Here is a 57,671-nt window from a genome sequence, read left to right on the forward strand (position 1 = left end):
GGCTTAACCATACAACACCCAAGGGGTTTTAGCGGACTCAAAGTAAGAACATTGAATGTGTAAGAGAAGCTAGTCAGACATTTTCCCAGATTTTCGTTTTTCGCTTAGGCGGGAAACACAACAAAATTTGCTTGGCGACCATAGCGTTATGGACCCACCTGACTCCATGCCGAACTCAGTAGTGAAACGTAACAGCGCCGATGGTAGTGTGGGGTCTCCCCATGTGAGAGTAGGACATCGCCAGGCTTCAAATTCGAATCTGTCTATTTTCAATAGACGGGTTATATAACAAAGCAGTATTCAGTAAGACTTTGTTGAAGAAAAATTCGCTGATATAGCTCAGTTGGTAGAGTGCACCCTTGGTAAGGGTGAGGTCCCCAGTTCGAATCTGGGTATCAGCACCAGCTTTAAAAATTTTTCTGGCAGCCATAGCGTAATGGTACCACCTGATCCCATGCCGAACTCAGAAGTGAAACGTTGCTGCGCCGATGGTAGTGTGGGGTCTCCCCATGTGAGAGTAGGTCACTGCCAGATACCTCTTCAAACCCGTAGCGGAAACGCTGCGGGTTTTTTCGTATATGCACGCCAAATTCAATTCTCATAAATAGTCTTGAAGAGATGTTTCGGATGATATAGGGTTAATGGAATTCTAGACGTCTATACATCTTAAGAAGGGAGTGCTTTAAGATGCCCATTAAAATTCCTGATCAACTGCCCGCGGCCAGTACATTGCGTCAGGAAAACATCTTCGTGATGCCTGAAACTCGCGCTGCAAACCAAAGCATTCGTCCTCTTAAAGTTTTGCTACTCAATCTCATGCCAAAGAAGATTGAGACTGAAACGCAGTTCATGCGTTTGTTATCAAACAGTCCACTTCAAATTGATGTAGAGCTTCTACGGATAGATGACAGGCCAAGCAAAAACACACCAACGGAGCACCTTGATACCTTCTATCGTCAATTTCAGATGATCAGAGAGCGTAACTTCGATGGGTTAATCGTAACAGGTGCACCGCTAGGTCTTGTTCAATTTGAAGATGTTATTTATTGGGATCACCTACAAGATATTATGACGTGGGCTAAAGACCATGTGACGTCGACCTTGTATGTCTGCTGGGCAGCTCAAGCGGGATTGAAGTTACTGTACGACTTGCCAAAGAAAACCCGAAAAGAAAAACTGTCTGGTGTGTATTGGCACAATACCAATAAAGAACACAGCCATAACCCGATCCTTCGTGGCTTTGATGATGCATTCTTAGCGCCACACTCTCGTTATGCAGATTTCTCTCCAGACTTTCTTGCTGAACACACGGATCTTGATATTTTGGCGACATCGTCAACGGCAGGAACGTATTTGGCGGCGACAAAGGATAAGCGTAACGTGTTTGTCACGGGTCATCCAGAGTACGATCCACTGACCTTACATAATGAATATGTACGAGACGTGGGGGAAGGAATGGAGCCACCTATTCCTGTGAATTATTACCCTGATGACGATCCATCAAAAGACCCGTATGTGAGCTGGCGCAGCCATGGCTACATGTTGTTTTCCAATTGGTTGAACTACTGTGTTTACCAGCAAACACCATTCGACCTGGATCACTTCTCAGAAGACGCATTCACCAAAGACGAAGACGCGTAAATTACCAATCCAACGATCCAAAAAAAGCCTGCTTAAAGCAGGCTTTTTCGTGTCTATTTTGGAGCTTGAAGAGAACGGTTATTCCACCTTCTTCTCTACGGCATGTTCATTTTGTGTTGGCACGCGCGGCTTAATTGCCATGTCCCTTTCGGCCACTTTCGCTTTCTCAATCATTTTCGTTATCGTCGAGCCCTGCACGAGAATTGAGAACACGACCACGGCGTAAGTCATGACAAGAATGATCTCTCGTACATCGATATCTTTCTCCGGCAAGACCATATAGCCTGCGGGTACCGCCATTGCCATCGCAATGGCCAAGCCACCACGCAGCCCCCCCCAAGTAAGAATTCGCACGGCGAACGGGTTGTAATCGCGATAGCGGTTAAAACCAACATAGCAAAGGCGAACACTCAAATAACGCGCGAGAAGCACCAAAGGCACAGCGAAAGCCATGATGATCCAATCTTCTTTGTGGAAGCTAAAGGTCAACATACTCAGGCCAATTAATAAGAACAACACCCCATTTAGGAACTCATCAACCAGCTCCCAGAAATGATCGAGGTGGTCTTCGCTTTCCTTGGAGAAACCAATATAGCGTGTCCAGTTTCCAATCATGATACCGGCAACCACCATGGCCAATGGACCAGATACGCCAATCAAGCCTGCGAATACATAACCAGCAGTTGGAATACCGAGGGTTAGCAGTAACTCCATAGAATGGTCGTCGGTGTTTGAAATAAGATAATGGAACAAGAGCCCAAGTAAGAATCCGTAAACAATGCCGCCAATCGCTTCATGCAAGAAGAGTTCAACAACACCCAATGCCGTTGGTGTTTCTGTACCGAAGGCGATCGTAAATAAGGTGATGAAGATGACCAAACCAAATCCGTCATTGAATAATGATTCACCTTCAATCTGAGTCGATATACGTTTTGGCGCGTCTAGTTTTTTAACGATGGCAAGAACAGCGATGGGGTCTGTTGGTGAAATCAAGGAGCCAAAAAGAAGGCAGTAGATAAAATCAAACTGAATCCCGATGAGCTGGAAGAACAACCAGGCAGCACCGCCGATAAAGAAGGTGGAGACCAAGGTTGCCCCTAGGGCAAGAACCGTGATTTCCCATTTCTGATCTTTTAAGTTTGGGAGTTTGACTCCGAGACCACCTGCGAACAGAAGAAATCCAAGCACACCTTTTAGCAAAAAGTCATCAAAGTGCACTTCGTTGAGAGTCTCTGCGGCCAAGTCTTTTAAATCAAACCAGTTGTTCTGGCCTGAAATCACGATACCGAGAGAGAGAATCAGTGCGCCAGCAGTGATTGCAATGGTTGTTTGCATTTGACCAATTTTGCTATTGATAAATGCAATAGCCATGGCAGCGGCTGCGAGAAAGCACAGTGTTGTATAGACGGTCATAGGTGACCTCATGTTAGCGAAAAAAGGAGAACCCAAAAATTTGTAACGAAATATAGATCTATGCGAGCAAGAAAACTACAACAAATCCGAGTGTTTTCAGGGATCGGCTGAGAGTGAGAAGCGAATAGACGTCTAGATTTCCAATTAAGCTATGTTACTATGCAATTAGCGAGCAATTTAAGAAGGAATTTGTGGCTGTGAGTAGTAAGGACATACTAAAAAAACTGTTGGCTGAGCGCATTCTCATTATTGATGGCGGTATGGGCACCATGATCCAGGACTACAAACTGGATGAGTCTGATTACCGTGGTGAGCGTTTTTCTGATTGGCATTCTGATCTAAAGGGTAACAATGACCTTTTAGTCCTGACGCAGCCAGCGCTCATTAAACAAATTCATGCTGAGTACCTGGAAGCGGGTGCAGACATTCTTGAGACCAACACCTTTAATGCCACCACGATTGCCATGGCCGACTACGACATGGAATCGCTTAGTTCGGAAATCAATCTAGAAGCGGCAAAGCTTGCCCGCGAAGTTGCTGATGAATGGACGGCAAAAAATCCCGATAAACCGCGTTTTGTTGCTGGCGTACTTGGTCCAACGAACCGCACCTGCTCTATTTCCCCTGATGTGAATGATCCGGGCTATCGAAACGTTACATTTGATCAATTGGTTGAAGCCTACTCTGAATCCACGCGTGCGTTGATTGCTGGCGGTGCAGACATCATCTTGGTCGAAACTATTTTTGATACCTTGAACGCCAAAGCGTGTACCTTTGCTGTCGAGACGGTATTTGACGAAGACGGTATTGAACTGCCTGTTATGATTTCAGGCACGATCACCGATGCATCCGGTCGTACCCTGTCTGGTCAAACGACCGAAGCTTTTTATAACTCCCTACGACACGTTAAACCTATTTCCTTTGGCCTTAACTGTGCGTTGGGTCCTGATGAATTGCGTCAATACGTTGAAGAACTGTCACGTATTTCTGAGTGTTCTGTGTCTGCTCACCCCAATGCGGGTTTACCAAATGCATTCGGTGAATACGACCTCAGCCCTGAAGACATGGCTGAACACATCGCGGAGTGGGCACAAAGTGGTTTCTTAAACCTGGTGGGGGGCTGTTGTGGTACGACACCTGAACACATTCGAAAAATGGCGGAAGCTACTCGTAATGTGAAACCGAGAACGCTTCCGGATTTGCCAAAGTACTGTCGCTTGTCTGGCCTTGAGCCATTGACGATTGCGCCCGACACCTTATTCATTAATGTGGGTGAACGTACTAACGTGACGGGTTCGGCCCGCTTCAAGCGCCTCATTAAAGAAGAGCTTTATGATGAAGCATTAGAAGTCGCGCGTCAGCAGGTCGAGGCGGGTGCACAGATCATCGATATCAACATGGATGAAGGCATGTTGGATGCGGAAGCAGCCATGGTGCGTTTCCTCAACTTGTGTGCGACAGAGCCTGAGATCTCGAAAGTTCCCATCATGGTCGATTCATCAAAATGGGAAATCTTAGAAGCTGGGTTGAAATGTGTGCAGGGCAAGCCCATCGTTAACTCGATTTCGATGAAAGAAGGAGTCGAGAAATTCATTGAGCAAGCCAAGTTAATTCGTCGCTATGGCGCAGCGGTTATCGTGATGGCGTTTGATGAAGTGGGTCAGGCGGATACCCGTGAGCGTAAAACCGAAATCTGTACCGAAGCCTATAACATCTTAGTCAATGAGGTGGGCTTCCCACCAGAAGACATCATCTTCGACCCGAACATTTTTGCAGTGGCGACGGGCATTGAAGAGCACAACAACTACGCGGTCGACTTTATTGAGGCGGTCGGTGATATCAAACGCACCCTACCACATGCGATGGTTTCGGGCGGCGTGTCGAATGTGTCATTCTCATTTCGTGGTAACAACCCTGTTCGTGAAGCGATTCACGCTGTTTTCCTTTATTACTGTTTTAAAAACGGCATGGACATGGGGATCGTCAACGCAGGTCAGCTTGCGATTTATGACGATCTTCCTGATGAACTTCGTGAGGCAGTGGAAGACGTTGTATTGAATCGACGCGATGATGGTACAGAGCGTCTTCTTGATATTGCAGACAAATACCGCGGGACGGGTGAGGTTAAAGAGGATCGCACGGCGCAAGAGTGGCGCGGTTGGGACGTTGAGAAGCGTTTATCGCATGCCTTGGTGAAAGGGATCACCGAATTTATCGTTGAAGATACGGAAGAAGCCCGCGCGAAAGCAAGTAAGCCCCTTGAAGTGATTGAAGGCCCATTGATGGCAGGCATGAACGTGGTGGGTGATTTATTCGGTGAAGGTAAGATGTTCTTGCCGCAGGTGGTGAAATCCGCACGCGTGATGAAACAGGCGGTTGCCTACCTCGAACCTTATATCAATGCTGAAAAACAAGCAGGGCAAACTAACGGTAAGATTCTCTTAGCCACAGTGAAAGGCGATGTGCATGACATTGGTAAGAATATCGTGGGCGTGGTGTTGCAGTGTAATAACTACGAAATCATTGATCTTGGCGTCATGGTGTCTTGTGACAAAATCTTGCAGGTTGCCAAAGAAGAGAATGTCGACATTATTGGCTTGAGTGGCCTGATCACTCCATCGCTTGACGAAATGGTGCACGTTGCCAAAGAGATGGAACGCCGTGGTTTTGATTTACCACTGCTGATTGGTGGAGCCACCACCTCAAAAGCGCACACGGCAGTTAAGATTGAAGAAAACTACCACGCGCCTGTGGTGTATGTGTCTAATGCATCCCGCGCAGTGGGTGTTTGTTCGGCGCTGTTGTCAGACGAACATCGTCCTGCATTTGTCGAGCGTACAAAGGCTGAGTATGTGACCGTACGTGAACAACATGCGCGTAAGAAGCCGCGTACGCCACCTGTCACTCTTGAAGAAGCACGTGCAAATAAAGTGCCGATTGATTGGGATGCTTACATGCCACCCGTGCCTAATAAGCCCGGAGTGCATGTGTTTACTGATTTCCCAGTCTCGAAAATTCGCAAATATATCGACTGGACACCATTTTTCATGACCTGGTCGCTTAGCGGAAAGTACCCAACAATTTTGCGCCATGAAGTGGTGGGTGAAGAAGCGCAGCGTCTGTTTGATGATGCCAATGCAATATTGGATGACATAGAACGCACAGGCATGATCAAAGCCAATGGCGTGTGTGGCTTGTTCCCAGCCAATAGCGTGGATGACGATGTTGAGGTTTACACCGATGAATATCGTACTGAGGTTTTCACCGTGTTGAATGGCTTGCGTCAGCAAACGAAAAAGCCAAAAGGTCCTAACTACTGCTTGTCGGATTACATTGCGCCGAAAGAGAGTGGTAAGGCTGACTGGATTGGCGCATTTGCCGTAACAGGTGGTATTGGCGAATACGACATCGCAGAGCAGTTCAAAGCGAAAGGCGACGATTACAACGCCATTATGGTTCAAGCGGTTGCTGACCGTTTGGCGGAAGCATTTGCTGAGTACATGCATGAAGCCGTGCGTAAAGAAATTTGGGGCTATGCACCTGATGAAGCATTGGCAAACGAAGATCTGATCCGTGAAAAGTATCAAGGTATTCGTCCTGCACCGGGTTATCCTGCATGCCCTGAGCATACAGAGAAAGGCAAGATTTGGAGCTTGTTGGATGCAGAAGCAAACACTGGCATGATCCTTACTGAAAGCTATGCAATGTGGCCAGGTGCTGCGGTATCGGGTTGGTATTTCTCGCACCCTGAATCGCGCTACTTTGCGGTTGCACAGATCCAAGAGGATCAGCGAGACAGCTACGCCGATCGTAAAGGATGGGATTTGATCGAAGCCGATAAATGGCTAGGGCCGAATCTGGGCTAGTGTTCGTAACCTAACTTATTATGAACGATACAAAAGGCGCTCATTGAGCGCCTTTTCTGTGTCTACTATTGTCTTTATCGTCTACCACATGAAAGAGGCGATAAGGTTTAGTTCTCAAACAACTCTTTATGAAGGGCTTTCACCACGTCTTTCGAATCACTGGTGCTGGTTAAAAAGCACAGGTTGTGACTACTGGCACCATAACAAATCATGCGAAGGTTATAGTCCTCCAGCGATCCAAAGATCTTCGCTGCCGCACCGCGAGACTCACCCATATGATTGCCGATCAGCGCGACGAGGCACATATCTTGTTCCACGGTGACTTTGCACAGTTTAGCGAGTTCTTTCTCTGCCCCCTCAGGTAGCGTTGGCGCGCCCCCTTTTGTATTGGTTTGATCCAAGGTTAAGGAAACACTGACTTCCGATGTCGTAATGAGATCGACAGAGACTTTATGCTTAGCCAGAATATTGAACACTTCGGCTAAAAAGCCATAAGCGTGGAACATGTTCAGGCTGGTCAATGTCACCATGGTTTGGTTGCAACGCAAGGCTAACGCGCGAAATAGCGGAGAGTGTTCCGCGGTATGTCGAATCCACGTACCGCCCTGGTCTGGAGCTTTTGACGAACCGACAAAAACAGGGATATCGTGTCGCATCGCCGGTACTAGGGTTGATGGGTGCAAAATCTTGGCACCAAAATTTGCCATTTCGGACGCTTCGCTAAAGCTAATTTCAGCAATAGGTTTTGCTGCGGGCGCAATGCGAGGATCCGTACTGTAGATCCCCGGTACGTCCGTCCAGATCTCCAAGGATGTAGCTTGCACGGCTTCAGCGAGCAAGGCGGCACTGTAATCAGAACCACCACGTCCTAGGGTCGTAGTGTTGCCATCGTTGTCAGCACCGATGAAACCTTGAGTGACGACGACTTTTGTTTCGCATAGCGGGCGAAGAATACCTTGTGCGTGAAAAGCGGTCTCAATTAAATCTGGCGTCGCTTTACCAAAGACATTGTCTGTTTTCAGAATTTGTCGGACATCGACACGTTCGGCCTCGAGGCCTTGTGCATTAAGTAAGTGCGCAAAAATATGGGTCGACATCAATTCGCCACAAGCAACAAGGCTGTCGGTGAGGCTATCTGAAGGAGCATTTGCTGCAGCCGTTGCAAAAGTCGCCACTTCATCAAGCACTTCATTGACGGCGTGAGCGACCTCGGTGCTTTCAGGCAATTGCTCCAAAATGTTGAAATGAATATCAGCAAGCTTTGCTAACACTTCTTGCTGACGCTTCGCATCGGCAACACCATTTGCCAATTCAACCAGTAGATTAGTAACGCCTGAACAGGCGCTAATAACAACCAATCGAGTGTCAGAATTCCTTTTGATCACCGATGCGCTGTTAGACATAGCAGCGTAATCGGCGACACTCGTGCCGCCAAACTTTGCGACATTTAATGCGTTCACTTCCTTTTCTCTCCCACAATCGCGAATGGAGTTATCCAAAAATAACGAAATTTAAAATAGTTGAAATGCAAAAAAACAGCAGGAGGGCGTGTAGGGAAGAAAAGTGACTTCTCCAGAAGCGCTCCATCTCATCAGAGATGACAATCCGAAGGATTCAACCTTCTAGACCGACAACCCTAACCCCCAAGGTTAGGTGTTATCTCGGCGTCTTATCCCCTGATCGGTTTGCATAGGAGTTGGGGCTCCGCAAACAGACTGCCTGATAGACGCGCCTCTTCTGCGTTTATACGATGAAGATTTCAACGTATAAAATTTGCTCTCTATTGATAATGTTTTGTAATGACTTTGTCAATTATAGATTGCGAGCTTTTGCCGCTCTTTTCGATCTTGTCGAGTAACTGGACCATGATCGAGGTAGAGATAATGCATGCTTAGGGGTTTGGCAAACACGCATCCAGTGATAGGGTAAGGCTACGAATGGAAGCTTATGGAGAACTAACAATGACAATATCCAGATTTATTCCGCCACAACGGACTTTGATGGGGCCGGGCCCTTCAGACGTCTCGCCGCGGGTATTACAAGCCCTATCACAGCCAACCATTGGGCATCTTGACCCCTTGTTTGTGGGGATGATGGATGAGGTCAAAGCGTTACTTCAATATGCTTTCCAAACTGAAAACCCCTTTACGATAGCAGTCTCTGCCCCTGGCAGTGCAGGGATGGAAGCGTGTTTTGTTAATCTGATTGAAGCGGGCGATACTGTGATCGTGTGCCGTAACGGTGTGTTTGGCGATCGCATGCGAGAAAACGTTGAGCGCTGCGGCGCAACTGCAGTCATGGTAGACGATGAATGGGGCAAGCCCGTTGACCCAGCCAAAGTCGAACAAGCATTACGTGATAATCCTCAAGCCTCAGTATTGGCATTTGTGCATGCGGAAACTTCTACGGGTGCACTCAGCGATGCGAAGGCATTATCAGCTTTGGCGAAAGAGCATGATTGCCTGACCATCGTTGATGCGGTGACCTCTTTGGGTGGCGTCCCTTTGTTGGTGGACGAATGGCAACTGGATGCGGTTTATTCTGGCAGCCAGAAATGTTTGTCATGTGTGCCTGGTCTGTCGCCTGTTACTTTTTCACCTCGCGCGGTCGAAAAAATGCAGAAACGCGAGCAGAAAGTACAGAGCTGGTTTTTAGACCAGAGCTTGGTGCTGGGTTACTGGAGTGGAGAAGGCAAGCGAAGCTATCACCATACAGCGCCGGTAAACAGCTTGTATGCCCTTCACGAGTCACTGTTGATGTTACAACAGGAAGGTTTAGAGAATGCATGGCAACGCCATCACGATATGCATGAATTGCTCAAATCAGAACTGGAAGCGTTGGGCATTGCGTTTCTTGTTGAAGCGCCTTATCGCCTACCACAACTGAATGCGGTCGCAATTCCTGATGGTGTTGATGATGCCAGTGTACGCAGTCGTTTATTGAACGAGTACAACCTAGAAATTGGTGCAGGGCTTGGCGCCTTAGCAGGCAAAGCTTGGCGTATTGGTTTGATGGGACATACCGCGAGAAAAGAGAATATTGCGCTGTGTGCCAAAGCACTCAAGGATGTGCTGGGTTAGTCAGTTCTTTGCTGTGATAACTTCATCAAGTACGAAGATGAGCATAAAAAAACGCCTAAGAAGGCGTTTTTTTATGCTCGCTATTTATCACGCCAATGGTGATTACTCGCTAAAGGTTGGTTGAAACACGCGATGGGGGAACAGCGCATTCGCCTCTTGCTGAATATGCATTGCCATTGTCTTGTTGCCTGTCAGCATGGCGAGCTCGATCAATGACTGGTAACCCTCCGGACTAGGGATTTTGGTTAATCGACGAACTTGCTGATGCAAATATGCTTCTTGGGCTTGTTTATCTCTGCGTTCAACACTGCGAAGAAATGCGCGCTTACCTGCCTCTTCCTGAAAGAAGTCATTCCACCAAGGGTGAATTTGGTATTGGCGGAGTTTTTTGTCGTTGATTTGATAAGTATGAAGCGCTTGCCCTCCTAAATAGACAGAGCTCAGCACCAGCGTTGATGCCACAAGGAGGGTGGCAGAACCAAGCAGTTTTATTGAGATAGCAGAGCGAATCGAGGTGCGTTCATAGCGTGTGGAAAGGTTGTCCACCCAATAGAGCAGCACCATCAACAGTAAGGCGAGGGTCGGATTCACCGCGATAAAAGGCGTCAAGGTGATGCCGACGAGAGATGGCAACATGATGGCGGTCAGCATAAGGCGAGTACCCCATGGTGCGTCCATCAAACGGCGAACAATCAAGATAACAAACAGACTAAAACTTACAATAAATGCAAGGCCACCTTCGGCAAGTAGTCGGGCTAACCAGCTTGGTGGAAACGGCTGAACGGGCAGTACATTCTGAGTGCTAATACCAAAAAGCAGTTGTGATCTCACTTGCTGGCCTAGTCCTACTCCCTCAAATTGTGCGCTCTTTAATACCGCTAGCAGCTGTTCTACCGCACTGAATTCTTGTGCTGAGTAGCGAGGTGCGAACAAAGCGCCAGAACTTAGCCACCCTGCATAGCCTGCAATCAAAAAGCCCAACAACAACGCGCAGTTCCAAAGGCCATGGTGAAGTTTGCGACTAAAGCGATAGAGAAAAGGCTGAGTCAGAATGATGATAAGCAGTACGACTGTCACAAGCCAAGGTTGCCCAAGTGCCATCAGTGTTGGCACGACGATAAGTGGTGTAGCCAGCAGGATGACATGGACGGGGACTAAGTTGCGTTTGTATACCCGTGTTCTAGCAAGTAAATAGGCCGACAATGCGAGTGAGGTGAGCAAAACAATACTTGCGGTATCTTGTTGAAGGTTATTGGCTTGTTGCTCTGCATCTTGCCAACCGAAGTGGCTTACTAGTGATGGCATAAAAAAGAGCAAAGCGATCAACCAGCCAGACATTAATGGAAGCCACAATAAATATTGACGTTGTAGATGGTTAAAACTGAATTGCTGCAGGGTGCAAAAGAATAGGAGAGCAATAACAATGCTGGATGCGTGCCACAGCGCAGCATTCAAGTCGGCATGCTGATAGAAAGCAGGCAGCAAGGCAATGAATGCGCAAAGAGACAACCACCGAGTCAGTGATGTCGTGGATATCCGTTTTTGCCGTGCAACTTCCCATAAACCGAAACAAACAATGGCGACAGCTGATAATAATGTCAGTGCGATCGATGGATGCTGAATGCCAGAAACAACAAGCTGGATCTGATTCAAGGGAAGACAAAACAGAAACAGGGCAGCCATGGCGATCAGCACGGGCTTCACCAAAGGTTTTTTGGCCACCAATGATGGCCAATGAAACTGGAATCGAGTTGTTGGCATGGTTAACTTATCTTGCACCTGTCATGAGTGATTGTCGGCTCACCGTCGATTCTAACTGAGTAAAGGTTTCAAGAAACGGGCAGTGTGCGACTCTTTCGATTTTGCCACTTGTTCAGGTGTGCCTTCAGCAATGATCATACCACCGCCACTGCCACCTTCAGGGCCTAAATCCACAATCCAATCCGCGGTTTTGATTACATCTAAGTTATGTTCGATGACAACGATAGTATTGCCATGGTCACGTAGTCGATGCAATACATTCAACAGTTGCTGAATGTCATGGAAGTGAAGACCCGTTGTAGGTTCATCCAAGATATATAATGTTTTACCTGTATCGCGTTTAGACAGCTCTCTTGCCAGTTTAACACGTTGAGCTTCACCACCGGATAAGGTTGTCGCTGCTTGACCAAGGCGGATATAAGACAGACCCACATCCATTAAGGTCTGGAGTTTTCGGGCTATTGCTGGCACAGCGTCAAAGTACTCTCGAGCATCTTCAACCGTCATCTCTAGGACTTCGTCGATGGTTTTGCCTTTGTAACGGATTTCTAAAGTCTCGCGGTTATATCGCTTACCCTTACATGCGTCACACGGAACGTAAACATCAGGTAGGAAGTGCATTTCCACTTTGATGACACCATCACCTTGGCAGGCTTCACAACGGCCGCCTTTAACATTGAAACTAAAGCGTCCGACTTTATAGCCGCGCGCGCGGGATTCTTGTGTCCCTGCGAACAGCTCTCGGATTGGTGTGAAAATACCGGTGTACGTCGCGGGGTTAGAGCGTGGGGTACGACCGATCGGGCTTTGGTCAATGTCGATGACTTTGTCGAAGTGATCAATCCCTTCGATATCTTTAAATGGCGCAGGTTCGCCAGTCGTTGCGCCGTTTAAGCGCTGGTGGGCAATCTTATAAAAGGTGTCATTGATGAGTGTGGATTTGCCTGAACCAGACACGCCAGTGACACAGGTAAACAGACCAACAGGAAGTGTTAGATTGACGCTTCTCAGGTTATTGCCTGATGCTCCTTTTAACTTTACGACTTGTTTTTTGTCATAAGGGACGCGTTGAGTTGGGATCTCGATCCTTTTCTTTCCACTGAGGTATTGACCCGTCAGTGAATTTTCGTTGGCAATAATGTCGTCATATGTCCCTTCCGCCACGACAAAGCCGCCATGAACGCCAGCACCTGGGCCAATATCAATGATGTGGTCTGCGGCGCGAATGGCGTCTTCATCATGCTCAACAACCAGCACGGTGTTGCCAAGATTACGGAGGTGGTTCAGGGTACTTAATAGACGTTCATTGTCGCGCTGGTGGAGGCCAATTGAGGGTTCGTCCAATACATACATGACGCCCACTAAGCCTGCGCCAATTTGGCTCGCTAAGCGAATACGCTGCGCTTCGCCACCGGAGAGTGTGTCTGCACTGCGTGATAAGTTGAGGTAGTTTAAACCGACATTGACCAAAAAGTGCAGTCGGTCGTGGATCTCTTTCATGATCTTATCGGCAATCTGAGCACGTTGTCCCGTCAGTGAAAGATCAGCAAAAAACGTCAAGGCATCATGGATACTCATCTCGCTCACAGCAGGCAAGTTGGTATCGCCAATAAACACATGACGTGCTTCTTCGCGAAGACGAGACCCACCGCAGCTTGAACAAGGCTTATTGGCGATGTATTTCGCCAGTTCTTCTCTAACCGCCATGGATTCGGTATCACGATAGCGACGATTGAGGTTATTCAAAATACCTTCGAACGGGTGCTTGCGTACAGTGAGGTCGCCGCGATCATTGACGTATTTAAATGCGATATCGGTTTTACCCGAGCCATCGAGTACGACATCACGAATGGCATCAGGCAAGTCTTGCCATGGCGTTTCAATATCGAATTTGTAATGTTCTGCCAGCGAGGTCAGCATTTGAAAATAGTAAAAATTACGACGATCCCAGCCTCGTATCGCTCCACCAGCCAAACTTACGGCTTCGTTTTGCACGACGCGGTTTTCATCAAAATACTGCTGAACACCAAGACCGTCACAGGTTGGGCAAGCGCCTGCTGGGTTATTGAATGAGAACAGCCGAGGCTCTAGCTCTTGCATGCTGTAGCCACAATGTGGACAGGCGAAGTTGGCAGAGAACACCATATCTTCACCGTCACCATCCATATGGCTCACGACGGCGGTGCCGCCAGTTAATTCTAGCGCTGTTTCAAAAGATTCAGCCAAACGCTGCTGCAGATCATCGCGAACTTTAAAGCGGTCAACGACCACTTCGATGGTGTGCTTCTTGTGAAGTTCTAGTGTTGGAGGATCGGATAAGTCGCACACTTCACCGTCGATACGTGCGCGGATAAAGCCATGGGCTACCAAATTCTCGAGTGTTTTAACGTGCTCGCCTTTACGCTCCTTCACAATGGGTGCCAGCAACATGAGCTTGGTGCCTTCTTCAAGCTCAAGCGCCTTATCGACCATTTGGCTCACTGTCTGCGCTTCTAGCGTCACATCGTGAGTCGGGCAGCGTGGATCACCAACACGGGCGAAAAGGAGTCGTAAATAGTCGTAGATTTCGGTAATCGTCCCCACAGTAGAACGTGGATTGTGTGAGGTCGACTTTTGCTCGATAGAAATCGCAGGGGAGAGGCCATCAATGTGGTCGACGTCAGGCTTTTCCATCAGCGACAAGAATTGACGCGCATAGGCAGACAGTGACTCTACATATCGACGCTGGCCTTCTGCGTACAAGGTGTCAAATGCGAGAGAGGATTTCCCTGAACCAGAAAGCCCCGTGATTACAATCATCTTGTCACGAGGAATGGTTAGGTTAATGTTTTTCAGGTTATGGGTGCGAGCCCCTCTGACGTCAATTGTATCCATGTCTACCTTGCCTGCGAGTCAGAGTTGATTCTGACGAAAAACGGATGAAAGAAAGTATCCCACAATATTGCATAATGAAAAAGAAGAAAGCTGTATAAATATACAGCTTTCTTTGGTTCTACATTGATACTTTTAAACGTGAAGTGAATGAGAGACGATCACTAGCACTTCACTGTTTTTTGAGGTTGCTTTGGTGCGTCAGATTGTAGGTAGATGTTTTGATAGCAGTAGTTGGTCGCTTCAATAAACCCTTCTACACTGCCACAGTCAAAGCGTTCACCTTTAAATTTGTACGCAAGAACACATCCGCTCTGTGCTTGTTGAAGCAATGCATCTGTGATTTGGATTTCGCCATTCTTACCTGGTTCAGTTTTTTCAAGAATGTCGAAAATGTCAGGGGTCAGAATGTAGCGACCAATTATGGCAAGGTTGCTAGGAGCGGTGCCGGGCTCTGGTTTCTCAACCATGTTATCAACGCGGTACAAGTCATCTTTGATCTCTTGTCCTGAAATCACACCGTATTTGTGTGTTTCGTCATCTGGCACTTCTTCGACAGCCACGATTGAACAACGAAACTGCTTGTAGAGTGCAACCATTTGAGACAATACACCTTCGTCTTGGTTAACACATAAGTCATCAGCGAGAACGACAGCAAAAGCTTCATCACCGACCAAATCACGTCCTGTCAGGATAGCATGCCCTAAACCGCGCATTTCTTTTTGACGGATATAGGTAAATGATGCCGCATCGATGGTAGCTCGGATATCTTCAAGCAACGCTTCTTTGTTGGTGCCCTTGATTTGATGCTCAAGTTCGTAGTTTTTATCGAAATGATCCATCAGGCTGTGCTTTCCTCGGCCTGTGACAATGCACATGCCGTCAATACCCGCTTCAATCGCTTCATCTACACCGTACTCAATCAATGGTTTATTGACGATAGGCATCATCTCTTTAGGCATTGATTTGGTGGCAGGCAAAAATCGAGTTCCGTAACCCGCAGCCGGAAATAGGCACTTCTTAATCATCAGATATCCTTAAAATTTACGTCCAACTAACTGTAAGTCATATTATTTTTTCATGAGCGATGGAATGTTACCACTAACTCATGGTGATTTGTTGCATTCTTGGGTATGAAAATTGGTTAGCCAATAGGCCAAAAACCAAGCCGTTGTTTAACTTTACTTAATGCCAGCAAGTTTTGCGTACTAACACCAACACTGACTGCAACCGCTGCACCGAGTATTCCCCATAAAGACGTCAATACAAGCATTAATGTCACTGTGAATATTCCAGCAAATACGGTGACATTCTTCATGTCTTTCTCATGGCCACACATGGTGAGCAAGAAACCGACTGAGCCGGTCATGACATTAATAGTCTGACCGATAGCGAGAATAACGAGCAATTGTCCTGATTGAGAAAACTCAGCTCCAAATAAAGACATGATGGCATCTGGCCAAATCAATACAAGCGCCAATACGGGAAATGAAAATGCAATCATCATTCGCGTTGACAGTTGTGCGAGTCTTTTTAGTTGCTCAAATTCCCCCGCATTGTACAACGCAGAAAAACGCGGTGCTGCGACGAAGTTTACGACCATGAGCATAAAACTGATCAACATGGATGTTCGTTGAGCTGCAGAGAAAAATGCCACTTCTTCGCTTGAGGCAAAATAGCCAACGATCACAACCGACGCCCAAGGTATGGCTTGCCCCGTTGCTGATATTAACCAGAGATTTGGCGCCGATTGCCAAAGCGAGGGCATGCGCAGGTTATCAAAGCTAACCTTACGGTCGGCTACCTTAAACCACATCCTGAGCCCTGAGATAACGACGATGGCAGAAGCGATAACATAGAGAACTGCTGCACTGCTTGATAAGGGTATCGTTTGGTAATGGGGGAGGTACAGAAGTGCGGGTAGAGTTAATACGGTGACGCCAAGCTGCATAGAGCAGACTGAGGCAATAACGTTTCGAGTCGCTTGTAGCGCATAGCCATTTAGGAAGAAAAGACTGATGAATGGAATGGCAAAAGCAAAATACTGCAGCGTAGCCGTGGCTTCGGGTTTGTTGAAGACGGAATCAGCGAGCCAGGGGGAGCTAAGAAAAACCGCGATAGCTGCGAGGGTTGAGGTCGGTAAGACCGCGACATAGGCATTCGTGAACACTTGGTTGGTTTGAGTGCTATCACCACTAACATGTGATTGACCGATAAAGCGAAGCAAGGCGTTATCCATGCCGAGCAAGCAGAGTGTTCCAAGTAATATAGCGAGACTCAAGCCAAGGAAGAATAGCCCTGACTGTTCTGCACCCAACACACGAGCAGCAACGACGCTAAGTAGAAAGGCTGCACCTGCGGCAAAGACGCGAAACAGAGCAGCGAGGGCGGCATGAACGAAAAACTGCCGACGCTCAGGTGCTAAGGATTGATAACGATTTATGAGAGCGGAAAACATGACTCGATCCTTACCAAGGAAATGCAAGTGGAACAAGAGTGATGACGCCAAGCCCGTAGACAACTGAAAGCGGTGCTCCCGCTTTCAAGTAATCTTTTGTTTGGTAGCGTCCTGCGGTGTAAACCATAAGGTTGGTTTGATAACCAAAGGGAGAAAGGAAGCTGGCACTTGCTGCAAATGCAACTGTCATGATAAAGGGCATAGGGTCAACGTTATATTGCGCTGCGATAGCCAGTCCAATGGGAAAGGCAATAGCGGCTGCGGCGTTGTTCGTGATGAGCTCGGTCATGAGCCATGTGGCTAAATACAAAATGACTAGCGCACCAAAGGGGCCGCCATTCTGGCTCAATATCATCATGGTAGATGCAATGCTATCGGCGAGCCCTGTTTCACTGATGGCTTGCGCTAAACCAAGGGCAGAGCCAATCACCAGAACCAACTCAAAGGGAAAACGACGGCGAAGATCATGCACCGATATCAACTTGAAACCTATTGCGGCAGCAAGGAGCAAAATAAGCCCTTTATGCAATGGTAGTATGTCGGTGAAACCTGCGATCAAAACAGCGACAGCACCGAATAAAAAAGCCATGGACTGTCGCTGGCTTAGAAAGGTGCCGTGCTCGCGCTCCCCCACTAAAACAAAGTTCTGTGCAAGGTTACCGCGACGATAAAAATCGTCACCGACAGCAAGGACGAGTAGGTCGCCACCCTGTAAACGAACCTGACCTAAGCCTCCACGAAGTTGGTGACTACCTCGCTTTACTGCTACGACGGCAGCACCAAATTGAACCCGAAAGTTGAGCGATTTGATGGTTCTCCCCGACACCATGGCATTGGGGGTCACCACCACATCGATTAAATTGTCGGATGGCAACTTTTCACCTTGAGTATTGAGCGTCAGTCCATTGAATCGGGTTAGCAGAGGGGTGGCATCGAGATCGCCAGAAAAGACCAGTACATCGTTAGCTTGTAGCAGTTCACTGGGTGATACGGGGGAAATGACTCGGCCCCCACGAATGATTTCTACTAGAAATAACCGCTCAAGGTGTCTAAGACCACTGGCTTCGACGCTTTGATTAATCATGGAGGAGCCAGCGTCGAGGCGGGACTCTAAAAGATACTGATGTGTTTCCCCTTTTGTGCTGGCATTGTGACTAGGAAGCAGGGGGAGAGATACGAAAACGATCACGATGATCCCTAGCAAAAATAGGGGGGCACCCACTAATGTGAAGTCAAAGAAGCGGATCCCAGCAAGACCTGCATTCAGCGCGAAGCCATTCACCAATAGGTTGGTTGATGTGCCAATGAGCGTCATGGTGCCACCTAAAATAGCGGCATAAGAGAGCGGAATGAGAAGTTTGCTACCTGAGTGCGTGCTTTGAGTCATGCTCCTCATCAAGGTAGACACCACGGCAGTGTTGTTGATCACCGCAGACAAAAAGCCCGCCGATATCGTAGATTGCAGCGCGACTCGTCGCAAACTGCCTCGTGTGCACCATTGCCCCAAAACGCTGATGAGCACAGTGCGCTCTAATACCACTGATACCAGTATCAGCAGCACTAAGGTGATCAGGGCTGGGTTGGTGAAATTATTGAATAGCTGGGTAGCAGGGATAACATCTGCGATTAATAACGCAGTGAATACACCTCCAAACACCAATGCAGGACGAAGGCTGGTGAACAGCAGTGCCACCAGTAACCCTAATATAAGTAGTGCCACCACCCAACTCACTGACTACGCCCCGTAAATGGAAAGTAAAGCAGCGCGTTGTTTTTCCTCGCTGAAGTCGTGGTTTATCTCACTCAACGCGGCTTGGTAGTTTGGATTATCTGGCTCTCGGCAAAATGTGACGATGTGCTCTGCCATGTTTTGCGGTGTTTGCGCTAAGTAAGGGAAGCCCAACGTTTCTGTGGCGCCAATAATGCGCAGAATCATGGGGACTTGCATGCGCGAAGCTTCTAACAGAGTCAGAGGCATGCCTTCCCACGCGGCAGTGTGTAAGTATAGATCGGCGTTTTCTAACGTCTGCATGAGTTGTGAGTGAGGGATCATTCCTGTTACGTTAACTCCTGCTTGTTTCAGGGCATCCTCACTTTCAGTGTTACCTCCGCCTAGCCAGGTGATGGAGATTTGTTCATGCTCAGGAAACGCTTGCAAGCTTTTCATTGTGTCTAATAAGAACTGAGGGTCTTTTTGTGCCGATACTCGTCCTACCACCACCAATTGGAACGGTGGACGTTGCTTTGGTGACGATTTTTGTGGGGTGACCACATTGCTACCACTAGAATCTTCACTGAGATTGGCATAGTTATTGAGATGTATGGCACGTGAAGCGCCCAACCTCAGAGCAAGTTCACACTCTCGAACACTGCAGCCCGCGATCACATCAATGCGAGACAGCGCCAAAGACTCCAGACGTTTGTAAACCTGCTGCATCAAGGGGGAAATGTCTTGGCGTTCAAAGGAGTAGCAATGAGGGGTGTAAACCATCTTTGCATTGCCCTTTGGTAAAAAGCGACCGAGAAATCCAGCAAAGCTTGAATGCAGGTGAATCACATCGGGCTGAAGTTCTTTGACAGCGTCGCGAGCAGCTAGATAAAACGTGAACAATCCCCCCTGAACGGTTTTCACGTCTGAAAACAGCGAGTGAATCGCCATGCCTGTGTCATCTGTTGGGCGAAGTCGAGCGAGTAATATGTGTGTGACTGGGTCGTCTTTCGATGAGCGAGCATAGCTGCAAAGGGCGGTTTGTATGCCTCCGCCAAATGCTTCAGTGATGTGAAGAATCGTTTTCATCACGTGCTCCATTTTCTTTTGAAACGTACGATTTCTTCTTCGCTATAGATAGCCTTATAAATTGGTGCATCGTAAAGGCTAAACAAACGCTCAAACGAATAGGTTTCTTTGAAGCGTTGATATAGCGCGGAATACCATTTGTTCGATGCTTCGTTGCTTGATTGCAATAAGAAATCGGATTGACCTAAGAATTCACCCAAAACGTCAGCAGATTGGTTGATGGCTTCACATTTGAGCAGCAGCACCTCACAGCCACCTTGTTGTATGTGCCAGTGGGTTTGTGTTGGGTCTGCGATATGTGACAGAACATCAATGCCGAACTGGCGTTTAAGCTCACGATCAAACCATTCGGTGAAGTACGTCAAACGCATTTGGTTCTCAAAAGCGTTGGTTAAATGTTTGAGGGTTGTGTCCATGTCTCCATGGATAGAAAGGTTTTTTTTGCCTTCAATAAACTGAATGTGCAAATCTTGGAAAAAACGTGATACCACCGTTGCAACAGGATCTCGCACTAAGGTAATGATTTTTAGGTGGTCGCGTTTTTTGAGTACACGAAGACGATGTGCCAATGTCAGCTTATAGGCGGTATGGATAGGCCAATCAAAGAAACACGCCACATCTTTCGTATTCCGGTACATTTGGAATTCTTCATTGTCATCAAATGTGTGGATGTGCCAACTCGGTATATCAGCATGCTCCAGTGATGCCTCGATAGATGACGAGCCGACTTTGCCCATTTGGTAAACCAGAACGAAATCCTTTTGGCGTAAGGTTTGGTCGAAGGCGCGTTGGCGCGCCAGACTGAATTTCATTACTTATCCTTATGAATAGCGACGTTTGATAGCGGCGTTTTTGAAGCAGCCTGATTGAGATATCGTACGTTTAGCGATGGAGGCACTGCGCTTGGCTCGTTGAGAACCCGAGTATTGATAAAAAATGGCAGTAGAAACATCAACATGATCGTGCTGTTGATGGCAACAAACAGCACCATGGCCAAAATATATACCGCCATTAAAAACGAAATAGGATTTTGGAAGCGCTGTGAAAATAGACGATGCATGCTGAGCAAGAAGCCGCCAAACAAAATGGTAAGGCCAACGAGGCCATATTCGATGGCCACATCGAGTGCGAAGTTATGGGTATAGATAGCGAGTTCTTGATTTTGAAAGTAATCAACAATGTGCTCAGGCAGCATCTTTGGGCCGACCCCAAGGATCGGGTTCTCTAGAAAGAGAGAGAAACCATTGGCGAGTAGCAGCTTGCGCCACAATTCTGAATCCCAACGAGCTTGCTGTTGGTCTGCATACAAAATATCCAAAGGGGTAAACTCTAAATGATTCAATATGGCTGAAACTCCCAATAGTGACCATGCTGAGAGCAACGCGAGTATTACCCCAAATAACACCGTGAAGCCTAGTGCATTAACAGTTTTCTGGGTTCTTAGATCATGAGATTTACGACAAAATACATAGTCGCAGGCAACCATCAAAATGATGCCAAGGAAGGCCTTGCGCTCATCAGACATCACCAGCAATACAATGGATAAACCAAGGAAAACGTAGCTAAAGCGAATATGGTCACGCATCAAATACAGCAGAAGGCACGAGAAGCCAAACAAGTACTTGGTGTTACCGAGTTTTTTGAAATTCCCTAGGTCGGGGAACACAATGAAGTGCCATATGGCGGTATACACAGCGCCGGCTAATGCATAGAGAGCGACGGTGGAAAGAAATCGAGGGGAGGCCAGCAGTCCACTTTGGTGAAGCACACCTAGAAACGCTGTAATTGACAGCCATTGAATGACCTCGATGATGACCAGTGTTGCGGGGACATTACTGACAATACCGGCTATCACGATATATACAACAAACAACAAGACGAAACCCGCGGCCTTGATTGTTGACAGCAACAGTTGACCTCGAGCGGCTATCAGCCCGATAAACCCTAGTGACGCAATACCAAGCAAATCAGCAAGGTAAATATCTATACCCGATACGCTGAGTTTCATTGGCACAAAGAACAGGATGACGGCTGCGGCCGCCAAATGCTCAAGAGGTTTTACCATTCACCAACCTCTGCTTGTCATTTACTAATGCTTGATAGGCTTGATAGTACTGCTCACGAAACGCGGACAAGGTGAAGAGTTGGCAGCGCGAAATTGAGCGCTGTGTTGCCGCTTGGTAGCTTGCTGGGTCTTCACAGACGTTAGAAATCATAGAAGCCAATGCTTCACTATCGCCAACGTCAAACATGCTGGTTTCGCAGTCGATAACTTCGCGGATCCCTGGCACGTTAGACGCGAGCACGGGGAGCCCTGCTGCCATCGCTTCTACGGCGGCAAGGCCGAAACCTTCAATGATTGAGCTTTGTACATAGAAATCCAGACCATCGAGAAAGTCGGGGATATCTGAACGAATACCATGAAATATCACACGACTTTCAATGCCCAGTGATGCCGCGAGCGATTGGTACTCTTCGCGTCTGTCACCTTCGCCCGCGAAATGAAGTTCATATCTTTCGGGTAGAAGCGCTAAAGCTCGGATCAATGTGGGCTGATCTTTGTAAGGATGAAGGCGACCCACCATGCCTATACGCACCGGTGCGGCGGGCTGTGGAAACGGCTTTTCAGTTAACGAAAACTTGCTTAAATCGACGCCGTTGTAAATCACCTGATAGTGACTTTTCCACTGAGGAATAAAGGACTCCAACTCCTCTTGCACTTGTTCGGTGATGCATACCGTGGTTTGGTATCGCCAATAAAGGAGATATTCGAACGGTTTCATCCAAATATGATCGCGGCGGCGGTTATGGCTGTTGTGCTCGGTTTGAAGGCGTTTTTTTCCAAAGGCCGCCAAGGCGATATAAATGGACGGAAACAGGTGTCCGTGAACCACGTCAGGCCAGCGTAAAAGTTGCCATTTTTCTTTGAGCGATAAGTGACACCAGGCGTAATACGTTACGCCTTGTGCATCGAGCGTGTCACAAAACTCGTTGGTGTCATTCAATGTGATGATTTTGATCTCATAGCCTGCTGGTGGCGGTGAAACCAGATCAATCAAAAAACGTTGTGCACCGCCATTGAGTGACAAGTCATTGATAATATGCAAAACCTTGACTGACATGTGAGCGTCACTCTCCTGACCAGCATGCAAAGACACCGTATTCATGCATTTCTTCCTTGCCGACTATTCGACGGACTGAGTGCCCCATTCAGGGTAGTGATCGCGAATGTAGCGATTGAGTGCAATTTCAGCGGCGGTATAAGTGCGATTTTGCTGGGTATCGAGTGCCGAATGAATATCTTCAACCATACCCGCAGCAACCGTGATGTTGCTGAGCCGGTCGATCACAATGAAAGCGCCTGTTTTACGAATGTCTGAGTAGCGATCAACCGCGACGGGTGAGTTCAAATGGATCTTTGCAATGCCAATTTCGTTGAGCGCAAGTTCTTGCGTATCAAGCGTATTGAAATTATTGATATCGATCTTATGTGCAATGTCGGTGATGCGTCCGGTGACGTTATGGCTTGCAAACTTAAAGTCATAGTCATGCTGGGCTTTTAGCGCATCTTGTGACATCCAGACCAAACTGGCGGTGACTCGGTCGGTGGAAACTGGCGCGGTCGTGGCGTGCACCAGCATGTCGCCACGAGAAATATCAATTTCGTCAGCTAGGGTGACTGTGATGGCATTATTGGGGGCAACGGCCTCCAATTCACCATCGTAAGTGACGATGGAACTGACGGTGCTCTTTTGGCCCGAAGGGAGGGCGATGATTTCATCACCTTGGCGCAAGATGCCGGATGCGAGCGTGCCACAATAGCCGCGAAAGCTATCATCCGGACGGTTAACGAATTGAACGGGAAAGCGCATCAAGTCGAGGTTTTGATCGCGACTAATCTCGACGCCCTCAAGCATACCCATGAGTGATTCACCCGTGTACCAAGGCATGTTTTCACTTAGGCTAACGACATTGTCACCAGTTAGTGCAGACAACGGCACATAGCTAACATCTGGGATGCCAAGTTGTGATGCCATGGCTTGGTAGTCAGCCTTGATAGATTCAAAGACTTTCTCGTCGTAATTCACCAAATCCATTTTATTAATAGCAACAACAACATGGCGAATGCCAAGCTTACTAACGATGTAACTGTGACGACGTGTTTGAGTCAGTAAACCTTTGCGCGCATCAACCATTACAATGGCTAATTCGCAATTAGATGCACCCGTTGCCATGTTACGGGTGTACTGCTCGTGACCTGGGCAATCGGCAATAATGAACTTACGCTTTTCTGTAGAGAAATAGCGATAAGCCACATCAATGGTGATGCCTTGCTCACGCTCAGATTGCAGGCCATCGACGAGTAATGCGAGGTCAAGTGCATCACCAGCATTCCCAACGCGTGCGTTGTCTTTGTGTAACGTTGAAAGATGATCTTCAAAGATCAGCTTTGTGTCATAAAGAAGGCGACCAATTAAAGTGGATTTACCGTCATCGACGCTGCCGCAGGTTAACAGGCGCAGCAGATCTTTGTTTTCATGTTGGTGCAGATACGCTTCGATATCTGACGCTATCAGTTCAGAGCTATGGCTCATGAGTCTTCCTTATTTGCTAATAGCAAATTCCATCTGGGAGCAATTGAGGCTTTTAGAAGTAGCCTTCTCGTTTTTTCTGTTCCATTGAACCGGCCTGATCGTGGTCGATCACTCGGCCTTGACGTTCAGAGGTTTTGGTCAGCAACATTTCCTGAATAATTTCGGGGAGTGTTGCCGCCGTAGATTCAACAGCGCCTGTGAGTGGGTAGCACCCCAAGGTACGGAACCGAACTGACTTCATCTCAGGCTTCTCGCCTTTTTCCAAAGGCATACGATCGTCATCGACCATGATCAGAGTGCCGTCTCGCTCAACAACAGGGCGCTCTTTTGCAAAATACAAAGGCACAATGTCGATGTTCTCTAGGTAGATGTATTGCCAAATATCTAGCTCAGTCCAGTTAGAAAGAGGGAAGACACGAATGCTCTCGCCTTTATTGACTCGGCCGTTATAGACATCCCAAAGCTCAGGGCGCTGGTTTTTCGGATCCCAGCGATGATGTTTATCGCGGAAAGAGTAGACCCGCTCTTTGGCGCGGCTTTTTTCCTCGTCACGACGAGCCCCACCAAAAGCCGCATCAAATCCATATTTGTCCAAGGCTTGTTTCAGGCCCTGAGTTTTCATGATGTCTGTGTGTTTTGCACTGCCATGCACGAAAGGACTGATGCCCATGTCGACACCGTCTTGGTTGATGTGAACTTTTAGGTCTAGGCCATGCTTTTTGGTGAACGCATCGCGAAAGGAAATCATTTCCCCAAACTTCCACGTGGTATCCACATGCAACAGCGAGAATGGTGGCTTTCCAGGATGGAATGCTTTCAATGCCAAGTGCAGCATAACGGCTGAATCTTTGCCGATAGAGTAAAGCATCACTGGGTTATCGAACTCAGCAGCCACTTCACGAATGATATGAATGGATTCATTTTCAAGCTGCTTGAGATGGGTTTGGTTTACGGAAATTTTGTCCACCATTATCGATCCTTTTCTTACGTTGCCAGCGGATAACGCTGGTGGAACGCTTTAATGAATTCAGGGAGTAAATCTGCGGGCAGGGTATTAATCCCTGCTGCAGCTTTTCTGCCGCCTCCAGTTGGGAATGTCGCGGCGAGCTCGTCTGCACCTACACGATTGTTAAGTGGCGCTCGAATGCTGACGAGATAGTTGCCATCAGCTTTGGCTGTTATCACAGCGTTTGCGACATTCGGATCGCGGTTAGCCAAATCGTTGGAGTACACACCACTAATTCGGCGTGCCCATGCCTCATCAGGCAACATGTATACACATGACCCTTGTTGCTGTGAGTATGGCGTGATAGAAGCGGCTTGTTCGCTATCGCTCATAAAGCCATTCTCAAGGGTTGCGTAAACATCAGGTCGTTCAGTGATGAAGTTAAACGGTGAAGGGTAAGGTGCCATGAGCTTATAAATCTCGGCTGGCGAGAACAGTAAATCAGCGAGAGATGACCCATAACCGTTATAGTTCAGGTAAGTACCAAACTGCTGGAGTGTTTTTTTATCTTGTTCACACAGACCTGCTTTGTTTGCTAGCGTATCTGCCACTGCAAACAAATTGTCGCCATATGCACCGACTAGCGCCCATTCTCTGTATCGTCCATCGAGTAGCTTATCGACAATCAGGCTTGTACACGTATTCGCAGCGGTGTTGATGTGTGTGGTTAACGCATTGTGCTCTGGGATCTCGTCAGGGTTGTGATGGTCGGCATAGAACACTCGCACACCCTGAGACAGCAAATTGTCTAGAGCCGCACGGTTTTTACCCATTGCAACATCTAGTACGGTAACGTCTTGCGCAATGGCGGGATCAACTTGTTTGAGCAAAGCAATGTCTCGCTTGACTCCCGTGATAAGTACGCTGTTTTTAGGCGTGGCCAATCGAAGTTGCAACAGTGCGCAGATCCCATCGGCATCGCCGTTAAATACATCAAAACTTGTCTTCATTTATATTGCGTTTCCTTTTTTGGCACTCATGCTCTAACTGGCTTCGAGTGCTTTATCGCCTTGCTTGTTTGCGTTGTAATATTCGTAATGCAGCTTATATTTTGCATCTGAAAATTTGCCTGAAACTTGGTTTAGCACCACTCCATCAATGGCAATGTCATGGCGTAACATTTGCCCGACTGAGTCATTGATTTGTTTCTCTGTCGTGGATTCTGCTTTGACAACAAGGATCATTCCTCCGGCCAATCGTCCGAGGATCAAGCTGTCACTCACTACGTGTACAGGAGGAGTGTCGAGAATGATTCGGTCATAGCTCTGCTTCAGTTCAGTGAGCAGTGAGGCAAATTTTTGTGAGCCTAAGAGTTCTTGCGGGTTAGGTGGCAATAATCCTGCGGGCAAAATATCGAGCGAAGATTCGTCATCATGATAGATACATTCACTTACCGGTGTTCCCATCACTAACGCGTTGGTTAGCCCTGTTTGATTGCGAGGTAAGCCATAACGTTGCCCGATGGCAGGCATACGAAGATCGCAATCAATGAGCAGGGTACGTTCCATTTTTGCAAGTGACTGAGCCAGGTTAAGTGCGACGGTCGTTTTGCCCTCAGAGGGAAGAGACGAAGTCACGCAGAGCACTTTTCGCTTACTGTTTGTTAGCGTGAGCAGTACAGAAGTTCGTATAGTCCTGATTGACTCGCTGAATTGTGTCGCATCGGGATCAAGATATAACGTGTGATCTAGTGGCGCATTCTTGAAGCGCTTCACTTTCACTTGAGGGATAAAGCCTAAATGCTGCAATCCGAGTTTCTCCTCAACATCATCGGGTTTTTCAATTGTGTTGCGGTAAGCATCCGCTAAAAACGCGCCGACAATTCCGAGCAATAAGGCGAGTGCGATGCTGATCGCAATTAATTTGCTTGTTTGTGGGCGAAACGGATCTTGTGAAGTTTTTGCTTTGTCGATGAAGCGAGCGATGACGGATTCGAAATCACTGGTTGCTGTGGTTTCTTTTTGTCGGTTTAGGAATAAATCGTAAAGCTGGCGGCTTGAGTCAACATCAAGTTTCAGTGACTCATATTGGGAACGTTTTGAGCTAATGTTTTGATAGTCTTGCTTCTTGCTATCAAGCGCAGCAATCAGTGATGCCTCTTGTTTTCGAGCATTGGTGAGCTCTTTTTCTATACCACGCGCTAATTCATTGATCACAGAATTGGCTCGACTACGAACCGCACTTAGGCGTGCACGAGCCTGAATCATCTTGTCATGCTTATTGCCATAGCGCTTTGAAAGCTCAGAGACATTTCTTTCAGCATCGATTTCGGCATTTTTAACATCACGAACTTGCGGGTGATTAGATATTTCGGGAACGGATAACAAGGCGGCAGCACCGGCCCCACTTCCTTGCATGAGTGAATATAAACTTTCCGCGGCGACACGTCTTTCTTTGGCCTCAGCCACTCGAATTGTCAGGCTGGTGAGTTCTGTGCCCGCGAGTTCGTTGATATTGTTGAGCTCAATCAGCCCCTCGTCTTTCAAAAATTGCGTGAGAGCAGCTTCGGAGATATCAAGATTGTCTTTGAGCTCACCGAGGCGATCGGTAATCCACCCAGCGGCTGTTTGCGTGGCCACCAGTCTCGCTTCTAGGTTGGACTCGATATAGGCTTGCCCTAATGCATTCGCGACGCGTGTTGCTAGCTCAGGATTGACAGAATCAAAGTGAACTCTGACCATTTGTGTGTTGCGAATGGGCTCGATGGTGAGATGAGATTTGAACGCTTTCAGCACTTCTTGGTTGACAGTGTCGCTGTCGACGATCGCAGTTAGCGGAGTGGGCTTAGGCAAAAAGGTCTGCAGAAAATCAATGTTATGGAGCAAAGTAAGCAGCTTATCTCGGCCGGAAGGCTTACCCACTTGACTGTTAAACTCATAAATCTGCGCGATACCTAATTCATCGATAACTTTTTCCGATAAGGAATCAGACTTGAGGATCTCGAACTGGGTTTGATAATACTCTTTCTTTGTTGTGTCTAGCGCATACACCTCTTCAATAGAGATAGTTTTGCTTGCTTGAGATTCAATCAGCAGTGTTGCCGTTGCACGATACTTAGGCGTAATGGAAAGAATAAGCAGTGTTGCAACAAGGGTAAAAACAGTGACAAACAAGCCAATTGGAATCCAATAGCGACCGATGACGTTGAAGTAACGTCTAAGATCTAGGCGTGCTTGTCCACTGGCCGGGTTAGGCTCGATAAGTTTCATGCTGATTACTTCCTTTTATTCTCGCAGCGCTAACTAAAAAAAGCTCTGGTCGACCACGATGATGTCGCCGGGTCCAACAGCTTGTGACAGGCCAACGTTATTTTGAGTTGTTCCATTCTTGGCTTCTGTCTTTTGAATATCATTTCGTGATGCTCTGTCGGTAAAACCGCCAGCAATGGCAATGGCTTTACCAATGGTTAAACCCGGCTGATAGTCATATCCGCCTGGGTGGTGCACCTCACCATTGACATAAAATTTGCGGAACTTAACGACATTGACGGTCACTTTAGGGTCAATTAAATAATCGCCACGAAGTCCACTTTCAATAATACGTTGTAGTTGGCTGACAGACTTTCCTGCCGCTTCTAAACGTCCCAAGTAGGGGTAGTCAAAACGTCCTCGTGTGCTGAGTAATATTTGCATGGAAAGATCCTCTTCCCCATACACATTAATGGAGATGTAATCACCATCATCCAGCACATATTGTTCCGTTGTTGCAGCGCCACTTGCGAAAGGCAGTAATAGTGCAATAAGCAACAAAAATCGATGAATCACAAACTTACCTCCATGCCAATAAATAGTCGTGTTTGCTCGTAGCTATAACCGACTAAGCTAGAATCACGTTCAAATCTGCTCACTCCTAAAGAAACATCCCACCAACGCTTCAGGCTATAAACGAGAGTGAGTTCGTATGTTGTATCGTCGTCTTTTCGCACGCCGAGAGGGTACTCATTTGTACCGTAACGAGCGCTAGCAATTGACATGAACCTAGGTGTCCAATTGTGTTCCCAATCCAGTTGTACTGAACGGTCTTTTACGTAGTCAGCATTGATATTAGGATCTCTCGCGTAGTCACGACCTTCTAGCTTAAACGTACTGTAGTCGGTCGGAGCCCAACTCATATTGGCTCGCCAAATGAGCCCTTGGAAGTCTTTACGCCGCGAGTCAGAGAAATCCTTATTCTGTATCCCTGCGAGCAGTTTCCCTTGAGTTTTACCCGTGATGTCCCATTCCAATCCGCCATACAGTGCCGAGTCTAGGCTATCTCGTGAGATACCAGGCGTCGGGTCAATAAATTCATAATTTCGGTCTTTTACGCTTGCGACGGCGACGGCATAGAAATAGTTGGAAACGGCATAATAAAATTCGCTAGCGAGATAAGGTTGCTTCCAATTGAAGTAGCGAGTTTGTTGAGTTCGACCATTACGAATATATGTGACATCGTCGTACTCTTTACTTTCATATCCCGCAATCCCAACTAATCGACCTTTTGTACCTGCTGCGCCATAGGTATAGCGACCCTTTAAATTATGACGTTGAAATCGAATAGGTTCGTTCACTGCGAGGCTGAACCCCTCAGTAAGACCTGTTCCTCGAGGCTCATGAGTGATGTTGTAGACATAATCAACGAGCAAGCGATTACGAACGTCAAAGACAAAGAATCCCGCACCATGTGCTTGGTGATCGATGTAGTTATCATCGCTACTATCGCTATAGTTGACCGCGTCAAAACGATAATCAAACTGATACGCTGAGCGATTGGTTTTTAATAACGCCATCACTTTGGGTGAGACGATACTCTCGGGTGAACTCACCGTGTTATCAGTCGTGCGTCTAACATTGTCATTACTGCCCGCACTCACTTTTAGCGTGGGAATGATGTCAATGCCGTTCTCTGTTTGATATGCCAAAGGTTCAACCGCTGCCACTGACAGAGGAAAAAACAAATAAATACCAACCCATAAATGACTGCGAATCACGACAATCCCTAGTAAGCACTTTTGCCTACAAAGCCTTTGAATACAGTTGCAATAACAATCTTAATGTCCATCCAAAGAGACCAGTTTTGGATGTACTCCAGATCGAATTGAACACGCTTTTCCATTTTATCTAGGGTGTCTGTTTCTCCGCGGTAACCGTTGACTTGTGCCAACCCAGTAATACCCGGCTTCACTTTGTGTCGCAGCATATAGCGGTCAACGATGTCCCTGTATTGTTCGTTGTGTGCAACCGCGTGAGGACGCGGGCCAACGATTGACATAGAGCCTCTCAGTACATTGAAAAACTGAGGGAGTTCGTCCAAAGAAGTGCGGCGAATGAAAGCACCAAAGCGAGTGACACGCGGGTCATTTTTCGTGGCCTGTTTGACAACATCACCATTGTCGGTGGTAGACATTGAGCGAAACTTCCAGACATTAATTTTGCGGCCATCAAGCCCATATCGATGCTGTTTAAAGATAATTGGCCCAGGGGATGACAGCTTCACTCCAATAGCAATAACCACCAGCACCGGCGATATCAGGATCAGGATCAGTATGGACAGAATGATGTCTTCAAGGCGCTTAGACCAAGCCGAAAAACCACTAAATGGGGTGTCGTGTACACTAAGCGTATGGACGTGGCCGATGGTTTGCCAGCGGCTGTGCAGTAAATTGTAAGTGAAAAAATCTGGAACTAAATACGTGGTAGCTGTGGTGTCTGCAAACTGATTGAGGTAGCGCGCAATACGGTCTTTGGCATGCATTGGCATCGCGATATAAACATGTTGAAGCTTACCTTGCTTAGCCTGTTCTAGCGCCTCATCCACTTTACCCAGCATTGGAGCGGGAAGGGTACCTTCAATACGATCAACATTTCTGTCTTCGTAGAAACCAACAAGCTTAATACCCAGAGCATGGTTGCGTTGAAACTCTTGAGCAAGGTCGATTCCGTTTGCTGTGGTGCCAATGATAGCGGCGCAACGCGTATTGATACCGTGATTACGAAGTCTGCTGAGTGCGATACGTGCAAGGAAGCGCCATAGCACAAGTCCTACTGCCCCAAACGCAAACCACATGGTCATGACAACACGTGAGAATTCAATACCGCGCTGCGTGAAGAAAAAGTAAGCCACTAAGGCAAGACAAGCTCCAAGCCATGGGAGCAATGTCGCTACCACTTGACCTTGGAAATTACTAATACGCCACGAGCGATAAAGGTGTGAACTTTCTGCAAACAGCAAGTAGCAAATTGATATTAGTGTGGCTAGCAATAAGTTGTCTTCGCTAATAGCTCCCAAGTATAAGAAGCTTGCTAAAACGAGTGAACCGCCAATGACCGCAAGATCGCAAAGCCTATACATGATCGCGGATTCGGTTCCGTGTGTGCGAATTTTTCTGCTGTCCATAAAATTAGAGCTCATATATTTGAGTGACCTGTATTGAGTGATCACTTTTTTTTGTTTCTTACTCTTAAAAGTAAACTACGCTACCCAAGGTCGCTAGGTTCTCTAACACTGATGGCATTCATAATGGCGTTTTACCGTTATTGAGTATTGGATAAGTAGAACAGGCCGAGAGCAAAGAAAGAAGATGAAGTTTGTCGGATTTTTACGTGCAATGTGAATACTGCTAGATATTTATGCACGAATCGTCTTGTAAACTGGCTTAAAATGCAGGTCTGTAAGTGTTATCTATGTCTCTTTTTTCCTTGTTCATAGCTCAGAAAGTAGATGTACAGCAACGTTTTGGGTTCGTGCGCTCAGTCTAAATTGATTTGGGTACTTTCAAGTCTCATGCATAAATACTAAGTAAGCATGAGGCTTGATGACCACGTTCACTCTTCGCGAAATGCGCGATTTAAACTTTCCGTGAGAGGTTTCGCCAGATACTCGATGGGAGTGCGGGGCTCAGTGAGCAACATGACTTCCGCTTGCATACCTGGGTACAAAACGATGCCATTCAGAAGATCGGTGGCACTGTTGATGAGTTCTACTCTGGCAAGGTAATAGGCTAAGCCGGATTGCTCATCGACCAATCTATCTGCTGAAATCGTGAGCAACTCTCCATCAAGAGGCTTTATACTGCGCATGCTAAGTGCTGTGAGGCGGATCTGCGCTTTCATTCCTGACCGAACTTGATCAATGTCAGAAGGGTCGACACGCGCTTCAATGACAAGGCTTTCGTTATTTGGAACAATATCGAGTAGTGGTTGACCGGGTGAAATTACCCCTTCCTCTGAGAAGACTTGCAGATTTAATACTGTCCCTGAGAGTGGTGCGACAATCTTGGTGCGGTTGAGAATATCTTTCGCTGCCGCGACTTGCTCATCGAGTTCGTAACGTTCTTGTCGCGTTTCGCGTAGCTGCTCCACAACTTCTTTAATTCTCTCCAACTCCTGCTCTTTTATTTGAGCTCGGCTTTCCGCGACGTTTTGAGCTAAACGACTGGCGTTAGATTGCAGTTGGCTGATGGTGCTTAATATCTGGCTTTCTTCCCGCTCTAAACGCAACACTTGGGTTTTGCTTACGTAGCCCTTTTCTGCGAGCTGTCGGTTACCCGAGATCTCTTCCCCAATGATTGATAAGCGGCGTTTTTCTATCTCAAGGCGCTTTTTTTGACCGTCTAATTCAGCTTGATTCTGGGCGAGTTGTGTCTTGATCACTTCTTGTTGGGACGCATAAAAATTATTTCTCGCTTTGAAAATTCGCCGTTGGTTGGTCAAAATTTCCTCTACCCGTGAATCCTGCGTATTTGACTCCAGTTGCTCAGAAAACGTAATGAAGTCAAGATTGTCACGCTCGGCGATCAAGCGCGCCTCACGTGCAAGCGCATTGCGTTGACGACTAGTGTATTGTTCAAGCTGACCGCTAGCCTGTGTGTCATCAAGCAGAATCAGTGTTTCACCTTTCTGTACATTCGCCCCTTCTGTCACCACGATTTTGTCGATGATGCCGCCTTCAAGATGTTGAACCGTCTTGCGTTGGCTATCTACGGTGACAACGCCTGGCGCAATAGATGCGCCTTCCAATGGGCTAAATACCGCCCAAACGCCGAATGTGCCAAAAAACAGGATAATGACACCAAAACCAAACAGGGCGAGTTGTCGAATAGCAGGAATGGCCATTATTTTTGCCCTCCTTTGGACGAGATTGCAGCGCTTTGTTCTAGTAATGGCTTCAGCACTTCATCACGCTCACCGAATGCGCGAACTTGACTGTCTTGTAATACGAGTAGTTTATCCATGGATTGCATCATGCTTGGTCTATGTCCTACCAAAATAACGGTCGCCTTGCGGGATTTTAAATAGGCAATGGCGCGTTGCAGCGCGACCTCTCCGACACCGTCAAGATTGGCGTTTGCTTCGTCAAGAATAACGAGGCTGGGGTCGCCATATAAAGCTCGTGCGAGCGCCACACGTTGGCGTTCACCGCCAGAAAGGCCTAGGCCGCGTTCACCCACTACCGTGTCGTAGCCTTGTCGTTGGCGCAGGATTAACTCGTGGCAACCTGCGAGTTTTGCAGCTTGAATAACAAGCTCGGGCTCTCCATCGGACATGCGAGCAATGTTTTGCCTTATGGTGCCAGGGAATAGCTCAACATCTTGCGGCAAATAGCCACAGTGAGGGCCGAGGTCATCAGGGTCCCACTTCGCGACGTCCATATTGTCTAATCGTATCGTGCCTGCGTTTGCGGTGAGATTTCCGAGCATCAACCGTGCAAGTGTTGATTTACCTGTGCCAGATGGGCCGATAATGCCTAAGGCTTCACCCGCGTTAATTTTGAATGTGATTCCATGCAAAACAGGTTCGGGTTGCCCTGGATGAAAGTAGGTCACTTTCTCTACGGATAGAGACCCTTGAGGTTTTGGCAAAGGCATGGACTTTGCGCGCTCAGGGAAAGCAGGGATTTGTTCTTTCAGGCGTTGGTAGCTTTGTCTTGCTGAAATTGCCGTACCCCACGCACTGATTGACTGTTCAACAGGTGCGAGCGCACGCGCCATGAGAATTGAGCCAGCTATCATGGCACCAGCAGTTAGCTCACCTTCAATGACCAACCATGCACCGACACCAAGCATCGCGATCTGAAGCAACATTCTTATAAATTTTGATGTTGCAGTGAGAAGAGCCCCCTTTGAGTTTGCGGAGACTTGGCTATCGACGCTTTTGTTGTTTAATTCAGACCAATTTCTGATGAAGTTGGGCATGATGCCCATGGCTTCAATTGCATCAGCATTTCTAGCGGCAGATTCTGCTTGCTGCATGGCTAATATGGCTGACTCATTGGCGGTTTTGTGTGCCTTTCTAGTGATAGCATCATTGAGAATAGCAATGCAAAACAAGACGATGGCACCAGCTGTCGCAATGATGCCAAGTAGGGGGTGCAAGAGGAATATGAACGCCAGAAATACAGGTGTCCACGGCGCATCTAATGCAGGGATCACTGCATTGCCACCAATAAATGCTCGAATAGCGGCAATGTCTCTTAAGCTTTGCACGGAAGCTGATAGCCCCTGTCGTAGCTGCAAAGCAATGCTACCACTGAGAATCTCTGGCGATAAACTCTGGTCAAACCATGCGCCAATTCTGACCATGATTCGGGTTCGCACATTCTCCAGCACTGCCATTGTGAGCAGTGCGAATATTGTGATAGCTGTGAGCAGAACAAGGGTATCGATAGAGCGAGAACTAATAACACGATCATATATTTGGAGCATGTAGAGCGGCACACTCAATACTAATATGTTGATAACAAAACTGAATGCAATCACAAACAGCAATGCTTTTTTACATTGCTCTATGGTCGTTTGAAGTTGTTTTTCTGTAGAAAGAGACATGTCGTATCCATTGACGTTGGATCATTAGGTTGTTGATACTGCAACCATGCGACTACACAAATGATCTCTAAAAAAAGGCAACCAGCTCATTGACCGATTGCCTTGAGTATAGCTTGGTTAAATTAGACGATATGAAAGTCGTCAGCGGAGAGCTCCGTACTGGAGACATTATTCAAAATGACACTTGAACCGTCGGCAAGGTCAATCACCGTATTGTTGCCAACCTGAGTCAGTGCGAGTGAATCAAAGTCAGTATCTCCCGTTGCGCGGATGAATATAGTGTCAATACCCACCTCAAAGTCCACAATGCGGTCATTGCCAGTGTGAGTATCGAGGATGTTGTCGAACATGAAGGTGTCAGCGCCACTGCCACCAAACAAAAAGTCGTCACCCGTGCCACTCACTAACTTGTCATCACCCGAGCCACCATACAGTCGATTGGAGCCTGAATTACCATAAATCGTGTCGTTGCCAGTGCCGCCTAAGACATAATCATTGCCTACGCCAGCGTAAAGCGTGTCGTTGCCAGTGCCGCCGCGTATTAGATCATCGCCACTTCCGCCTCTGACTACATCATCACCTTTGCCACCAATGATGAAATCGTCACCCTTGCCACCAAAAATTGTGTCATCACCGCCGAAGCCGATGATGCGATCATCACCATCTAAGCCATAAATGAGGTCTTCGTTGTTGGTTCCATCCAGCACATCAGCGTCTATAGTTCCATTAATGTCCGTCATTACCACTTCCTTCTCTTTAAATTGTGTGCTCTTACTTGAGATCATTTCTGTTGGCAGGTTCGATAACAGCGATTGTTGAACGCGCCAAGTTAAGCGGGTAACACTTTGACTGAGTTGACATAAAAAAGGTGTCTTAGTAGTGAGCGACAGAGTGAAATAACGCACCGATTCTAGGGAGGGCTGGGGGGGTGAGCGAAAATCATTTCAATTACAACGGGATAAAATAGGCAATAAGCCTATTGCTTATTGCCTAGGTGATTGTTGCTTTTGTCTTAAACGATGTGGAAGTCGTCAGCAGTTAGATCTGTTGCCGTGATACCGTTCAGGATAAAACTTGAACCGTCAGCTAAATCCACCAAGGTGTAGCTTCCGACTTGGCTGATAGCCAGAGAGTCGAAGTCAGTATCACCTGTTGCTCTGATAAAGATTGAGTCGATACCTACTTCAAAATCAACCACTCGGTCGTGACCTGTTTGGGTGCCCAGGATGTTGTCGAATCTGAACACATCAGCTCCTGAACCACCAAACATGAAGTCGTCGCCGCTGCCGCTAATTAGCCAATCGTCACCGGCTCCGCCATATAGCTTGTCATTGCCTGACACCGCATACAGTTTATCGTTGCCAGTACCGCCTAAGACGACGTCATCGCCTTTGCCGCCTAAAAGGATATCGTCACCGCTACCCCCAGCCACGCGATCGTCACCTTCGCCGCCCGCTACACGATCATCACCAGCACCACCAGTGATTCTGTCGTTACCACGACCCCCCCAAATGAAATCATCGCCATCGTAGCCGACAATGACATCGTCTTCGAAGAAGCCAATGATTAGTTCACTTTCATTGGTACCGTCTAGTGTATCCACTAGGTCAGTACCTAATACAATAGCCATAATGCTAACCCTCTATTATTGAATATACCTAAGTCTTAAAGCGAATAGATGGGATGCGGACATCGACACTGAATTTGTAGTCCTCGCACCTTTGCATACTGCAACGCGGCAAGCTACTTATGAGGAATTATTTGAAACGGCTTGCTACGCATTGCGACTAATATTATGAGGTGAAAATGAGAACGGGATCGTCTCTTTTATGACGATGTACGAGGGAATTTCTATGGGGAAATTATTTATTGATACATCATCCTTGGTAATCAAGCCCGATGACGGAGAGGTTATTTTTTGCCCAAAAGACGGCTTGGACTCGGTTTTTTACATTTATTTTTTTGAAAATATTATACAAATGCGACTTTACCGTATGCTCTGATACAAACAGGCCATCTGCAATCTCGCTGTTTGAGGCACCAGTGACAAGTTTGCGTAAGATCTGCTGCTCACGATTTGTTAAGCAGATTTCAGAGTAGTCGATGGTATTGCTGTTGTTCTGTTGATAGTAGTGAATCAATTCCGCCAGTTTTTGCCTTGGCAACCAATACTCACCTGAAAGCATTTTTTCGATACCGTGGCAAAGGTGCTCAAGATCATCTTCTTTTCTAAACACACCCTTAATAAACGGCCAACTAGCCAGCTCTTTTGCTGACAAATCATGTGCGTTAAAAAGCGCAAAAACATGCTGCTCGCTAAACGGAGAGAGACTTTGCTTAACAAAATTGACGGTATCGCCTTCAAAAGCACTTAAATCGATCAAGACCAGTCCTGATGACGTCGCTAAATCGTCAGCGATGCCCTGCTTCTCGACTAAAGACACACTACTTTTAATCTCTTTTTCCAAGCATGAAATTAACGCGGTGATCGTCATGCTTGGTTCCGACACGAGAAGAATCGTGTATTTATCAGAAGTAGTCTCAATGGTTTGCATGTGTATCCCTAAATGCTTTTGATGAAGATGTTGCGCTTTTGTGTAACATGTCAACAGTAACAGATTAACCATGTTTTCCGCAGCATTCTAAAGCGCAATCAGAAAGCCATTCGTATCATTTTTTGAACTTACTAACGAAGCGTTGGCAACGGCGACTCTAGCAAGCTCTTTGTAAGTCTAATACAAATTGGTTGATATCGCTGATTTCTGTCTGGCCCGTTTCAACAATATTGCGAGGTTTTCATCATGTTGCGACACAAGCAATACGGTGTTCTAAGTTTCAATTGAAAGCCTGTGAACAATGCTCAGGCTTCTGTTATCATCGCGGTCTAAATATCGTCTTTGCGCGTATCGCCGCAAAGAAACTGATAACGCAATGAAGAAGGTTTGGGAGCAAAATATGGCCAGCCGTGGTGTAAACAAAGTAATTTTGATTGGCAACTTGGGTAACGATCCTGAAGTTCGCTATCTGCCAAATGGCGGTGCGGTTGCCAATTTGACTGTTGCGACCTCAGAAACGTGGCGTGACAAGAACACTGGTGAAAACAAAGAAATGACAGAATGGCACCGTGTGGTGATGTACCGTCGTTTGGCTGAAATCGCGGGTGAATACCTGAAAAAAGGGTCAAAAGTGTACTTGGAAGGTCGTTTGCAAACGCGCAAATGGCAGGGTCAAGATGGCCAAGATCGTTACACGACTGAAATCGTTGCGAATGAAATGCAAATGCTAGATAGCCGTTCTGGTGGTGGCATGGGTGGCCAAGGTCAACCTGCGCAGCAAAGTTCACAACAAGGCAACTGGGGTCAACCGCAGCAGCCAGCTTACCAGCAGCAACCAGCGCAGAAAGCGCCGCAGCAACCGCCTCAACAGCAAGCGCCGCAACAGTACAACGATATGCCTGACTTTGACGACGATATTCCGTTCTAATTGTCAGACAAACCGATTCAAAAACCCCGCTTTTGCGGGGTTTTTCGTTTCTAGAGTGTGAGCTTTTCGATACAAGGACTAAATGAAACGAGTATCAAGAATGAGCCGCATGATCTCGGCTATTGCAGCAATACTCTTGTGGCTTTATTTGCCATAGCCGGAGAGATGATATGAACCGTTTGACTCAACATTGCCTGAGTGCCGCGATATCCCTTACGTGGCTTTCCATGAGTGCATCAGCCATGACATTGGTCAGCCCTCAAGTTGTTGAAGGTGAGACGCTAAAGTCTCAGCAAATATTCAATCAATGGGATTGTCAGGGAGAGAATATGTCTCCTGAATTGACGTGGACAGATATCCCCGAAGGAACCAAAAGCTTTGCCGTGACGATGTACGACCCTGATGCACCAACAGGGAGCGGGTGGTGGCATTGGGTGATGATCAATATTCCTGCGGGTGTTAACCAATTGCCACTTGATGCGGGTAATGAAGATGGAAAATTAATGCCAGCAGGCGCACAAATGCAGAGCAATGATTTTGGATTTCATGGCTTTGGTGGTGCTTGTCCTCCGCCGAAAGCGTCTCCTCATAATTATCAAATTACCGTGTATGCTCTGGATGTTGAAAAACTCGGTGTGCCTGTTAACGGCTCTCCCGCGTTAGCGGGGTATTACATTCTTCAACACCGAATAGGAGAAGCGCAGTTAATCGCGCCAACCAATGCGCGTAAGTAGTGTCGCCTGATCCTGCGAGTCAGTAAGCTCTCATATCGAGCCAATCAGGCCAATTGGCGGGTGATTACTGCACGACTTTTTGCTTGATGAAATCGATGAACAAGCGGGTTTTCGTGTGATTGTATTCGAGCTTTGGGTAGTAGGCGTAAGCGGGGCTTTTGGGCTGGCGAACATCCGACAAAACGGGAACAAGCAGCCCTTGGTCTAGCTCTTTTCTGATGGTGACATCTCCAACCAGAATGATCCCTAACCCCGCGACAGCGGCATTCACCAAAGCTTCTGGGTTTGGCGAAACAAAGTTACCGGTTAACAGTAAACGTCGGCCGTGTTCAAACTCATGTTCCTGAGGGTGACTCGTCGAGCCATAAAGCAAGCAGTTATGTTGCAGTAACTGTTCGGGTTCGATAATTGGTGGATGCTGCGCAAGGTAAGTGGGCGAGGCAAAAAATCGCGGCTGAAAATCAAACAGTTTCGTTGCAATAAAACTGGCGGAGTTAAAGTCAGCCAGTTCACGGGTAATCACAATATCCAAGTGAGGATCGGGCAGTTGCCCTGGCGCCAGCGTATGAAGTTCTACCTGTATGTTGGGGTAAGCAGAAAGAAACTCCCCTATGTTGTTCACCAATAGCCGACTGCCTGTCGCAAGAGGTGCGCCAATGCGTAATACACCACTGACTTCGCCATACGTGGACGTCGTTTCAGACACCAACTGTGTCCAATCGTCGAGTAACAATTTTCCGCGTTGATAAAACAAGCGTCCAGCATCTGTCATCGTGAGGTTGCGCGTCGTTCGTTTTAGTAGCTGCACACCCAGTTGGTTTTCTAACCAAGCCAAGCGCTTTGATAGTGCAGAGCTTGAGGTGTTGAGTTTAGTGGCGGCTTGTGCCAATGACCCCATGTCGACAACGGTAATGTAGCTTTTGGCGCAGGTTATCCAATCCATCTCTTGATTCTTTTGGTTGAGTATCGAGTTTGCGTTCACTTTCGTTCCGTGAAGCACGATAATAACTAATTACGCGGCGTAAAAAAGCGCCATACCCAAACTACCTGATTTCTCCCTCTTTTTTGGTGGTTTGGATATACGTTTTTAACATGCTGAATACTGAACGGCACACGCCTTGAGTTGGATATAGAATGAGAAAAGTTGCAGGGATGAAGCTAACCAATCGGTTAGTCGCTTTCGTTACGTTAATTGTGGTCTGTGCCATGTTCGTCTTGTTTATCGGCGGGGCAGTCAGTTTCCGCAAATTAGGCACGGATTTTCTTTCTCATTACCTTGGCAAAGTGGTGGCTGAAATTGATCACGCCATTGCCAATCCGACATCGAACGAAAACATTGGTTTATGGTTACCTCAATTGTTAAAGGCCAGTGATGTTGTTGAACTGGAAATTAGCAGTAAAACGGGCATGCTCTACCGTTATGAGCAGGTGAAAACGGCGGTTAAACCGCTGGAATTGATAGAAAACCACTATGACTTGCCGAGTAATCCCGGCTTCTACATCAAAATTCGTTCTGTGCCGCCTTATGCGGATTTCGCCTACTCCATTGGTGCAATGTCTTCGTTATCTCTCGCTGTGCTTATTATCGTGTTGGCACTGACGTGGGGGATAAAATGGTTAAGGATCCAGTTGCTAGGTGCGGAATTACTTGAACACCGTGGACGGTTGATTTTAGCGGGACGAGCGGAAGACGTTCAAACCGGCGACGACCGGGAATGGCCGTCTACGGCCAGTATTGCGCTCGATCAAATGCTGATTGAGCTTCGAGATGCTCGTCAAGAACGTAGCCGCTTTGATACCTTCATTCGAACCAATACCTTCTTGGATAAACTCACAGGTGCAGCAAACCGCGTGATGTTTGATAACCGCCTGCAAACCTTGCTGCAAGACAAAGGTGCACAAGGTGCTGTGTTGATGTTGCGTATTGGCGACTGGGAAAGTCTTACACAGGAAGTCGGCAAGTCAGGGGCGGATGAATGGGTCAAGGAAGTGGGCAATGTATTGTCAAATGCGGTCCAACGTTTTCCTGATGCCGTGTTAGCACGATATTACGACACCGAGTTTGCCCTATTGCTGACGCACCAGTCAGCAAAAGACACCCGTCTTTTTGCCAACCAACTGATGAAATCACTGGCGCGTCTGTCGCCCCCTGAGCCGTTAGAAGAAGATAGTTGGGCGCACATGGGCATGACGTTTTTCAGTACTGGAGAGCGACGTGGGCGCTTGATGGAAGAAGTTGATATGGCCAAGCGAAGCGCCGTGTTACAAGGAAGCAATGGTTGGCATGCGTTTAAGAAAGACGTGGCTGCGGATGACGCACGAGGTAGCGTGCGTTGGCGTACATTGCTCACCCGAGTGTTCGAAAGTGGTGGGCCAGAGCTCTATCGACAAGTGGTCAAAGATGTACACGGCGAACTACTGCATACGGAACTATTGGCCCGAATAAAAGATGAAAATGGACTCATTATTAAGGCTTCTCGTTTCTTGAATGGTGTCGAGCTGGTGGGAATGAACACCACGCTTGATCGCAATGTCGTCACCAAAACGCTTCATCAATTACGTAACGGTGATGGTCGAGAAGTACTTTCATTGAACATTTGCGCAGAATCTTTGCGTCAACGCGCCTTCCAGAGATGGCTTCGAGATGTGTTATTGCAAACACCTCGCAGTGTGCTCAACCGTATGCAATTTGAAATATCTGAAGGCCCATTGGTACAGCATTTTGATGCGGTACGACCAACCTTACGAATGATGCGAGCGCTAGGCTGTGCTTTGGTGGTCGATCAAGCAGGTCGTTCAGTGGTGAGTACCCACTACGTTAAAGACATTCAACCTAAGTACATCAAACTTCATCGAAGCCTCATTCGAGATATTCATCAACGTCCAGAAAACCAGCTTTATGTACGTAGTATGCTCGGCGCTTGTGAGCCGACATCAACGGAGGTATTAGCCGTAGGCGTAGAGTCTGAACATGAATGGAATGTCTTAATGCAACTCGGTGTACAAGGGGGTCAAGGCCGCTTCCTTGGTGCCGAGCTTTCCTCAAGCCCCGCCACCTTAAAACGCCAGCGTTGGCGTAAAAAATGATCTAACTCGCGCGGTGTTTACAAATCAGTCAATTGCGTCATGAAATTGTCGCCGCTGCACTTATTTTTTGGCGGGAATTTTGATAGAGTATGCTGTATGCCAAGTTGGTTTGGCGCCCACATTTTTGTAACAGTATTGAGTAACTATTAGTCGTAAATGGCCGTTTCCACTCTTCTTGCGCGTTTTTCTTCATCAAGGCAGCGAAATGTTGTTAGCCTTGTCGTATCTGTCAGTCAGGTCGTCATTGGTTATCAAAATAATGGCGTCGCGCAGGTAGACGCTCAATCAGTCACAGATACTGCCCCTTGGTCTGCAGCATTGCAGCTGCTAAATCGCCATGAAATCACCAAATCTGATATTCATTTAGTCTTGGGGCATGGCCTTTATCAAACGCTATTAATTGATGACCCGAAATTGTCTCAAGAAGACATTCGAGCGGCGTTGCCATTCAAGCTCAAAGACTTCCTGTCCGACTCACCGTCCGACATTGTCGCAGATGGTTTTTCTTCTCCGATTGCGAACCGTTTTCAAGCGTTTGTTTGTCACAAACAACCTTTGCTTCAATTCAATGCTGCTCTTGAAAAGCGCCAGTGCAAATTGACAGCGGTATCGCCTGAAGATGTGGTATTACGCCAGTGGACGCAATTAGACAAAGCTGAAATGGTCCTGACGCGTGATGGTCAGGGAGTGTTACAAATAGCGGTTTTTGACCAAGGAAAACTGTGCTTTCAGCGCCAAGTGCGAGGCATGATGATTGAAGGGGATCAGTTACCCCCTTTGGTGATTGACGATTTGGCACTAGAAATACAGCGCTCATTAGATTATCTGCGTTCGCAGCTAAAGCATGCCAATGTCAGCGGTTTAGTTGTTGGCGTACAAGGCGTTGATGATACCGAGCTTGCTTTTCAGCTTTCTTCTCGACTATCGGTGTCTGTTCGTCCTCAAACATTGTTTGAGACGGGTGAGCACCAACAGCATATTGCATTGGCGGCTCTCAACCGCGATTGCTCGCCTGATATTAACCTTTTCAGTGACGATCTCTCACCCAGTCGTGCGTTTCTTACCTTTGAAAAAATGCTGCTGATTTGGGGGCTGACAGGGCTATTGATTGTGTTAGTGGCTGCTTACCAACAGTGGCAAGTGTCCCAATCGAACAAGGCATTAGAAACTGCCACGCAGTCGCGTAGCGTGGCGGAGTCTGCGTCGAATCATCTTAACGATCAGTTAGCGCTGCATGTGCCATCGCTCAATATGTTGAATGACGTTAGTCGAGCCGAAGCGGCGATCACATCAAGACAAAAAGCGCTAGAAGCGGTTGCGGTTCATGACGCCGCGCTACAACAAGGTTATGCCTCGGTTTTTCGAGCGCTATCTGATCTTTCACGTCGAGATATTTCCGTGTCTGAGATTGCGATAGGGCTAGACACGCTTGATATCAAGGGACTTGCTGCCACGCCTTCCTCTGTTCCTGCATGGTTACAAAGTTTCCAAACACAAAAACCGCTGTCTGGACGTGTGTTTGAAAAAATGGCGCTAACCCGTGATGAAAACGAACGTCTTGCATTTAGCTTGAATGCTAAACGTGAGAAAGGAGAGGCCGAGAAATGAACGCATTGATTGAACGCTTAAAGCAAGGCTTCGATGTGCTTTCTCCCCGCGAGCAGTGGCTTATTGCATTGGCAGGCTGGGGGGGCATTTTAGCCATTGGCATGTTGTTGTTTATTGAACCGATGACTAAAACCTTGAATCAACTGACTGGCCAAATCGCGCAACAGCAGCAAAGTACGCAAGATTTTTTAACGCTCAACCAACTTAAACAAGACAAGTTGAGCGTGTCGCCGAATGCTGAACTTGAACAAAAGTTAGCCGATTTATCTCAAGAACTTGCCGACCTTGACGTGCGCATGGCTGACAAAGTGGAAGGCCTAGTGAGCGCAGATAAAATGGCAGGTTTGATGGAAAGCGTGCTGAAGCAATCGGATCGTTTGACACTGCTATCCATGACTTCACTGCCTGCACAACAGCTGACACATACCGATGATGCGGGCTATTTCATCCATCCCATTGAATTGACACTTAAGGGGCGATTTTTCGACATCGTGGAATACTTGGCGGCACTTGAAGCCTTGCCAGTGAAGTATTACTGGAAGCAGGTTGATTATCGTGTCACCGAATACCCATGGGCTGAAGTGACTCTGCAAGTTTACACCTTGGGTGAAAGCGCCGTGTTTATTGGAGGTGCGAATGAAAGCGTTGAGTAAATGGGTTGCCATTGTTGCACTTACTTCACTGTCTTTTGGCGTCTTTGCACAGAGCGACCCGACGGCGCCGCTGGGTTATGAAGCTCCCAGCAAAGCAACCAAAACCAAGACGTATCGTCTACCCCGATTGGATGCCATTTTGTGTGGTGGTAACAATGCGTGTTCGGCAGTCATTAATGGCCGAAGTGTCAGCAAAGGGCAGTCAATTAATGGCTATTTCATCAGCGCAATTCATGACAACAGTGTGACGCTAAAACGCGGCGAGCGACATTGGTCACTGACAGTATTTAATGAGCAGGTAGTACAGTGAATAAGATGAATTTTTTGAATAAACCATTGATAGTCTTCATCACTAGTCTGCTTTTGTCTGCATGCCAAAGTGTTGGGCATAACCAACCGACAGAAGTACAAGAAGCGCTAAATCAAGCGTACGCCCAAAACAGTGGTCAGCCTCTTTCTGATCTCCCTGATGCGGTGTCTCAAGATCTTATGGGCGATTTTTCAGATGTGTCCGGTAGCGGCGACATAGTGGAAAACCGTTTACGTATTAATGCCAATCATGTCGATGCGAAAGCCTTTTTTGGTAGCTTGGTGCAAGGTACTGACTACAACCTCGTGATGCATCCGGATGTTAGCGGCAAGGTGACGGTTTCGCTGAAAGATGTGACGGTGACAGAAGCGCTGGATGTGGTGTCGGATATCTACGGCTATAACGTGGAGATCCAAGGACGATTGATCCAAGTTTTCCCTGCCACGCTTCGCTCTGAAACCTTCCCTGTTGATTATTTGCAACTGCAACGCTCAGGTGTCTCGCTTACCTCGATCAGCACGGGGGCGATATCTACCGATTCCAGTTCATCAAGTGGTGACAGCGAAAGCACCGAGCGTACATCGGTACCCACGGGTGGCACAGTCATCGAAACGCGTTCAGAAAGCAGCTTTTGGGTGCAACTAGAACGCGCCGTCGGCGCTATGATTGGCACGGGTGAAGGGCGCAGTATCGTGGTGTCGCCGCAAGCGAGTCTGATCACGGTAAAAGCGTACCCGAACGAATTGCGTGAAGTGAAACGCTTCCTTGATGCATCCCAAAAGCGACTAAAGCGTCAGGTGATCCTTGAGGCAAAAATTCTGGAAGTGACCTTGAGTGATGGCTACCAGCAAGGTGTCAATTGGTCCAACATCAGCCAATCGATAGGCAGTGGTGGTATCAGCGTTAGCCGTCCCATTTCTGATCTTGCCGGTGATTTGATTTCCAATGTGATTGGCGGTCAAACCAATGTCACTATCACTGACGGCCACTTCGATGCCGTGCTGAGTTTCCTTGATACCCAAGGTGATGTGAATGTGCTCTCTAGCCCTCGTGTTACAGCAGCGAACAATCAAAAAGCGGTGATCAAAGTGGGTGGTGACGAGTATTTCGTGACCGACATTTCGTCGAGTGATTCTTCGGGCGACAACTCTGAATCAGGCCCAAACATTGAATTAACCCCGTTCTTCTCTGGTATCTCGCTGGATGTGACGCCACAAATTGACGACGACAACGGCGTATTACTGCATGTTCACCCTGCGGTGATTGATGTGGTGACGGAAGAGAAAACCATTCAGCTAGGCAGCGCTTCTCAGCCTTATGTTTTGCCGTTGGCTAAGACCTCGATCCGTGAATCAGATTCTATTATCCATGCCCGCTCGGGCGATGTGGTGGTGATCGGTGGCTTGATGAAATCAAGCTATGAAGAGATGGTGTCAAAAGTCCCGTTGCTTGGTGATATTCCAGGGCTGGGACATTTCTTCCGTAACGTGAACCGTATGAAGCAAAAAACTGAACTGGTTATTTTGCTGCAACCATCGGTCGTCGGCGAGCAAACGTGGCAAGAAGAAATTCAGCGCTCACGTGATTTGCTTAATGATTGGTTCCCGGAAAACTAACTGTTACTGAATGCTCATGTATTTGGAACACTTTGGCCTCAATGCCTCTCCATTCAGCTTAACGCCGGACACCCGAAGCTTTTTTGGTGTCCGCTCGCACGTGGACGCCATTAATACGTGCGTCTCGGCGATGGAAATGGGAGAAGGCTTAGTCAAAGTGACAGGTGAAGTGGGTACTGGGAAAACCATGGTGTGTCGCCTGCTGGTAAAAGCGCTGTCGATGTCATTCACGTTGGTATTTTTACCTAACCCCGCCAACACCGTCGCCAGCTTGCATCGCATGATCGCCGATGAACTTAGCATTGATAGCGATTTGCCATCAGACAAATTATTGAGTGCTATCCAACGTGCTGCTATCGACGCAGCATATCAAGGCAAGCGTGTGGTGATCTTGTGCGATGAAGCGCAGACACTGCCCGATGATGTGCTTGAAGCCATTCGATTGCTCGGCAACTTGGAAACGGAACAACACAAGCTGATCCAATTGATCATGCTGGGTCAGCCAGAGCTTGATGAGCGCCTATCTCAGCACAACATGCGTCAATTGTTACAACGAATTAGTTTCAGTGCACAGTTAGAACCGCTGACCTTTGCAGAAGCTTCTGCCTATATCGATCACCGTCTGAAAGAGCAGGGCGCGTCACGCCGCTTGTTTAGCGTTTGGACTAAGCGACGAATTTGGGTTGCAAGCCACGGTATTCCTCGTTTGGTGCATCAGCTTTGTCATAAAGCATTGCTGCTTAGCTACGGGAAAGGACAACGCAAAGTGTCTAGCCATGCTGTGCGCTTAGCCATTAAAGACACTCCGCTCGCCAAGCAGCACACCGCGCTGCATGCGTTGTGGGGCTAGGACATCACATGAGTGAATTAAACCGAATGCTGAGCGATCTTTCCTCGCCAGAGAGCCATCCCAACCGCGTCGCCCCTGTTGCGATCCCTTCAGTGTGGGGATTTCGCTTTGCACGTGTTGCGTTAGCGTTGGTTGCCACCTTGGTAGGGGCAACGGGAATATCTTGGGCTTTGGTGAGTGGTGAAGATAAGACAGCTTTAGGCTCGGCGCAGCTTTTGCCAACAAAACAGAATGTGGAAACGCCTGAATCAAGCGTGGCAGTGATCCCTGCATCTAAAGTGCAACCTTCAATGCCATCACCGACGCCATCACCGACGCTAAAAGTGGTGACGCGCGAGGTGAGCTTTGTGGAAACGAAAAGACCTGCAGCAGTGGCATCTCAGACCAACGCTGTCATGACAGAGAAAACAACGGTGACCAGTGAGCCCGTGTTACCAGAACCGGTCTTGATTGCACAAGTCCAGACGACGCCCAAGCCCGTTTCGATGTCGGAACCCGTCAACACTGTATCAGAAGTTAGTGACGCTTCGGCGGTAACCCCTGAGTCGTCACTCTCCGTCGAAACCATTGAATTATCCGGCGAAGAGTTAGCGGCGATTGCCTATGACAAAGCCCAAAAGCGCGCACAAGTAGGAGACACCAAAAAGGCGACGTCTTACCTGCGTGATGCCGTGAAATACGACGCCAACCATATTGCCGCGACCAATCAACTTGCAGGCTTGCTCTATGGTCGCAATCAGTTGCGTGATGCGGAATCTGTATTGCGAAAAGGCATCAGTGCCAATCCGTCTTCGGCATCACTAAAGCTGACACTGGCGCGTATGTACCAGCAAAGTCAGCGTGAAGAATCCGCGCTCAATGTGCTCTTGGCACCTGCGAGCGTGTTAGACAGCGACCAAATTCGTTACGTGTCTTTGCGCGCATCATTGGCGCAAAAATTAGCGAAGCATGAAATTGCGAAGCAAAGCTACCAATGGCTTGCAGAGCGCGAGCCGACGGATGGGCGCTGGTGGTTGGGGCTGGGTATTTCCGCTGAACGCGAAAAAGATTATGCCAACGCAGAGCGTGGTTATGGCAAAGCGATCACTGTTGGCGGCCTGAGCAACGAGTCGGTGCAATTTGCCCGTCAACGCTTGGCCTATCTAAAAAGTCAGCCGCAGAAAGGAGCAGACAATGGCCGTTAAACTGCGAAAACGTCTCGGTGACTTGCTGGTCGAAGAGAACATTATTACCGACGCAAATCTGACTTCGGCGCTGAATCGTCAGTCTGAAACCGGCAATAAGCTTGGCGATACCCTGATTGAAATGGGTATCTTGTCAGAAAGCAAAATGCTGGACTTTCTTGCCCGCCAACTCGGCGTGCCTTTGATTGATCTCAGCTTGACCCAAGTTGATCCGAATGCCGTCAGTTTGTTGCCCGAAGTTCATGCTCGCCGCTTACGCGCCTTAGTGATTGGTCGCATTGGGAACACAGTGCGTGTTGCTATGTCTGATCCCGCGGATCTCACGGCGCAAGAAAGTGTGCTTAACCTGTTACACCAATATCAGGTCGAGCTATTGATCGCGGCAGAGCAATCGCTGATCAATGCGTTCGATCGTTATTATCGCCGTACCAGTGATATCGCGTCATTTGCCGAACGATTGCAGGCTGAGCACGGCGTTAAACTCGAACAAAACTTCGGAACTGAAGACGAGCAGTCTGATGAAGTCACCGTTGTTAAGCTGATTAACTCTCTGTTTGAAGATGCGGTGCAAGTGAATGCATCAGACATTCATATTGAGCCCGATGCCGATGCACTGCGTATTCGCCAGCGTATCGATGGTGTGTTGCATGAGACGCTATTGAAAGAGCGCGCCATTGCTTCTGCATTGGTGCTGCGCTTGAAGCTCATGAGTGGCATGGATATCTCCGAAAAGCGCTTGCCACAGGATGGGCGATTCAATCTTAACGTTCGTGGCAATGCCATTGATGTGCGTGTTTCCACGCTGCCTGTGCAATATGGCGAGTCTGTGGTCATGCGTTTGCTCAACCAATCGGCAGGCGTATTACAGTTGGAAGAAGTGGGCATGGACGCGCACATGCTGCAGCGTTTTCGCGCTCAGCTTCGTCGTCCACACGGCATGATTTTGGTTACGGGGCCAACGGGTTCCGGTAAAACCACCACGCTATATGGCGCACTAAACGAACTGAACGTGCCGGGGAAGAAAATCCTCACCGCGGAAGATCCGGTGGAATATCGTTTACCGCGTATTAGCCAAGTTCAGATCGCCAGCAAAATTGGTCTGACATTCTCGTCAGCGCTGCGCACCTTCCTGCGTCAAGACCCCGATATTATTCTGGTCGGTGAGATGCGTGATTTGGAAACCGTTGAAATTGGTCTTCGCGCCGCACTGACTGGTCACTTGGTTCTCTCGACATTGCACACCAACAATGCCATTGACAGTGCATTGCGCTTGTTAGATATGGAAGCACCGGGTTACTTGGTGGCGAGTTCTGTGCGTGCCGTGCTGGCACAACGACTGATTCGCCGTATTTGCCCAGATTGCAAAGTGCCCCATGCCACAGAAGACATGGAAACCATGTGGCTGACTGCGATTCAGCCAAACATGGTCAATCAAGGTTTTTACCAAGGTCGCGGCTGTCAGACCTGTAACTTTACCGGCTATAAAGGCCGAATCGGTGTGTTTGAGCTTCTCGAAATCACGCCTGATTTGATGGATGCGCTTCGCGCTAATGATACTCAAACATTCGCCATGTTGGCGGAGCGACAGGCAGGCTACAAACCGCTGGTGCATAGCGCATTGGAGTTTGTCCAGCAGGGTCAAACGTCATTGGAAGAGGCAATGAAGCTTTCTGAAGCCGCATCATTGTCGATGGCGAGTGCGTAATGGCGCGTTATCGCTACACGGCGCGAGACGCGAAAGGCAAGCGTGTTACGGCAGTTTTAGACGCCGCAACCGAAAGTGAAGCCATCGCTTCAATTGGCGATTTAGGCATGATCTTGCTGTCTCTTGAGCCGACGAAAGCGAACGTAAAAAAAGCATCAACCCCGCTGTTTCAGCGCAAGGTAAAGCTGGAATCCGTGGTGGTGTTCTGCCGCCAAATGTACAGCCTGACCAAAGCAGGCGTGCCCTTGCTTCGCGCCATCAAAGGCTTGTCGCAAAGCACCACAGATAAAGCCCTCAAAGAGGCGCTTGAAAGTGTGGGGACAGAGCTTTCCAATGGTCGCCCAATGTCAGCGGCGATGCGCGATCATGGGCATGTGTTTAGCGACTTATTTGTGTCGCTAATCCAAGTGGGTGAAAACACGGGTCGATTGGATGACGCCATGTTGCAGCTCGCGGAATATTACGAACAAGAAATGGAAACCCGTCGCCGCATTAAATCGGCGCTGCGTTACCCCACGTTCGTGTTGATGGTGATTGTGGCGGCAATGGCGTTTTTGAACGTCAAAGTCGTACCGCAGTTTGCGGGAATGTTTGCCAAGTTCGGCTCGGATTTGCCGTTACCCACCAAGATATTGATGGCGACATCGAGCTTCTTTGTCGATTTCTGGTGGTTGATTGTGTTCTCCACCGTCTGCCTCACCATGGGGTGGCACTTGTGGAAACAAACCGACAAGGGGCGCGTGAAGTGGGACCAATTTAAACTGCGCATTCCCTTGGTAGGACCTTTGGTGAACCGCGCATTGATGTCGCGTTTCTCTCGTACTTTTGCCTTGATGCTACGCGCCGGTGTGCCGCTTAACACGGCATTGCAGATGTCAGGTGAAGCGCTGGATAACCATTTCCTTGCGGGGGAAGTGGACAAAATGAAAGCGGCGATTGAATCCGGTATTAACCTCAGTTCGGTCACCGCAGACAGCAAACTGTTTACGCCGTTGGTACACCAGATGATCCAAGTCGGCGAAGAGACGGGACAGATAGATAATTTGCTGTTGGAAGCGAGCGATTTTTACGACCGCGAAGTGGATTACGACCTGAAAACACTGTCAGCGCGCATGGAGCCTATTTTGCTGATGATCGTGGCGGGCATGGTGTTGATCCTCGCATTGGGTATTTTCTTGCCGATGTGGAACATGCTTGATCTGATCCGCGGCGGATAAATGCGATTTCTTAGCTGGGATCGCACCCCGGCAGAGTGGGGGATTGTCACTCTGATTGTGGGCGTTTTGGCATTGGCAGTGCTCCCTGTACTCGATCGGGTGATGCAGTTTGCCGATGACGTGGAATTTCGTTATCTCGCGAATGCGTTTGAAGGTTCAGCCCAAAACATACAAATGCGATCAGCATTAAAAACAGAGAATAAACAAAGCGATATCGTTACTGTCGATAATGTCAGTTTCAGAATGACACACAGTGACAACGCAATCAGTGGTTTTCCGTTTGCACTGGAAAACGGCGCAAAACAACTCAGTAACCTTACCGCGCAAGATTGCGGAGCGTTACTGAATCATTTTACTGATCAGTCTTACTGGTTAGAGACAGATACACGGCCGGAGGCACTAAAACGCCCTCAGCCAAAAGTTCGCGCAGTAGTGATGCAGGATAGCGATAACTTGCAACCCTATTGTCGATTTGAAAGACCGGTTCGCACCGGGTTTTGGAGTGATGGTGAGCCCGACTTTTTGGATCACCATGTTTTTACTTACTACCCGGTGACTGGCCGCGTAGAGGTTTTGAGAGAAAATCAGGAGAAATAGAATGAAACGTCAAGGCGGTTTTACACTGATCGAAATGATCGTGGTGATTGTGATTCTGGGTATTTTGGCGGTAACGGCAGCGCCTAAGTTTCTGAATTTCCAAGATGACGCGCGTGATGCTGCGCTTGAGGGGCTTCGAGGAGCAATTAATAGTGCGAGCAGCATGGTTCAGGGCAAATATTTAATCAATGGTAAGGAGAGTGACGGGACTGTTGATGATGTTTTGGTCGCAACTAATGGCTACCCTGTAGCATCAGATGCTGGTATTTCATTAGCCATTGTTGGTGTGGCGGAGGATGCAAGTGACACCACCAGTGATTGGAAAGAACATAAGGTTGTCGGCACCACGATTGAATACACCTTCAACAATTCGCAAGGTGGAAAACGTTGTGTTGTTTATTCAAATGCATCAGCGAATACGACCGATATTCCTTCAACTGAAGTAAAAAACTGTACACCGTAATATTTACATGACAAAAGGATTCACCCTAATCGAGCTGGTCACTGTCTTGGTGATCCTCGGTATTATTAGTGTGTTTGCCGTACCGCTCTTGTCGGGATCTGAAGCTTTTTCAGTGAACGGGGCGCGGGATGCTGGCTTGTCTGTCGCTAGGCAAGTTCAGCTTAGGGCAATGCAGCAGGAAGACCCTTCTGCTGACTGCCATGCCCTGAACGTGACTGCCTCCCGCATGGGGGGCAGTGCCGCTTCTGGCTGTGGTTTTAATACCGATCGCAGTGATGTGGTGGATTTATCGGATTCTTCCGTTCGCATCTCACCACAACAAACGATTTATTTTGATTTGTTGGGGCGACCCATAGATTCGGACAAGAAGCGCATTTGCGTATCATCTGAATGCCAAATAACCTTTTCGCTAGGCGCGAGTCGCGCGAGTATTTGCCTAAACAGCGAGGGTTATTTCTATGCCTGCCGCTGAAAAAAACACACAAGCTTCAAACTCAATTTCTCGCCATCAGCGTGGTTATACGCTGGTGGAATTAGTTATCGGCATTGTCGTATTCGGCGTTGCCTTGGTGCTGATCAGCACCACGTTATTCCCTATGTTCGCCAAATCCGCCAACCCGCATTTTGAAGCCCGTGCGGCTGCGCTGGGGCAAGCGGTAATGAACCAAGTGTTGGCACGACAGTTTGACCGCAACTCTGATCCCAACGGCAGCCGTTGGCGCTGCGACGAAGACGCCGATGCGCTATTGGCGCAAGGAATTATTTCCCCGAACCCTGTGCCGACATGCACACCTACACCACTTTCAGCGAACGAAGGGTTTATTGCCACAGAAGATTACATTGGCTGTTGGGGTGACAGTAGCGTGTGTACTCGCCCATACCGAGGCACGTTGAGTCATTTAATCGGAGGCACTGCTGACGACTACCGTGGTTTCACGGTAGATATTAACGTGGTGTATGACAACAGCACGTTTGATGATTCGACAGGTAACAGCAAGCTCTATAAACGCATTGATATGGCTGTCGATACCGGACAATTTGGCCGTTTTGATTTCACAGCGTATCGGAGTAATTTCTGATGTCTGGTTTGCGATTATCACGACAACGCGCACCATCAAAGCGTGTAAACCAAGGTTTCACACTGGTTGAACTGATCGTTACGCTGACCATTCTGGCGATTGTCTCTGTTGGGATTTTTGGCTTTATTGAATCCAGCGCCACGGGTTACGTGGAATCCCGTGACCGTGAAGCGCTGCAATCCCAAGCCCGTTTTGCTGTTGAACGCTTGGGGCGAGAGCTTCGTCACTCAGTACCAAACAGCATGACGGTGTGGGATGGCGGTTCGTGTTTAACCTACACCCCTATTCGTTATTCTGGTGTGCATAATCAGTTAGAAGAAAATACGAAGACACTGGATGTTGCGCTGTCTACCGAACAAACCAATTGGCAAGACGCAGTCAAAGGTGGTGATCATCGCTTGGTATTTCTGCCAATGACACCGTCAGACCTTGTCGGTGGTGCGGCAAACAGTTTTGCGATTACTGATGCGTCGGGGAATACCCTGACGCTTGATAAACTTCCCGCTGCTGAATGGCCTGCAGCATCGCCATCTCAGCGTGTTTACCTATACAACCATTCAGTGACGTTGTGTTTTGATAATGGCGAGCTTCGTCGACGCGTGAACGATGGCGCGATGCCAAAAAATGTCACGCTGGCACAAAATATCGCGACCGGTAGTCGTTTCAATCTTTCTGGTGAGTCACTCTCAAGCGGTAACCTGATCAACATTTACTATCGCTTCAATCAATCCGGTGAAACCTCTATCTATAACCAACAAGTACAGGTTCTCAATGCGCCTTAGTTCTTCGTCTTCTTTGCAACGCCAACAAGGCAGCATGCTGATTGTTGCGGTGTTTGCGATTACCGCATTGGCAGCACTCGGCGCTGCCTTGATGCAAATCACTTGGTCACAAAGCGACACCACAACCCGAGAAGTGCTGGGTACACGCGCTTGGTTGGCTGCAAATAGCGGTACAGAAATGGCGATGGCGCAGCTGTTTCCATTAGCAAAAGACGCAGATAACCTCCCAGAAGCCAGTTGTAGTGCGACGGTGATAACCACCAATTTTAATTCCGCTGGCCTGACGGGCTGCTCTGTTTCTGTCACCTGTAACCCTGTTGGTGTCGCGCCTTTGGCGCAATATCGCATTGAGAGTAAAGGCGAATGTGGAAGTGGACATTTGAGCGTGGTGCGTGTTCAAGAGAGTTGGGCGAGGGGGATTGTACAGTGATGAGAGTCGTATTAGTTTTAGTGGCTCTGCTGTTTAGTACCACTCTTTTGGCATCCTCCAATGGCGTGTACTTCCCGGGGCCAGCGCAGGCACCTGATCTTCCTGCGAGTGCTGGAAACGCAAAAAACTGTGGCCCACACAACCCGCCGAATGCCAAAAATTGTTTGCAAATTACGAGCATATCCACCATTTATCAGCCCGATAAAAATCCCGTTGAAGTGGGATTTGAACACGCATTCTATGGAGATGGTACCACCTGCAATGACTATGGAGATGCTCCACGAAATTCATGTGTCGAAACGGGCAACAGAGCGCAAGATAAGCGACTGGCTGTTTTGTTGAAACAGAGCGCGGGCGGTGTGCTGGAGGACGATAAAACCTATCCTTTAGATCATACTCAGACAGTTCACCACTTTGATGACTCTACACCTAACTACCATACGTTTTCCATACGCTACCAAAGTACAGTGACGTTCGAAGAAGGATCCTACTATTTTGGAGATGTGATAGTCGGTGAAAACGTTGATATAGTTATCAACGGACCTGTGGAGCTCCACGTTAACAGGCTGAAATTGTCGGACAAAGTAAAAATAAATATTAAGGGTGATCCTAAAAATTTGATTTTCTGGGTTCATCAAGAGGAAAGCCACGACACTTTGTATAGTGCGCAAATCGGCTCCGACTCTACTATTTATGGTTATGTCTATTCTGTAGGAACAGTGAAGTTGTCTGGCACCACGCAACCTGGAACGTGGGGAACAACGATCTACGGAGCGGTAACGGCAAAATCATTGGTATTGGCAAACGAGTCGATTATTAAATTTGGTGGCTTTCTCGACAGCTATGAGCTCACAATAGACCCTATGTCGGACAGCACAAACACCTGCTCACGAATTCCTATTACCTTCAATATCACCGATGACAAAGGTGAAATCCAGAGAGATATTTCTGGAGATCTAACGGCTCAAGCGACCAATTTTACCGATACGGCATGCTGGGCGACGAGCGAGAACGGGTTGTGCTCGAATGGTCCAACTAAAGAAGTCGTGTTGCGTTCGGGCAGCACCAAACTTTGGCTTCAAAACAAAGCCATTGGCACCGTGAACGCAGAAGCTACTGTTATCTCAAATGAAACCGGAGAACTCACCTCCGAACAAGGCAACTACACCTTCAAAGCGGGTGGATTTCGTTTCTCTCCTTCACCCCTGAAAATGGTGGCTGGCAAGCCAGAGAAGCTCTCCATTGAAGCCGTTTATGGCGATTGCGACCCTACCCCGATACCTGATTATGAAGGGACGAAAACGCTTAAGTTTGGCGAAGCGTCTTATCTGCAACCAACCTATGCGGGCGGGCCTGCGCCGACAAAGCCTACGATCAATGATAAATCAGGCGAGCAAACGCTCAATGTTAACTTTGTCGATGGGCGAGCCAACAATGCGGTGACGGTGAGGTATGCAGACGCTGGGGCTCTGAGCATTCCTGTGGAGGAAGTATCGGCAGGAAAGAGCGGTGATGGGGATGAGACAGATATACCGGAAGCTCCGGAAAAGAATGCTGAGACAGAAAAGCTTCGAGGTGACGCAACCTTGCATGTTCGCCCATACACATTCGCGATTTGTGACGTAAAAGCTCAAGACAAAGGGCAGTCAAAAGCTGCTGATGCGTTTACTTACGCCGGTGCGCCGTTTTCGGCGTACTTAAGGCCAGTTGTTTGGTTGTTGGGTGATAAAACAGATTCGTCCTTGATTGATCTTTCCGGAAAAGAATACTGCTCTCGTCTTTCCACGCCGAGTTTTTGGCATCCTGATGCGCCTGACGCCAGAGTTACGATTAATAATACGGCGCAAGTTGTGACGCCCACTGGTGGTACGTCAGCGTCAGTGAGTGGGGCGACAAATCAAAACCACACCGAGGCGATCAACGGCAGGTATGAATATCCATCCTTATCGTTGAATAATGTTGGCACGTTCAAACTGCGTTCTCGTGTTGTAGATAGCTACCTTGGGATGACGGTCAATCGAGCTGACTTACCTGTTGGGCGTTTTTATCCGTCTCATTTTATGGTTACGCCAGAATTTGAATCTGGGGTATCTCGCAGCCACGATAGTTTGCATCAAGGGTTTACTTACCTGAATCAACCGTTTTCTGGTGTTTACGTTATTAACGCCGCTACCACGTTTGATACCCCTGTGAGCAACTATCATTTGCGAAGTGATAAAGCAGTATTTGATGGCTGGGTGATAGACCCTGTGAGTGGCTACCCGTATGCCGGGACGGATTTAACAACGCGTTGGGCATTTACACCCGACCCCTCGGTGGGGCAGCAAGGGCAATGGAAGGCGGGGAAGAATGGTGAGAGTGAGTGGGTTATTGATGGCCAAATGTCGATTGTTAAAGACGCTGTACCCGAAAGCCCTTTTACTCCACTTAGGTTTGCCGTAGGGGCTATCTCGTTCGATCAAGATAATACCGACTTTGTGTATTGCAAGAATGTCTCTGAAACTGGTTGTGAAATGCGGGTTATTAAGCCACAGGGGAGCGGTAACCCTTCGTTAAGTGGTGTTCAAATAGCAATTGATGATT

Annotated in this window: 45 protein-coding genes, 1 tRNA gene, 2 rRNA genes and 1 riboswitch (1 of these 49 running past the window's edge); of the genes, 24 read left to right on the top strand and 24 right to left on the bottom strand. The window is 47.9% G+C overall.

Annotation, left to right across the window (positions count from 1 at the left end; genetic code table 11):
- The first annotated feature begins 130 nt into the window (after positions 1-130).
- From rrf (L4D06_RS03580) to metA, 4 genes are all read left to right on the top strand, one after another.
- Positions 131-246, top strand: a 5S ribosomal RNA gene (gene rrf, locus L4D06_RS03580).
- An 82-nt stretch (positions 247-328) separates the two neighbouring features.
- Positions 329-404: transfer RNA gene (locus L4D06_RS03585), tRNA-Thr, on the top strand.
- Positions 405-418: 14 nt separating this feature from the next.
- Positions 419-534, top strand: a 5S ribosomal RNA gene (gene rrf, locus L4D06_RS03590).
- Positions 535-687: 153 nt separating this feature from the next.
- The gene (gene metA, locus L4D06_RS03595; RefSeq protein WP_429737903.1) at positions 688-1,641 is read left to right on the top strand and encodes a homoserine O-succinyltransferase MetA; all 954 of its coding nucleotides are present in this window, start codon (positions 688-690) and stop codon (positions 1,639-1,641) included.
- 78 nt (positions 1,642-1,719) lie between these two features.
- On the opposite strand, the gene L4D06_RS03600 is transcribed toward metA, so the two are convergent.
- Entirely contained in the window at positions 1,720-3,054 is a 1,335-nt protein-coding gene (locus L4D06_RS03600; RefSeq protein ID WP_429737904.1) for a cation:proton antiporter, read from the bottom strand.
- A 191-nt stretch (positions 3,055-3,245) separates the two neighbouring features.
- Between L4D06_RS03600 and metH the strand changes: the two genes are divergently transcribed.
- Complete coding sequence (gene metH, locus L4D06_RS03605) at positions 3,246-6,920, top strand: methionine synthase (protein WP_429737905.1); 3,675 nt, start codon at positions 3,246-3,248, stop codon at positions 6,918-6,920.
- Between the two features lie 107 nt (positions 6,921-7,027).
- On the opposite strand, the gene lysC is transcribed toward metH, so the two are convergent.
- Positions 7,028-8,380, bottom strand: coding sequence for a lysine-sensitive aspartokinase 3 (gene lysC / locus L4D06_RS03610; RefSeq protein WP_429737906.1), 1,353 nt, complete (start codon positions 8,378-8,380; stop codon positions 7,028-7,030).
- 108 nt (positions 8,381-8,488) lie between these two features.
- Positions 8,489-8,665, bottom strand: a riboswitch (Lysine riboswitch).
- Between the two features lie 216 nt (positions 8,666-8,881).
- Between lysC and L4D06_RS03615 the strand changes: the two genes are divergently transcribed.
- Positions 8,882-10,000, top strand: a complete 1,119-nt coding sequence (locus L4D06_RS03615) for a pyridoxal-phosphate-dependent aminotransferase family protein (protein ID WP_274162997.1) — start codon at positions 8,882-8,884, stop codon at positions 9,998-10,000.
- Between the two features lie 102 nt (positions 10,001-10,102).
- On the opposite strand, the gene L4D06_RS03620 is transcribed toward L4D06_RS03615, so the two are convergent.
- The 21 genes from L4D06_RS03620 to L4D06_RS03720 all read right to left on the bottom strand — a co-directional run bounded on the left by L4D06_RS03620 (position 10,103) and on the right by L4D06_RS03720 (position 37,845).
- Positions 10,103-11,761, bottom strand: coding sequence for a Wzy polymerase domain-containing protein (locus L4D06_RS03620; protein WP_429737907.1), 1,659 nt, complete (start codon positions 11,759-11,761; stop codon positions 10,103-10,105).
- A 51-nt stretch (positions 11,762-11,812) separates the two neighbouring features.
- Positions 11,813-14,635, bottom strand: a complete 2,823-nt coding sequence (uvrA, locus tag L4D06_RS03625; protein WP_274162995.1) for an excinuclease ABC subunit UvrA — start codon at positions 14,633-14,635, stop codon at positions 11,813-11,815.
- 161 nt (positions 14,636-14,796) lie between these two features.
- Positions 14,797-15,660, bottom strand: a complete 864-nt coding sequence (galU, locus tag L4D06_RS03630; protein WP_429737908.1) for a UTP--glucose-1-phosphate uridylyltransferase GalU — start codon at positions 15,658-15,660, stop codon at positions 14,797-14,799.
- 116 nt (positions 15,661-15,776) lie between these two features.
- Positions 15,777-17,090, bottom strand: a complete 1,314-nt coding sequence (locus tag L4D06_RS03635) for a flippase (RefSeq protein ID WP_274162993.1) — start codon at positions 17,088-17,090, stop codon at positions 15,777-15,779.
- A 10-nt stretch (positions 17,091-17,100) separates the two neighbouring features.
- Positions 17,101-18,822, bottom strand: a complete 1,722-nt coding sequence (locus tag L4D06_RS03640) for an SLC13 family permease (protein ID WP_337992896.1) — start codon at positions 18,820-18,822, stop codon at positions 17,101-17,103.
- A 3-nt stretch (positions 18,823-18,825) separates the two neighbouring features.
- Positions 18,826-19,887, bottom strand: coding sequence for a glycosyltransferase (locus L4D06_RS03645; protein ID WP_429737909.1), 1,062 nt, complete (start codon positions 19,885-19,887; stop codon positions 18,826-18,828).
- Positions 19,887-20,699, bottom strand: coding sequence for a putative capsular polysaccharide synthesis family protein (locus L4D06_RS03650; RefSeq protein ID WP_429737910.1), 813 nt, complete (start codon positions 20,697-20,699; stop codon positions 19,887-19,889). The genes L4D06_RS03645 and L4D06_RS03650 overlap by 1 nt, the downstream gene beginning before the upstream one ends.
- A complete protein-coding gene (locus L4D06_RS03655) occupies positions 20,699-21,952 on the bottom strand; it encodes an O-antigen ligase family protein (RefSeq protein ID WP_429737911.1) in 1,254 nt (417 codons plus the stop codon). Before L4D06_RS03655 ends, L4D06_RS03650 begins: the two co-directional genes overlap by 1 nt.
- On the bottom strand, positions 21,936-23,009 hold the full coding sequence (locus tag L4D06_RS03660; protein ID WP_429738012.1) for a glycosyltransferase: 1,074 nt from the start codon (positions 23,007-23,009) through the stop codon (positions 21,936-21,938). Before L4D06_RS03660 ends, L4D06_RS03655 begins: the two co-directional genes overlap by 17 nt.
- Positions 23,010-23,072: 63 nt before the next feature.
- On the bottom strand, positions 23,073-24,482 hold the full coding sequence (gene cysN / locus L4D06_RS03665) for a sulfate adenylyltransferase subunit CysN (protein ID WP_429737912.1): 1,410 nt from the start codon (positions 24,480-24,482) through the stop codon (positions 23,073-23,075).
- A gap of 52 nt (positions 24,483-24,534) precedes the next feature.
- A complete protein-coding gene (gene cysD / locus L4D06_RS03670) occupies positions 24,535-25,452 on the bottom strand; it encodes a sulfate adenylyltransferase subunit CysD (RefSeq protein ID WP_429737913.1) in 918 nt (305 codons plus the stop codon).
- A 14-nt stretch (positions 25,453-25,466) separates the two neighbouring features.
- Complete coding sequence (locus tag L4D06_RS03675; RefSeq protein WP_429737914.1) at positions 25,467-26,438, bottom strand: DHH family phosphoesterase; 972 nt, start codon at positions 26,436-26,438, stop codon at positions 25,467-25,469.
- 33 nt (positions 26,439-26,471) lie between these two features.
- Positions 26,472-28,697 (bottom strand): GumC family protein, encoded by a 2,226-nt coding sequence (locus tag L4D06_RS03680; RefSeq protein WP_274162985.1) that lies wholly within the window; start codon positions 28,695-28,697, stop codon positions 26,472-26,474.
- Positions 28,698-28,730: 33 nt separating this feature from the next.
- Positions 28,731-29,252: a polysaccharide biosynthesis/export family protein gene (locus L4D06_RS03685; protein WP_420791171.1), complete on the bottom strand. Its 522-nt coding sequence runs from the start codon at positions 29,250-29,252 to the stop codon at positions 28,731-28,733.
- Positions 29,249-30,457 carry an outer membrane beta-barrel protein gene (locus tag L4D06_RS03690; protein WP_429737915.1) on the bottom strand — a complete coding sequence of 403 codons (1,209 nt, stop codon included), beginning with the start codon at positions 30,455-30,457 and terminating at the stop codon, positions 29,249-29,251. Before L4D06_RS03690 ends, L4D06_RS03685 begins: the two co-directional genes overlap by 4 nt.
- A gap of 8 nt (positions 30,458-30,465) precedes the next feature.
- Complete coding sequence (locus L4D06_RS03695) at positions 30,466-31,863, bottom strand: undecaprenyl-phosphate glucose phosphotransferase (RefSeq protein ID WP_429737916.1); 1,398 nt, start codon at positions 31,861-31,863, stop codon at positions 30,466-30,468.
- Between the two features lie 428 nt (positions 31,864-32,291).
- Positions 32,292-33,581: an HlyD family type I secretion periplasmic adaptor subunit gene (locus L4D06_RS03700; RefSeq protein WP_274162982.1), complete on the bottom strand. Its 1,290-nt coding sequence runs from the start codon at positions 33,579-33,581 to the stop codon at positions 32,292-32,294.
- On the bottom strand, positions 33,581-35,290 hold the full coding sequence (locus tag L4D06_RS03705) for a type I secretion system permease/ATPase (RefSeq protein ID WP_274162981.1): 1,710 nt from the start codon (positions 35,288-35,290) through the stop codon (positions 33,581-33,583). The genes L4D06_RS03700 and L4D06_RS03705 overlap by 1 nt, the downstream gene beginning before the upstream one ends.
- Before the next feature lie 122 nt (positions 35,291-35,412).
- Entirely contained in the window at positions 35,413-36,030 is a 618-nt protein-coding gene (locus L4D06_RS03710) for a calcium-binding protein (protein WP_274162980.1), read from the bottom strand.
- Positions 36,031-36,302: 272 nt separating this feature from the next.
- The gene (locus tag L4D06_RS03715) at positions 36,303-36,920 is read right to left on the bottom strand and encodes a calcium-binding protein (protein WP_274162979.1); all 618 of its coding nucleotides are present in this window, start codon (positions 36,918-36,920) and stop codon (positions 36,303-36,305) included.
- A gap of 247 nt (positions 36,921-37,167) precedes the next feature.
- Positions 37,168-37,845 carry a LuxR C-terminal-related transcriptional regulator gene (locus L4D06_RS03720; protein WP_274162978.1) on the bottom strand — a complete coding sequence of 226 codons (678 nt, stop codon included), beginning with the start codon at positions 37,843-37,845 and terminating at the stop codon, positions 37,168-37,170.
- 400 nt (positions 37,846-38,245) lie between these two features.
- Between L4D06_RS03720 and L4D06_RS03725 the strand changes: the two genes are divergently transcribed.
- Positions 38,246-38,773 carry a single-stranded DNA-binding protein gene (locus L4D06_RS03725; protein ID WP_274162977.1) on the top strand — a complete coding sequence of 176 codons (528 nt, stop codon included), beginning with the start codon at positions 38,246-38,248 and terminating at the stop codon, positions 38,771-38,773.
- 170 nt (positions 38,774-38,943) lie between these two features.
- Positions 38,944-39,507: a YbhB/YbcL family Raf kinase inhibitor-like protein gene (locus L4D06_RS03730; protein WP_429737917.1), complete on the top strand. Its 564-nt coding sequence runs from the start codon at positions 38,944-38,946 to the stop codon at positions 39,505-39,507.
- Between the two features lie 64 nt (positions 39,508-39,571).
- Here L4D06_RS03730 and L4D06_RS03735 read toward each other — a convergent pair whose 3' ends face one another.
- The gene (locus tag L4D06_RS03735) at positions 39,572-40,450 is read right to left on the bottom strand and encodes a LysR family transcriptional regulator (RefSeq protein ID WP_274162975.1); all 879 of its coding nucleotides are present in this window, start codon (positions 40,448-40,450) and stop codon (positions 39,572-39,574) included.
- A 191-nt stretch (positions 40,451-40,641) separates the two neighbouring features.
- Here L4D06_RS03735 and csrD point away from each other — a divergent pair, with 191 nt between their 5' ends.
- From csrD to L4D06_RS03815, 16 genes are all read left to right on the top strand, one after another.
- The gene (gene csrD, locus L4D06_RS03740; RefSeq protein WP_429737918.1) at positions 40,642-42,594 is read left to right on the top strand and encodes an RNase E specificity factor CsrD; all 1,953 of its coding nucleotides are present in this window, start codon (positions 40,642-40,644) and stop codon (positions 42,592-42,594) included.
- A 156-nt stretch (positions 42,595-42,750) separates the two neighbouring features.
- Complete coding sequence (locus L4D06_RS03745) at positions 42,751-44,202, top strand: type IV pilus biogenesis protein PilM (RefSeq protein ID WP_429737919.1); 1,452 nt, start codon at positions 42,751-42,753, stop codon at positions 44,200-44,202.
- Positions 44,199-44,855 (top strand): type II secretion system protein GspM, encoded by a 657-nt coding sequence (locus L4D06_RS03750; protein WP_429737920.1) that lies wholly within the window; start codon positions 44,199-44,201, stop codon positions 44,853-44,855. The genes L4D06_RS03745 and L4D06_RS03750 overlap by 4 nt, the downstream gene beginning before the upstream one ends.
- Complete coding sequence (locus L4D06_RS03755) at positions 44,839-45,165, top strand: MSHA biogenesis protein MshK (protein ID WP_429737921.1); 327 nt, start codon at positions 44,839-44,841, stop codon at positions 45,163-45,165. Before L4D06_RS03750 ends, L4D06_RS03755 begins: the two co-directional genes overlap by 17 nt.
- Positions 45,166-45,170: 5 nt before the next feature.
- Positions 45,171-46,781, top strand: coding sequence for a pilus (MSHA type) biogenesis protein MshL (mshL, locus tag L4D06_RS03760; protein ID WP_429738013.1), 1,611 nt, complete (start codon positions 45,171-45,173; stop codon positions 46,779-46,781).
- A 16-nt stretch (positions 46,782-46,797) separates the two neighbouring features.
- Positions 46,798-47,631, top strand: a complete 834-nt coding sequence (locus L4D06_RS03765) for an ExeA family protein (protein WP_274162970.1) — start codon at positions 46,798-46,800, stop codon at positions 47,629-47,631.
- An 8-nt stretch (positions 47,632-47,639) separates the two neighbouring features.
- Positions 47,640-48,815: a tetratricopeptide repeat protein gene (locus L4D06_RS03770; RefSeq protein WP_429737922.1), complete on the top strand. Its 1,176-nt coding sequence runs from the start codon at positions 47,640-47,642 to the stop codon at positions 48,813-48,815.
- On the top strand, positions 48,805-50,520 hold the full coding sequence (locus tag L4D06_RS03775; RefSeq protein ID WP_429737923.1) for a GspE/PulE family protein: 1,716 nt from the start codon (positions 48,805-48,807) through the stop codon (positions 50,518-50,520). Before L4D06_RS03770 ends, L4D06_RS03775 begins: the two co-directional genes overlap by 11 nt.
- Complete coding sequence (locus L4D06_RS03780; protein WP_429737924.1) at positions 50,520-51,737, top strand: type II secretion system F family protein; 1,218 nt, start codon at positions 50,520-50,522, stop codon at positions 51,735-51,737. The genes L4D06_RS03775 and L4D06_RS03780 overlap by 1 nt, the downstream gene beginning before the upstream one ends.
- On the top strand, positions 51,738-52,334 hold the full coding sequence (locus tag L4D06_RS03785) for a hypothetical protein (protein ID WP_429737925.1): 597 nt from the start codon (positions 51,738-51,740) through the stop codon (positions 52,332-52,334). It begins immediately after the preceding gene.
- Position 52,335: 1 nt separating this feature from the next.
- Positions 52,336-52,797 carry a prepilin-type N-terminal cleavage/methylation domain-containing protein gene (locus L4D06_RS03790; protein ID WP_394211699.1) on the top strand — a complete coding sequence of 154 codons (462 nt, stop codon included), beginning with the start codon at positions 52,336-52,338 and terminating at the stop codon, positions 52,795-52,797.
- Positions 52,798-52,804: 7 nt separating this feature from the next.
- The gene (locus tag L4D06_RS03795; protein ID WP_429737926.1) at positions 52,805-53,269 is read left to right on the top strand and encodes a type II secretion system protein; all 465 of its coding nucleotides are present in this window, start codon (positions 52,805-52,807) and stop codon (positions 53,267-53,269) included.
- Positions 53,256-53,876, top strand: coding sequence for a type IV pilus modification PilV family protein (locus L4D06_RS03800; protein WP_429737927.1), 621 nt, complete (start codon positions 53,256-53,258; stop codon positions 53,874-53,876). Before L4D06_RS03795 ends, L4D06_RS03800 begins: the two co-directional genes overlap by 14 nt.
- Positions 53,876-54,658 carry a PilW family protein gene (locus tag L4D06_RS03805; RefSeq protein ID WP_429737928.1) on the top strand — a complete coding sequence of 261 codons (783 nt, stop codon included), beginning with the start codon at positions 53,876-53,878 and terminating at the stop codon, positions 54,656-54,658. The genes L4D06_RS03800 and L4D06_RS03805 overlap by 1 nt, the downstream gene beginning before the upstream one ends.
- The gene (locus L4D06_RS03810; RefSeq protein ID WP_429737929.1) at positions 54,648-55,088 is read left to right on the top strand and encodes an MSHA biogenesis protein MshP; all 441 of its coding nucleotides are present in this window, start codon (positions 54,648-54,650) and stop codon (positions 55,086-55,088) included. The genes L4D06_RS03805 and L4D06_RS03810 overlap by 11 nt, the downstream gene beginning before the upstream one ends.
- Positions 55,088-57,671 carry the 5' portion of a DUF6701 domain-containing protein gene (locus tag L4D06_RS03815; protein ID WP_429737930.1) on the top strand. The gene runs 506 nt beyond the window's last position, so 2,584 of the gene's 3,090 nt are visible here — the first part of the coding sequence; it begins with the start codon at positions 55,088-55,090; its stop codon lies beyond the right edge, outside the window. The genes L4D06_RS03810 and L4D06_RS03815 overlap by 1 nt, the downstream gene beginning before the upstream one ends.

The organism is Enterovibrio makurazakiensis, assembly GCF_050336585.1.
Classification (GTDB): domain Bacteria; phylum Pseudomonadota; class Gammaproteobacteria; order Enterobacterales; family Vibrionaceae; genus Enterovibrio; species Enterovibrio gelatinilyticus.

What these genes read in the sequence shown, in the direction of transcription:
- L4D06_RS03735 (WP_274162975.1), bottom strand. Translation starts at nt 40,450, where the DNA reads ATGGATTGGATAACCTGCGCCAAAAGCTACATTACCGTTGTCGACATG.
- L4D06_RS03750 (WP_429737920.1), top strand. Translation starts at nt 44,199, where the DNA reads ATGAACGCATTGATTGAACGCTTAAAGCAAGGCTTCGATGTGCTTTCT.
- L4D06_RS03710 (WP_274162980.1), bottom strand. Translation starts at nt 36,030, where the DNA reads ATGACGGACATTAATGGAACTATAGACGCTGATGTGCTGGATGGAACC.
- L4D06_RS03770 (WP_429737922.1), top strand. Translation starts at nt 47,640, where the DNA reads ATGAGTGAATTAAACCGAATGCTGAGCGATCTTTCCTCGCCAGAGAGC.
- L4D06_RS03705 (WP_274162981.1), bottom strand. Translation starts at nt 35,290, where the DNA reads ATGTCTCTTTCTACAGAAAAACAACTTCAAACGACCATAGAGCAATGT.
- L4D06_RS03810 (WP_429737929.1), top strand. Translation starts at nt 54,648, where the DNA reads ATGCGCCTTAGTTCTTCGTCTTCTTTGCAACGCCAACAAGGCAGCATG.
- metA (WP_429737903.1), top strand. Translation starts at nt 688, where the DNA reads ATGCCCATTAAAATTCCTGATCAACTGCCCGCGGCCAGTACATTGCGT.
- mshL (WP_429738013.1), top strand. Translation starts at nt 45,171, where the DNA reads ATGAATTTTTTGAATAAACCATTGATAGTCTTCATCACTAGTCTGCTT.
- L4D06_RS03800 (WP_429737927.1), top strand. Translation starts at nt 53,256, where the DNA reads ATGCCTGCCGCTGAAAAAAACACACAAGCTTCAAACTCAATTTCTCGC.
- L4D06_RS03660 (WP_429738012.1), bottom strand. Translation starts at nt 23,009, where the DNA reads ATGTCAGTCAAGGTTTTGCATATTATCAATGACTTGTCACTCAATGGC.
- L4D06_RS03700 (WP_274162982.1), bottom strand. Translation starts at nt 33,581, where the DNA reads ATGGCCATTCCTGCTATTCGACAACTCGCCCTGTTTGGTTTTGGTGTC.
- L4D06_RS03600 (WP_429737904.1), bottom strand. Translation starts at nt 3,054, where the DNA reads ATGACCGTCTATACAACACTGTGCTTTCTCGCAGCCGCTGCCATGGCT.
- L4D06_RS03805 (WP_429737928.1), top strand. Translation starts at nt 53,876, where the DNA reads ATGTCTGGTTTGCGATTATCACGACAACGCGCACCATCAAAGCGTGTA.
- L4D06_RS03615 (WP_274162997.1), top strand. Translation starts at nt 8,882, where the DNA reads ATGACAATATCCAGATTTATTCCGCCACAACGGACTTTGATGGGGCCG.
- L4D06_RS03730 (WP_429737917.1), top strand. Translation starts at nt 38,944, where the DNA reads ATGAACCGTTTGACTCAACATTGCCTGAGTGCCGCGATATCCCTTACG.
- L4D06_RS03745 (WP_429737919.1), top strand. Translation starts at nt 42,751, where the DNA reads ATGGCCGTTTCCACTCTTCTTGCGCGTTTTTCTTCATCAAGGCAGCGA.
- uvrA (WP_274162995.1), bottom strand. Translation starts at nt 14,635, where the DNA reads ATGGATACAATTGACGTCAGAGGGGCTCGCACCCATAACCTGAAAAAC.
- L4D06_RS03635 (WP_274162993.1), bottom strand. Translation starts at nt 17,090, where the DNA reads ATGTTTTCCGCTCTCATAAATCGTTATCAATCCTTAGCACCTGAGCGT.
- L4D06_RS03725 (WP_274162977.1), top strand. Translation starts at nt 38,246, where the DNA reads ATGGCCAGCCGTGGTGTAAACAAAGTAATTTTGATTGGCAACTTGGGT.
- cysN (WP_429737912.1), bottom strand. Translation starts at nt 24,482, where the DNA reads ATGAGCCATAGCTCTGAACTGATAGCGTCAGATATCGAAGCGTATCTG.
- L4D06_RS03795 (WP_429737926.1), top strand. Translation starts at nt 52,805, where the DNA reads ATGACAAAAGGATTCACCCTAATCGAGCTGGTCACTGTCTTGGTGATC.
- L4D06_RS03620 (WP_429737907.1), bottom strand. Translation starts at nt 11,761, where the DNA reads ATGCCAACAACTCGATTCCAGTTTCATTGGCCATCATTGGTGGCCAAA.
- L4D06_RS03715 (WP_274162979.1), bottom strand. Translation starts at nt 36,920, where the DNA reads ATGGCTATTGTATTAGGTACTGACCTAGTGGATACACTAGACGGTACC.
- L4D06_RS03780 (WP_429737924.1), top strand. Translation starts at nt 50,520, where the DNA reads ATGGCGCGTTATCGCTACACGGCGCGAGACGCGAAAGGCAAGCGTGTT.
- L4D06_RS03775 (WP_429737923.1), top strand. Translation starts at nt 48,805, where the DNA reads ATGGCCGTTAAACTGCGAAAACGTCTCGGTGACTTGCTGGTCGAAGAG.
- galU (WP_429737908.1), bottom strand. Translation starts at nt 15,660, where the DNA reads ATGATTAAGAAGTGCCTATTTCCGGCTGCGGGTTACGGAACTCGATTT.
- L4D06_RS03785 (WP_429737925.1), top strand. Translation starts at nt 51,738, where the DNA reads ATGCGATTTCTTAGCTGGGATCGCACCCCGGCAGAGTGGGGGATTGTC.
- L4D06_RS03755 (WP_429737921.1), top strand. Translation starts at nt 44,839, where the DNA reads ATGAAAGCGTTGAGTAAATGGGTTGCCATTGTTGCACTTACTTCACTG.
- L4D06_RS03645 (WP_429737909.1), bottom strand. Translation starts at nt 19,887, where the DNA reads ATGAAAACGATTCTTCACATCACTGAAGCATTTGGCGGAGGCATACAA.
- cysD (WP_429737913.1), bottom strand. Translation starts at nt 25,452, where the DNA reads ATGGTGGACAAAATTTCCGTAAACCAAACCCATCTCAAGCAGCTTGAA.
- L4D06_RS03695 (WP_429737916.1), bottom strand. Translation starts at nt 31,863, where the DNA reads ATGGACAGCAGAAAAATTCGCACACACGGAACCGAATCCGCGATCATG.
- L4D06_RS03720 (WP_274162978.1), bottom strand. Translation starts at nt 37,845, where the DNA reads ATGCAAACCATTGAGACTACTTCTGATAAATACACGATTCTTCTCGTG.
- L4D06_RS03655 (WP_429737911.1), bottom strand. Translation starts at nt 21,952, where the DNA reads ATGGTAAAACCTCTTGAGCATTTGGCGGCCGCAGCCGTCATCCTGTTC.
- L4D06_RS03790 (WP_394211699.1), top strand. Translation starts at nt 52,336, where the DNA reads ATGAAACGTCAAGGCGGTTTTACACTGATCGAAATGATCGTGGTGATT.
- L4D06_RS03675 (WP_429737914.1), bottom strand. Translation starts at nt 26,438, where the DNA reads ATGAAGACAAGTTTTGATGTATTTAACGGCGATGCCGATGGGATCTGC.
- csrD (WP_429737918.1), top strand. Translation starts at nt 40,642, where the DNA reads ATGAGAAAAGTTGCAGGGATGAAGCTAACCAATCGGTTAGTCGCTTTC.
- L4D06_RS03765 (WP_274162970.1), top strand. Translation starts at nt 46,798, where the DNA reads ATGTATTTGGAACACTTTGGCCTCAATGCCTCTCCATTCAGCTTAACG.
- L4D06_RS03680 (WP_274162985.1), bottom strand. Translation starts at nt 28,697, where the DNA reads ATGAAACTTATCGAGCCTAACCCGGCCAGTGGACAAGCACGCCTAGAT.
- L4D06_RS03650 (WP_429737910.1), bottom strand. Translation starts at nt 20,699, where the DNA reads ATGAAATTCAGTCTGGCGCGCCAACGCGCCTTCGACCAAACCTTACGC.